This window comes from Ramlibacter sp. GCM10027632 (genome assembly GCF_042675325.1).
GTDB lineage: Bacteria > Pseudomonadota > Gammaproteobacteria > Burkholderiales > Burkholderiaceae_C > Ramlibacter.
In genome coordinates this window covers 204418-260928 of the sequence record NZ_JBHTGW010000001.1, presented here as the reverse complement: position 1 = coordinate 260928, position 56511 = coordinate 204418, and the positions used below count along the sequence as shown (strand labels likewise).

The 56511-nt window shown below is 71.0% G+C and carries 49 protein-coding genes and 1 tRNA gene (2 of these 50 cut by a window edge); 28 read left to right on the top strand and 22 right to left on the bottom strand.

Features of this window, described 5'->3' with window-relative positions; genetic code table 11:
- On the top strand, positions 1–68 hold the 3' portion of the coding sequence (locus ACFQZY_RS01230) for an ABC transporter substrate-binding protein (protein WP_377411642.1). Its footprint begins 1114 nt before the window's first position; only the last 68 of its 1182 coding nucleotides appear in the window; its start codon lies off the left edge, out of view; it ends in the stop codon at positions 66–68.
- A 22-nt stretch (positions 69–90) separates the two neighbouring features.
- Here ACFQZY_RS01230 and ACFQZY_RS01225 read toward each other — a convergent pair whose 3' ends face one another.
- Both ACFQZY_RS01225 and ACFQZY_RS01220 read right to left on the bottom strand, forming a co-directional pair.
- Positions 91–1083 carry a tripartite tricarboxylate transporter substrate binding protein gene (locus tag ACFQZY_RS01225; protein WP_377411640.1) on the bottom strand — a complete coding sequence of 331 codons (993 nt, stop codon included), beginning with the start codon at positions 1081–1083 and terminating at the stop codon, positions 91–93.
- A gap of 99 nt (positions 1084–1182) precedes the next feature.
- A complete protein-coding gene (locus tag ACFQZY_RS01220) occupies positions 1183–2058 on the bottom strand; it encodes an ion transporter (protein WP_377411638.1) in 876 nt (291 codons plus the stop codon).
- 182 nt (positions 2059–2240) lie between these two features.
- Here ACFQZY_RS01220 and ACFQZY_RS01215 point away from each other — a divergent pair, with 182 nt between their 5' ends.
- A complete protein-coding gene (locus ACFQZY_RS01215) occupies positions 2241–2855 on the top strand; it encodes a LuxR C-terminal-related transcriptional regulator (protein ID WP_377411636.1) in 615 nt (204 codons plus the stop codon).
- A gap of 40 nt (positions 2856–2895) precedes the next feature.
- The gene (locus ACFQZY_RS01210) at positions 2896–4668 is read left to right on the top strand and encodes a hybrid sensor histidine kinase/response regulator (protein WP_377411634.1); all 1773 of its coding nucleotides are present in this window, start codon (positions 2896–2898) and stop codon (positions 4666–4668) included.
- A gap of 34 nt (positions 4669–4702) precedes the next feature.
- On the opposite strand, the gene ACFQZY_RS01205 is transcribed toward ACFQZY_RS01210, so the two are convergent.
- Genes ACFQZY_RS01205 through ACFQZY_RS01195 form a run of 3 tightly spaced genes read right to left on the bottom strand, consistent with a single transcriptional unit; the run spans position 4703 to position 7270 of the window.
- Positions 4703–5116, bottom strand: a complete 414-nt coding sequence (locus ACFQZY_RS01205; RefSeq protein ID WP_377411632.1) for an RNA-binding S4 domain-containing protein — start codon at positions 5114–5116, stop codon at positions 4703–4705.
- Between the two features lie 15 nt (positions 5117–5131).
- Positions 5132–6562: a sensor histidine kinase gene (locus tag ACFQZY_RS01200; protein ID WP_377412598.1), complete on the bottom strand. Its 1431-nt coding sequence runs from the start codon at positions 6560–6562 to the stop codon at positions 5132–5134.
- A gap of 30 nt (positions 6563–6592) precedes the next feature.
- Positions 6593–7270 (bottom strand): response regulator transcription factor, encoded by a 678-nt coding sequence (locus ACFQZY_RS01195; protein ID WP_377411630.1) that lies wholly within the window; start codon positions 7268–7270, stop codon positions 6593–6595.
- A gap of 118 nt (positions 7271–7388) precedes the next feature.
- On the opposite strand from ACFQZY_RS01195, the gene ACFQZY_RS01190 reads away from it, so the two are divergent.
- The 8 genes from ACFQZY_RS01190 to ACFQZY_RS01155 all read left to right on the top strand — a co-directional run bounded on the left by ACFQZY_RS01190 (position 7389) and on the right by ACFQZY_RS01155 (position 15278).
- Positions 7389–8348 (top strand): Bug family tripartite tricarboxylate transporter substrate binding protein, encoded by a 960-nt coding sequence (locus tag ACFQZY_RS01190; protein WP_377411628.1) that lies wholly within the window; start codon positions 7389–7391, stop codon positions 8346–8348.
- A 4-nt stretch (positions 8349–8352) separates the two neighbouring features.
- Positions 8353–8862, top strand: a complete 510-nt coding sequence (locus tag ACFQZY_RS01185; protein WP_377411626.1) for a tripartite tricarboxylate transporter TctB family protein — start codon at positions 8353–8355, stop codon at positions 8860–8862.
- The gene (locus ACFQZY_RS01180; protein ID WP_377411624.1) at positions 8862–10379 is read left to right on the top strand and encodes a tripartite tricarboxylate transporter permease; all 1518 of its coding nucleotides are present in this window, start codon (positions 8862–8864) and stop codon (positions 10377–10379) included. The genes ACFQZY_RS01185 and ACFQZY_RS01180 overlap by 1 nt, the downstream gene beginning before the upstream one ends.
- Before the next feature lie 138 nt (positions 10380–10517).
- A complete protein-coding gene (locus ACFQZY_RS01175; RefSeq protein WP_377411622.1) occupies positions 10518–11717 on the top strand; it encodes a substrate-binding domain-containing protein in 1200 nt (399 codons plus the stop codon).
- 13 nt (positions 11718–11730) lie between these two features.
- Complete coding sequence (locus ACFQZY_RS01170; RefSeq protein ID WP_377411620.1) at positions 11731–12495, top strand: ABC transporter ATP-binding protein; 765 nt, start codon at positions 11731–11733, stop codon at positions 12493–12495.
- The gene (locus ACFQZY_RS01165) at positions 12492–13217 is read left to right on the top strand and encodes an ABC transporter ATP-binding protein (protein WP_377411618.1); all 726 of its coding nucleotides are present in this window, start codon (positions 12492–12494) and stop codon (positions 13215–13217) included. The genes ACFQZY_RS01170 and ACFQZY_RS01165 overlap by 4 nt, the downstream gene beginning before the upstream one ends.
- Positions 13214–14194 carry a branched-chain amino acid ABC transporter permease gene (locus ACFQZY_RS01160; RefSeq protein ID WP_377411616.1) on the top strand — a complete coding sequence of 327 codons (981 nt, stop codon included), beginning with the start codon at positions 13214–13216 and terminating at the stop codon, positions 14192–14194. Before ACFQZY_RS01165 ends, ACFQZY_RS01160 begins: the two co-directional genes overlap by 4 nt.
- A 13-nt stretch (positions 14195–14207) precedes the next feature.
- On the top strand, positions 14208–15278 hold the full coding sequence (locus ACFQZY_RS01155) for a branched-chain amino acid ABC transporter permease (RefSeq protein WP_377411614.1): 1071 nt from the start codon (positions 14208–14210) through the stop codon (positions 15276–15278).
- A 597-nt stretch (positions 15279–15875) separates the two neighbouring features.
- Here the strand turns inward: ACFQZY_RS01155 and hemH are convergent.
- A complete protein-coding gene (hemH, locus tag ACFQZY_RS01150; RefSeq protein ID WP_377411612.1) occupies positions 15876–16979 on the bottom strand; it encodes a ferrochelatase in 1104 nt (367 codons plus the stop codon).
- Between the two features lie 17 nt (positions 16980–16996).
- Here hemH and ACFQZY_RS01145 point away from each other — a divergent pair, with 17 nt between their 5' ends.
- A complete protein-coding gene (locus ACFQZY_RS01145; RefSeq protein ID WP_377411610.1) occupies positions 16997–17692 on the top strand; it encodes an HAD family hydrolase in 696 nt (231 codons plus the stop codon).
- Here the strand turns inward: ACFQZY_RS01145 and hpnE are convergent.
- The 3 genes from hpnE to hpnC are packed head-to-tail and all read right to left on the bottom strand — an operon-like array spanning position 17664 to position 20735.
- Complete coding sequence (gene hpnE, locus ACFQZY_RS01140) at positions 17664–18986, bottom strand: hydroxysqualene dehydroxylase HpnE (protein ID WP_377411608.1); 1323 nt, start codon at positions 18984–18986, stop codon at positions 17664–17666. The genes ACFQZY_RS01145 and hpnE overlap by 29 nt on opposite strands.
- On the bottom strand, positions 18973–19812 hold the full coding sequence (gene hpnD, locus ACFQZY_RS01135) for a presqualene diphosphate synthase HpnD (protein WP_377411606.1): 840 nt from the start codon (positions 19810–19812) through the stop codon (positions 18973–18975). Before hpnD ends, hpnE begins: the two co-directional genes overlap by 14 nt.
- A complete protein-coding gene (gene hpnC, locus ACFQZY_RS01130; RefSeq protein ID WP_377411604.1) occupies positions 19809–20735 on the bottom strand; it encodes a squalene synthase HpnC in 927 nt (308 codons plus the stop codon). Before hpnC ends, hpnD begins: the two co-directional genes overlap by 4 nt.
- Positions 20736–20865: 130 nt before the next feature.
- Between hpnC and ACFQZY_RS01125 the strand changes: the two genes are divergently transcribed.
- From ACFQZY_RS01125 to ACFQZY_RS01115, 3 genes are all read left to right on the top strand, one after another.
- A complete protein-coding gene (locus tag ACFQZY_RS01125; RefSeq protein WP_377411602.1) occupies positions 20866–21954 on the top strand; it encodes an efflux RND transporter periplasmic adaptor subunit in 1089 nt (362 codons plus the stop codon).
- Entirely contained in the window at positions 21951–25097 is a 3147-nt protein-coding gene (locus ACFQZY_RS01120; RefSeq protein ID WP_377411600.1) for an efflux RND transporter permease subunit, read from the top strand. The genes ACFQZY_RS01125 and ACFQZY_RS01120 overlap by 4 nt, the downstream gene beginning before the upstream one ends.
- Positions 25098–25111: 14 nt before the next feature.
- Positions 25112–25198 (top strand) — tRNA-Leu (locus tag ACFQZY_RS01115).
- Between the two features lie 224 nt (positions 25199–25422).
- Here the strand turns inward: ACFQZY_RS01115 and ACFQZY_RS01110 are convergent.
- The 6 genes from ACFQZY_RS01110 to ACFQZY_RS01085 are packed head-to-tail and all read right to left on the bottom strand — an operon-like array spanning position 25423 to position 31856.
- A complete protein-coding gene (locus ACFQZY_RS01110; protein WP_377411598.1) occupies positions 25423–26640 on the bottom strand; it encodes an acetyl-CoA hydrolase/transferase family protein in 1218 nt (405 codons plus the stop codon).
- Positions 26641–26660: 20 nt separating this feature from the next.
- A complete protein-coding gene (locus ACFQZY_RS01105; protein ID WP_377411596.1) occupies positions 26661–27785 on the bottom strand; it encodes a hypothetical protein in 1125 nt (374 codons plus the stop codon).
- 3 nt (positions 27786–27788) lie between these two features.
- On the bottom strand, positions 27789–28250 hold the full coding sequence (locus ACFQZY_RS01100) for a hypothetical protein (protein ID WP_377411594.1): 462 nt from the start codon (positions 28248–28250) through the stop codon (positions 27789–27791).
- Positions 28251–28284: 34 nt separating this feature from the next.
- The gene (locus ACFQZY_RS01095) at positions 28285–29313 is read right to left on the bottom strand and encodes a phosphotransferase family protein (protein ID WP_377411592.1); all 1029 of its coding nucleotides are present in this window, start codon (positions 29311–29313) and stop codon (positions 28285–28287) included.
- Positions 29314–29323: 10 nt separating this feature from the next.
- On the bottom strand, positions 29324–30223 hold the full coding sequence (locus ACFQZY_RS01090) for a cyclase family protein (RefSeq protein ID WP_377411590.1): 900 nt from the start codon (positions 30221–30223) through the stop codon (positions 29324–29326).
- A 28-nt stretch (positions 30224–30251) separates the two neighbouring features.
- Complete coding sequence (locus ACFQZY_RS01085; protein ID WP_377411588.1) at positions 30252–31856, bottom strand: class I adenylate-forming enzyme family protein; 1605 nt, start codon at positions 31854–31856, stop codon at positions 30252–30254.
- Between the two features lie 278 nt (positions 31857–32134).
- Here ACFQZY_RS01085 and ACFQZY_RS01080 point away from each other — a divergent pair, with 278 nt between their 5' ends.
- From ACFQZY_RS01080 to ACFQZY_RS01040, 9 genes are all read left to right on the top strand, one after another.
- Positions 32135–32920, top strand: a complete 786-nt coding sequence (locus ACFQZY_RS01080; RefSeq protein ID WP_377411586.1) for an IclR family transcriptional regulator — start codon at positions 32135–32137, stop codon at positions 32918–32920.
- Between the two features lie 34 nt (positions 32921–32954).
- Positions 32955–34145, top strand: coding sequence for a CaiB/BaiF CoA transferase family protein (locus ACFQZY_RS01075; RefSeq protein WP_377411584.1), 1191 nt, complete (start codon positions 32955–32957; stop codon positions 34143–34145).
- Positions 34146–34405: 260 nt separating this feature from the next.
- Complete coding sequence (locus ACFQZY_RS01070; protein WP_377411582.1) at positions 34406–35362, top strand: branched-chain amino acid ABC transporter permease; 957 nt, start codon at positions 34406–34408, stop codon at positions 35360–35362.
- Complete coding sequence (locus tag ACFQZY_RS01065) at positions 35355–37157, top strand: ATP-binding cassette domain-containing protein (protein ID WP_377411580.1); 1803 nt, start codon at positions 35355–35357, stop codon at positions 37155–37157. Before ACFQZY_RS01070 ends, ACFQZY_RS01065 begins: the two co-directional genes overlap by 8 nt.
- Positions 37144–37854, top strand: coding sequence for an ABC transporter ATP-binding protein (locus tag ACFQZY_RS01060; RefSeq protein WP_377411578.1), 711 nt, complete (start codon positions 37144–37146; stop codon positions 37852–37854). Before ACFQZY_RS01065 ends, ACFQZY_RS01060 begins: the two co-directional genes overlap by 14 nt.
- Before the next feature lie 70 nt (positions 37855–37924).
- The gene (locus tag ACFQZY_RS01055) at positions 37925–39184 is read left to right on the top strand and encodes an ABC transporter substrate-binding protein (RefSeq protein ID WP_377411576.1); all 1260 of its coding nucleotides are present in this window, start codon (positions 37925–37927) and stop codon (positions 39182–39184) included.
- Between the two features lie 151 nt (positions 39185–39335).
- Positions 39336–40331, top strand: coding sequence for a Bug family tripartite tricarboxylate transporter substrate binding protein (locus tag ACFQZY_RS01050; protein ID WP_377411574.1), 996 nt, complete (start codon positions 39336–39338; stop codon positions 40329–40331).
- 72 nt (positions 40332–40403) lie between these two features.
- Complete coding sequence (locus ACFQZY_RS01045; protein ID WP_377411572.1) at positions 40404–42035, top strand: GMC family oxidoreductase; 1632 nt, start codon at positions 40404–40406, stop codon at positions 42033–42035.
- 23 nt (positions 42036–42058) lie between these two features.
- A complete protein-coding gene (locus tag ACFQZY_RS01040) occupies positions 42059–43525 on the top strand; it encodes an aldehyde dehydrogenase family protein (RefSeq protein WP_377411571.1) in 1467 nt (488 codons plus the stop codon).
- A gap of 22 nt (positions 43526–43547) precedes the next feature.
- On the opposite strand, the gene ACFQZY_RS01035 is transcribed toward ACFQZY_RS01040, so the two are convergent.
- A complete protein-coding gene (locus tag ACFQZY_RS01035) occupies positions 43548–44591 on the bottom strand; it encodes an amidohydrolase family protein (protein ID WP_377411569.1) in 1044 nt (347 codons plus the stop codon).
- Between the two features lie 407 nt (positions 44592–44998).
- On the opposite strand from ACFQZY_RS01035, the gene ACFQZY_RS01030 reads away from it, so the two are divergent.
- Positions 44999–45973, top strand: a complete 975-nt coding sequence (locus ACFQZY_RS01030; RefSeq protein WP_377411567.1) for an SMP-30/gluconolactonase/LRE family protein — start codon at positions 44999–45001, stop codon at positions 45971–45973.
- 52 nt (positions 45974–46025) lie between these two features.
- On the opposite strand, the gene ACFQZY_RS01025 is transcribed toward ACFQZY_RS01030, so the two are convergent.
- The 6 genes from ACFQZY_RS01025 to ACFQZY_RS01000 all read right to left on the bottom strand — a co-directional run bounded on the left by ACFQZY_RS01025 (position 46026) and on the right by ACFQZY_RS01000 (position 53287).
- A complete protein-coding gene (locus ACFQZY_RS01025; RefSeq protein ID WP_377411565.1) occupies positions 46026–47576 on the bottom strand; it encodes a GGDEF domain-containing protein in 1551 nt (516 codons plus the stop codon).
- A 1-nt stretch (position 47577) separates the two neighbouring features.
- Positions 47578–48393, bottom strand: coding sequence for a substrate-binding periplasmic protein (locus ACFQZY_RS01020; protein ID WP_377411563.1), 816 nt, complete (start codon positions 48391–48393; stop codon positions 47578–47580).
- A gap of 130 nt (positions 48394–48523) precedes the next feature.
- Entirely contained in the window at positions 48524–51397 is a 2874-nt protein-coding gene (locus ACFQZY_RS01015) for a response regulator (RefSeq protein WP_377411561.1), read from the bottom strand.
- Positions 51398–51481: 84 nt separating this feature from the next.
- Complete coding sequence (locus ACFQZY_RS01010) at positions 51482–52423, bottom strand: alpha/beta fold hydrolase (RefSeq protein WP_377411559.1); 942 nt, start codon at positions 52421–52423, stop codon at positions 51482–51484.
- Positions 52414–52659: a hypothetical protein gene (locus ACFQZY_RS01005; RefSeq protein ID WP_377411557.1), complete on the bottom strand. Its 246-nt coding sequence runs from the start codon at positions 52657–52659 to the stop codon at positions 52414–52416. Before ACFQZY_RS01005 ends, ACFQZY_RS01010 begins: the two co-directional genes overlap by 10 nt.
- A gap of 160 nt (positions 52660–52819) precedes the next feature.
- The gene (locus ACFQZY_RS01000; protein ID WP_377411555.1) at positions 52820–53287 is read right to left on the bottom strand and encodes a DUF2846 domain-containing protein; all 468 of its coding nucleotides are present in this window, start codon (positions 53285–53287) and stop codon (positions 52820–52822) included.
- A 303-nt stretch (positions 53288–53590) separates the two neighbouring features.
- On the opposite strand from ACFQZY_RS01000, the gene tig reads away from it, so the two are divergent.
- From tig to clpX, 3 genes are all read left to right on the top strand, one after another.
- Complete coding sequence (gene tig, locus ACFQZY_RS00995; protein ID WP_377411553.1) at positions 53591–54904, top strand: trigger factor; 1314 nt, start codon at positions 53591–53593, stop codon at positions 54902–54904.
- A gap of 123 nt (positions 54905–55027) precedes the next feature.
- Positions 55028–55636 (top strand): ATP-dependent Clp endopeptidase proteolytic subunit ClpP, encoded by a 609-nt coding sequence (gene clpP, locus ACFQZY_RS00990; protein WP_377411551.1) that lies wholly within the window; start codon positions 55028–55030, stop codon positions 55634–55636.
- A 90-nt stretch (positions 55637–55726) separates the two neighbouring features.
- Positions 55727–56511: the 5' portion of an ATP-dependent Clp protease ATP-binding subunit ClpX gene (clpX, locus tag ACFQZY_RS00985; protein WP_377411549.1), read on the top strand. The gene runs 481 nt beyond the window's last position; the window shows 785 of its 1266 coding nt (coding positions 1–785); it begins with the start codon at positions 55727–55729; its stop codon lies off the right edge, out of view.

The following is a 56511-nucleotide window of genomic DNA, read 5'->3' as shown; positions in this document are numbered from 1 at the left end:
AGGACGGCGAGCTTTACAGCATCGAGTTCCAGGAGCAGAAGGACGTGCGCGACCCGCGCACGCGCTGAGGACCCGGCGCCGCAGGGGACTTCAGTCGACCTTGATCTGCGCCGCCTTCAGCAGCTTGCCCCATTCCTGCAGGTCCTCGCGGATCTGCGCGGCGAACTGCTCGGGGGTGTTGGCGATCGGCTCCATCGCGTCGGCCGCGATGCGGGCCTGGAAGTCGGGGCGGCGCACGATGGAAGCGACGTCGTCGCGGATCTTGCGCACCAGCTCCGGCGGCATGCCGGCCGGGCCCATGAGCCCGTACCAGGCCTCCACGCGGAACCCGGGCAGCGCCTCCGCGATCGCCGGCACCTCGGGCAGGGCGCGCGAGCGCTTCGCGCTGGTCACGCCCAGGGCCTTGAGCTTGCCGCCCTTGGTGATCTGGGCCGCCGCGCTGATACCGCCGAAGATCAGCGGCACATGGCCCGCCATCACGTCGTTCACGCCCTGGCCGAAGCCCTTGTAGGGCACGTGCGCGATGTCCACGCCGGCCTGGTGCTTGACCAGCTCCATCGACAGGTGCTGCTGCCCGCCCGCGCCGGAGGAGGCATAGCTGATCTTGCCGGGCTGCTGCCGGGCCAGTGCGATCAGGCCCTTCACGTCGTTCGCCGGGAAGGCCGGGTGCGCCATCAGCACGAAGGGGCCCGAGGCCACGTTGACGATGGGCGTGAGGTCCTTCTGCGAGTTGTAGGGGATGCCCGCCATCAGGTTCGGCACGATGGTGATCGGCGCGTCCGAGGCGAAGGTGAGGGTGTAGCCGTCCGGGGCGGCCTTGGCCACGAAGTCGGTGCCGATGGTGCCGCTGGCGCCGGTCTTGTTCTCCACCACCACCGACTGCTTCCACAGCGCGGTCAGCTCCTGGGCGATCAGGCGGCCGTAGATGTCGGGCGTGCCGCCGGGCGGGAAGGTGACGATCAGCTTGACCGGCTTGTTCGGGTAGCCGGCCACCTGCGCCGCGGCGGGAAGGGCGGCAAAGGCCAGGGCGAGCGGGAGGGCGAGGGCGAGCCGGCGCAGGCGGCGGGGCAGGGTGGGCGTCATGGTGGCGGGAGGGTCGTGAGGCGCGCGTGGCGCGGTTGCATGCACCCGCCAATCTAAACGCGGGGCCCGTGCCTGCGTACCCGGGCAAGCCCGCAGGCCCTAGGGCTCCAGCGCCTCGCCCGCCGGGCCTGCCAGCGGGATCCCGCAGTGCCGGCAGAACCGGTCGGTCGCCGCGAGGTCCCCGCCGCCGCAGTGGGTGCAGCGCAGCCCAACGCGCAGGCCGGCCGCGCCCGGCGTGCCCGGGCCGCCGGCGCGCTGCACCATCGCGGCGGTCACGATGCCGGTGGGCACCGCCAGCACGCCCCATCCCATGAGCATCATCACCGAGGCGATCGCGCGGCCCAGGTCGCTCTTGGGCGTGATGTCGCCGAAGCCGACGGTGGTCATCGTGGTGATGGCCCAATACACCCCGGTGGGGATGCTGGTGAAGCCGTTGCCCGGCCCCTCCACCACGTACATCACCGTGCCCATGACCAGCACCACCGCCGAGACCGTGGCCAGGAAGACCAGGATCTTGCGGCGGCTGGCGGCCAGCGCCACGCCCAGGTAGCGGAACTCCACCAGGTACGAGGTGAGCTTCAGCACCCGGAAGATCCGCAGCATGCGCAGGATGCGCACGTCCAGCAGCGCGTGCAGCTCGGGGAAGAACAGCGCCAGGTAGCTCGGGAGCACCGAGACCAGGTCCACCAGGCCGAAGAAGCTGGTGGCGTAGCGCAGGCGGGCCGGGGCGCAGTACAGGCGCGCCGCGTATTCCAGCGAGAACACCACGGTGAAGAACCACTCGGCGATGGAGAAGGCCTGCGCGTGCGGCGCGGAGATCGGCTCGATGCTGTCCAGGACGACCACCAATACCGACGCCACGATCATCGCCATCAGCACGAGGTCGAAGGCGCGGCCCGCGGGCGTGTCGGAGCCGAAGATCACCCGCTGCATCCGCAGGCGGGTGGAGGAGGAGATGGTCGGGGAGGAGGTCACACGGCCAGTGTGCCAGCTTGCGCTGCGGCCTGGCCAGCGCCGCGCGCGGTTGCCAGCGCGCTGACCCCGAACTGACGTGCGAGGAGTGCCTTCGTATTGCAGATGCCGCCCGCGCACAACTCTTGTGGGATTGTGCGTTGACATCATGGGAACGTACGATCGTCGTCAGAGGAAGAACCATCATGAGCCAACCGGGGATCCTGGTCGTCGACGACCATCCCGTGTACCGCGACGCGCTCAGCGAGAAGCTGCGTACCCAATTCGAACCGTCCGGCCTTCGCGTGGCCGCGGCTGCCAGCGCGGGCGAGGGCCTGGAGATCGTGGAGGCTTCGCCCGCGGGCGTGCGCTGGACGGTGATCCTGGACATCCTCATGCCCGGCCTGAGCGGGCTGGCGGGCATCCGGGCCTTCAAGGCGGCGCAGCGCGTGGAGCACGTGGTCGCGATCTCCGGGCTGGAGGAGAAGGTCTGGGAGGCGCGCACCCTGGCCGCGGGTGCCAGCCTGTTCATCTCCAAGAACAGCACCAGCGACGCCATCGGCCGCCGGCTCACCGAGCTGCTGCGCCTGCACGCCTTGCCGCAGGAAGCCGCACCCGCGCCCGAGCGGTTCCGCCTGACCAGCCGCCAGATGGAGGTGCTGGCCCTGATCGGCCGCGGCCACCCGAACAAGATCATCGCCGGCCAGCTCCAGATCAGCGAGCAGACGGTGAAGATCCACGTGAATCAGATCTTCAAGGAGCTTCGGGTCTTCAACCGCACGCAGGCCGTGCTCAAGGCCCAGGAACACCAGCTGATCTGAGCCCGCCACGGCGCCCGAGTCCCCGTCCCCCGCCTTGCCCATGCCCCCCCCGCCGCCGCCGGACACCGGCCACGAGGCGCAGTACATCGCGCGCGAGACCTCGTCGTACCTCGCCAGCGCGGTGCGTTCGACGACGGTGGCCAACTTCGTCGCACCGCTGCTCACCGTGCCCCTGTTCTGGGACGAGGCCGACCCGGTGCGCTTCGGCCTGTGGCTGGTGTACATGATCGCCGCCGGCATCGCCCGCTACGTGCTGGCGCGCCAGCTCGAGACCGACCCGGCGCGCATCGACGACCCGGTGGCCAGCATGCGCACCACCACCTGGTGCGTGGGCCTCATCGGCGTGGGCTGGGGCCTGGGCTGGATCATCCTGACCCCGGACCTGGGCATGGTGAACCGGCTGATGTACATGTACGTCACCACCGGCGCGATGTTCTCCAGCATGTTCGGCTACGGCGTGCACCGGCCGACCTTCCTGGCGATGTGCCTGCCGATCTTCCTGCCTGCCATCGCCGCCGCCTTCTGGCCGCATAACGGCTTCCCCTGGCCGTTCTCGGTGGGGGTGGCCACCCTGTTCATCTCGGTGCTGGGCATCTCGAAACGGTTCGCCCGTACCTACCAGGACTCGCTCAGGCAGCGCCTGCGCAACGAGTCCCTGTACCAGGAGCTGGTGGCCGAGCGCGATGCCTCGGTGTCGGCCAACGTGGCCAAGTCGCGCTTCATCGCCTCGGCCAGCCACGACCTGCGCCAGCCGATGCATGCGGTCAACTTCTACCTCGAGTCGCTGGACCTCGCCCGCTTGCCCGAGGCCGCCCGCGTCGTCCTCGGCAAGATCCGCAGCAGCGTCAGCAACCTGAACCAGATGTTCGAGTCGCTGCTGGACGTGAGCAAGCTCGACGCCTTCACCTTCACCGCGAAGGACGAGCCGTTCCGCCTGCGCGCCCTGGCTGGCGCGCTGGAGCAGGTGGGCGCCCCGCTCGCCGACGACCAGGGCATCCGGTTCCTGGTGGAATGCCCCGAGGCCTGGGCGGTGGGCGACGAGAAGCTGCTGCGCCAACTGCTCCTCAACTTGATCACCAACGGCATCTACTACACCGCGTTCGGCCGGGTCGAGGTGCGCTTCCTCTCCAAGGACGACCGCCTGGTGGTCGAGGTGCAAGACACCGGCTGCGGCATCAGCGCGGAGGACCAGGCGCATATCTTCACCGAGTTCTACCGCGTGAGCGGGACGCGCAGCCGTCACGACGGGCTGGGGCTGGGCCTGTCCATCGTCAAGCGCCTGTGCGATCTGCTGAACGCGCGCATCGAGCTCGAGTCGCGCGTGGGCGAGGGCTCGCTGTTCCGCGTGATCACGGCGATGCCGGTCTCGGTGCAGCGTCCCGAGCTGCCGCCCGCAGCCGGGGAGGCGGCCCCGGGCGCCCGCGTCACGCTCGAGGGCAAGACCATCGCCGTCATCGAGGACGACGCCAACATCGCCGAGGCCTACCGCCAGACCCTGTCGCAGCGCGGCGCCCGGGTGCTGCTGCTGCCCGAGGACCCGAAGCGCATGCAGGCGGCACTGGCCGAGGTCGACTCGATCGACTTCATCCTCAGCGACTTCCGCCTCACCGATGGCACGGGCGAAGCCGCGATCCAGATGCTGCGGGAGAACTTCAACCGAGACATCCCCGCCATCATCGTGACGGCCGACACCTCGCCCGCGCACATCGCCCACTTCCGTGAGCTGCACGTGCCGGTGCTGCACAAGCCGATCTCGTTCCAGCGCGTGATGGACGCCATCGAGCAGGTGCTCGGCGCGCCGCCGGCGCGCTGAGGTTCGCCGGCCTGCCGGATTCATTCACAGCTTCTCAGTCGTCCAGCGACGCGGACCAGCGATCGTCCCAGCCGCGTTGCGCCTCGTCGAGGTCGCGGCGCTCGCGTTTGGTGGGCCGGCCATGCTCGATCGCCAGGGCCGGCTCGCGCGCGAATCGGCGCTGCTCGGCGGCCTGCTCGCGCGCGGCGATGCTCTCGGCTGTCTCCTCGTACAGCTGCTGCGCCACCGGCGCCGGCCCGCGCACCGAGGAGATGCCGCGCACCACGACCACGCGGGTCACGGCCTCGCGCCGCACCGACACCGTGTCGCCGGGCTTGACCTCGCGCGCTGGCTTGGCCACCTGGCCGTTGACCTCGACCCGGCCGCGGCCGATCTCCTCCACGGCCAGGGCCCGGGTCTTGTAGAAGCGTGCGGCCCACAGCCACTTGTCGATGCGAAGGCGGTCCATGCGTGCAGGTTGGTCTCAGGCCCCATTGTCCGCTGCCTTGTCCGCGGCGGGCGCGAGCGGCAGGCGGGCCGAGGCGTCCAGCCCGTGGACCCGGCCGTGGGCTTCGCGGTTGTCCAGCGCGATGCTGCCGCCGAGCGCGCGCACGATCTCCTGGCAGATCGCCAGCCCCAGGCCCGAGCCGGAGCCGGCCTGGCCCGGGGAGAAAGGCTGGAACAGGCGCTCGCGCAGCTCGGGCGCGATGCCCGGGCCGTCGTCGGCGATGGCCAGGGCGCACCATCGCCCGTCGGCCACCACCCGCACCGCCAGCCGGCCGCCCGGGGGGCTGTGGCGGATCGCGTTGTGCAGGAGGTTGCGGGCCAGCTCGCGCAGCATCCACTCGTGGGCCAGGACCGGGGCGGGCCGGGTGGACAGCTCGAAGTCCAGGTCCTTCTCGGCCACCAGCGGCGACAGCTCCAGCGCCACGCTGCGCACCGCCTCGCCCAGGTCCACCGGCGCGGCCGGGGCCTGGTGCCGCAGCTGTTCGACCTTGGCCAGCGACAGCATCTGGTTGGCCAGGGCGGTGGCCCGGTCCACCGTCTGGTGGATCGCGGCCAGGGCCTGCAGTGGGGGCTCGTCGCCACGCAGGGCCGACTGGGCCTGGACCTTCAGCACCGCCAGGGGGGTGCGCAGCTGGTGCGCGGCGTCGCGCACGAAGCGCTTCTGGTGCTCCAGCAGGTGGGCCAGCCGGCGCATTACCGCGTTGGTGGCCTCCAGCAGCGGCCGCAGCTCGCGCGGCGCGCCTTCCACCTGCAGGGGCGTGAGGTCGTCCTCGGGCCGCTGCTGCAGCTGCGAGGACAGCAGCCGCACCGGGCGGGTGGCGCGCTGCACCGCCACCACCACCACCGCGGCGATCACCGCCAGCACCAGCGCCTGGCGCCACAGCGTGTCCACCAGGATCTGCCGGGCCAGCGCCTGGCGCAACTCCAGGGTTTCGGCCACCTGCACCACCGCCATGCCGCGCCCCTGCGGGCCGGCCACCGGCTGCAGCAGCACCGCCACGCGCACGGCGTCGCTGCGGAAGCGGTCGTCGTAGAAGTCGACGAGGGCGGCGTAGGGCGGGCGCACCGGCAGCTCGCCGCGCCAGAACGGCAGGTCGCCGTAGCCGGAGACCAGCTCGCCCTGCAGGTTGGAGACGCGGTAGAAGATCTGGCTCTGGTTGTCCGCCTCGAAGGCCTCGAGCGCGGAGTAGGGCACCCGCGCATGCAGCCGGGCGTCGCGGTCGTAGCCGGTCACGTCCAGCTGCTCGCCGATCACCTTGGCCGAGGCCAGCAGCGTGCGGTCGTAGGCGGTGTTGGCGGCGGCCAGGGCGCGCTGGTACAGCATCGCGCCGGAAACGGCCAGGAGGACCACCACCGGCACGAGGATGCCGACCAGCAGCTGGCGGCGCAGGGAGGCGGGGTGTCCGATCGCCACGGGTGACACGGGTGCCGCGGCCGCTCAGGCCGCCTTGAGCAGGTAGCCCAGCCCGCGCAGGGTCATGAGGTTCACGCCGGTGGGGGCGAGCTTCTTGCGCAGGCGGTAGACCACCACCTCCACCGCCTCGTACTGCACGTCGGTGGCGCCGGGGAACACCAGCTCGAACAGCCGCTCCTTCGCCACTGCGTGGCCGGGGCGCGCCACCAGGGCCTGCAGCAGGGCGGCCTCGCGCGGGGTCAGCTCGAGGACCTGGCCGGCGTGGTAGAAGGCGCCGCTGTCCTTGTCGAAGGCCAGCCCGCCGACCTCGATGCGCGAGGCCGGCGCCGCCGCGGCCGGCTCGGCGCGGCGGCGGGCGAGGGCGCGCAGGCGGGCCTCGAGCTCGTCGAGGTCGAAGGGCTTGGGCAGGTAGTCGTCGGCGCCGGCGTTCAGCCCCAGCACCCGGTCGCCCACCGTGCCTCGCGCAGTCAGGATCAACACCGGCGTGGCCAGGCCGGCGGCGCGGGCACGCTCCAGCACCTGCAGGCCGTCCAGCCCCGGCAGGCTCAGGTCCAGCACCACGACATCCGGCGGCGCGGCCTGCCAGCGCGCCAGCGCACCGGGGCCGTCGCCGCAGGTGGCGACCTGCAGGCCGCGCCGCGAGAGGGCGCGCTCCAGGGTGTCGCGCAGGGTGGGGTCGTCTTCGACGAGCAGGAGTTTCATGGGGCCGAGGGCCCGAGGTTAGCGCCCCGGGGCTGCGTAGTTTCCCTGATGCCCGCGACAGCCGATTGACAGCGGGGCCTTCCACGATCGCGGGGTAGTCAATCCACTGGAGACATCCATGCGTCGAGACACCTTCCTCAAGTCCCTGGCCGCCCTGGCCGCCACCGGCGCGCTGCCGCTGTCCGCCAGCGCCGCCCCCAGCGTCAAGATGATGATCCCCGCCAACCCCGGCGGCGGCTGGGACACCACCGGCCGCGCCCTGGGCAAGGCCCTGATCGAGGCCAAGGCCGCCGACAACGTGACCTTCGACAACAAGGGCGGCGCCGCCGGCGCGCTGGGCCTGGCCCAGTTCGTCAACGCCAGCAAGGGCGACCCGAACGCGCTGATGGTCATGGGCGCGGTGATGCTGGGCGGCATCATCACCGGCAAGCCGCCGGTGAACCTGTCGCAGGCCACCCCCATCGCCCGCCTGACCAGCGAATACAACGTGTTCGTGCTGCCCGCCAACTCGCCCTTCAAGTCCATGGCCGACGTGGTCGCCCAGCTGAAGAAGGATCCCGGCAGCGTGAAGTGGGGCGGCGGCTCGCGCGGCTCCACCGAGCACATCGCGGCGGCCATGATCGCCCGCGCCGTGGGCGTGGACCCGGCCAAGATCAACTACGTCGCCTTCCGCGGGGGCGGCGAGGCCACCGCCGCCATCCTGGGCGGCAACGTCACCGTCGGCGGCTCGGGCTACTCGGAGTTCGCCGAGTACATCACCGCCGGCAAGATGAAGACCATCGGCGTGACCTCGGCCGCCCGCCTCAAGGGCATCGACGTGCCCACGCTCAAGGAGCAGGGCATCGACGTCGTGATCGGCAACTGGCGCGGCGTCTACGGCGCCCCGGGCATCACCGACGCCCAGCGCAAGGCGCTGACCGACATGGTGCTGGCGGCCCTCAAGACCAAGTCCTGGCAGGAAGCCCTGGACAAGAACGGCTGGACCCCCGCGGTCCTGTCCGGCGCGGCCTTCGACAAGTTCGTCGACGACGAGTTCGCCAGCCTGCGCGCCACCATGGTCAAGTCCGGGATGATCTGACCCCATGGCGAGCGATTCGACCCGCCTGGCGCAGACCCTGGTCGGCGCCGGCGTCACGCTGCTCGGGCTGGCCCTGGCGGCCGGCGCCCTGCAGATCCCGGGCGAGGCCGGCTATGCCGGCGTCGGCCCCAACTTCCTGCCCTGGCTGGTGGCCGGCGTGCTCACCGCCTGCGGCCTGCTGATCGTGCGCGAGGCGCGCACCGGCGGCTTCCGCGAGATGGACGCGCCCTCGGGCGGTGACGCCGCCTGGTGGCCCGGCGGGGTGTGGGTGTCCGCCGGCCTGCTGGCCAATGCGGCCCTGATCACCACCATCGGCTTCATCCTTTCCTGCGCGCTGTGCTACCTGCTGGCGGTGCAGGGCCTGCGCCGCGCCAGCGGCCAGGCGGCCTCGGCGCCCGCGGTGCTGGCCATCGACCTGCTCTCGGGCCTGGCGATCTCCGCGCCGGTGTTCTGGGCCTTCACGCAATTCCTGGCGATCAACCTGCCGGGCCTCACGCAGACCGGGTGGCTGTGATGGACATCTTCAACGCACTGCTCTCGGGCTTCGCCACCGCGATCACCCCCGTCAACCTGCTGTGGGCCCTGGTGGGCTGCGCCCTGGGCACCGCCGTCGGCGTGCTGCCCGGCATCGGCCCCGCGGTGGCCGTGGCCATGCTGCTGCCGATCACGGCCAAGGTGGACATCACCGCCTCGATGATCTTCTTCTCGGGCATCTACTACGGCGCCATGTACGGCGGCTCGACCACCTCGATCCTGCTGAACTCGCCGGGCGAGACCGCCTCCATGGTCACCGCGATGGAGGGCAACCGGATGGCCCGCAGCGGCCGCGCCGGCGCGGCGCTGGCCACCGCCGCGATCGGCTCCTTCGTCGCCGGCACGGTGGCCACCGTGGTGGTCACGCTGTTCGCGCCCTTCGTCGCGGAGTTCGCGGTCAAGCTCGGCCCGCCGGAGTATTTCCTGCTGATGGCGCTGGCCTTCACCACGGTCAGCGCGGTGCTGGGCAAGAGCACGCTGCGCGGCATGACCGCGCTGTTCGCCGGCCTGGCCCTGGGCTGCGTCGGCCTGGACCAGATCTCCGGCCAGGCGCGCTACACGATGGGCGTGCCCGAGCTGCTCGATGGCGTGGAGATCGTGCTGGTGGCCGTGGGCCTGTTCGCGGTGGCCGAGGTGATCTACTTCGCCCTGTACGAGGGCCGCCAGGTCGAGACGCAGAACACCATGAGCCGCGTCTACATGTCGGCCCGCGACTGGCGCCGCTCCCTGCCCGCATGGATCCGCGGCACCGTCATCGGCACGCCCTTCGGCTGCATCCCGGCCGGCGGCACCGAGATCCCCACCTTCCTGTCGTACGCCGTGGAGAAGAAGCTGGCCAAGGGCGAGGACAAGGCGGAATTCGGCACCAAGGGCGCGATCGAGGGCGTGGCCGGCCCCGAGGCGGCGAACAATGCCACCGTGACCGCGGCCATGATCCCGCTGCTCACGCTGGGCATTCCCACCTCCAACACCACGGCCATCCTGCTGGGCGCCTTCCAGAACTACGGCATCCAGCCCGGCCCGCAGCTGTTCACCGCCTCGGCCGCCCTGGTCTGGGCGCTGATCGCCTCGCTGTACATCGGCAACGTGATGCTGCTGGTGCTGAACCTGCCGCTGGTGAAGGTGTGGGTGAAGCTGCTGAAGATCCCCAAGCCGCAGCTGTACGCCGGCATCCTGATCTTCGCCACGGTGGGCGCCTACGGCATGCGCCAGAGCGCGTTCGACCTGGTGCTGCTCTGGGGCGTGGGCCTGCTGGGGGTGGTGATGCGCCGCTTCGACTTCCCCACCGCGCCGGTGCTGGTGGGCATGATCCTGGGCCCGCTGGCCGAGGCCCAGCTTCGCAACGCGGTCTCGATCGGCGAGGGCAGCGCGATGGTGTTCCTGCAGCGGCCGATGTCGGTGTTCCTGGTCATCGTGATCGCCGCCGTGCTGCTGCTGCCGCGCCTGTTCCACTTCTACGCCTCGCGGCGGCAGCTGCGCGAGGGAATGACCGCGTGACCACGCAGGCGACTGACGCAGCGCAAACACAACGCAAGTTGTTGGCGCCGGCATGACAACTGTCATGCGGCGCACGTAGGATCGGGGCCTGAGGCCGGTTTCATCCGGCCCAGGCCCCTTCCACTAGGAGACCCTGCCATGCAACGTCGCCACTGGCTCGCGCTTGTCCCCTTCGCCGCCCTTGCCGCCGGCTCCCTCGCCGTGCCCGCCTTCGCCCAGGGCAAGGACATCCGGATCGCCCACATCTACAGCCGCACCGGCCCGCTGGAGGCCTACGGCAAGCAGACCCAGACCGGCTTCATGCTGGGCCTGGAGTACGCCACCGGCGGCAACATGGAAGTGGCGGGACGCAAGATCACCGTGATCGAGAAGGACGACCAGGGCAAGCCCGACCTGGGCAAGTCCCTGCTGGCCGCCGCCTACTCCGACGACAAGGCGGACCTCGCCGTCGGCCCCACCTCCTCCGGCGTGGCGCTGGCCATGCTGCCGGTGGCCGAGGAGTACAAGAAGGTCCTGCTGGTGGAGCCCGCCGTGGCCGACTCCATCACCGGCGACAAGTGGAACAAGTACATCTTCCGCACCGGCCGCAACAGCTCGCAGGACGCCATCTCCAACGCGGTGGCGCTCGACAAGCCGGGCGTGACCATCGCCACCCTGGCCCAGGACTACGCCTTCGGCCGTGACGGGGTGAAGGCCTTCAAGGAGTCGGTGAAGAAGGCGAAGATCGTCCACGAGGAGTACCTGCCCGCCACCACCACCGACTTCACCGCCGGCGCGCAGCGCCTGATCGACCGGCTGAAGGACCAGCCTGGCCGCAAGGTGATCTGGATCCTTTGGGCCGGCGCCGGCAACCCCTTCAAGATCGCCGACCTGGACCTCAAGCGCCACGGCATCGAGATCGCCACCGGCGGCAACATCCTGCCCGCCATGGCCGTCTACAACAGCTTCCCGGGCATGGAGGGCGCGAGCTATTACTACTACGGCTTCGCCAAGAACCCGGCCAACGTCTGGCTGGTGACCAACCACTACACCCGCTTCAAGAGCCCGCCCGACTTCTTCACCGCCGGCGGCTTCTCCGCGGCGATGGCGGTGGTCAGCGCGCTGAAGAAGACCGGCGGCGATACCACCACGAACAAGCTGATCGCCGCCATGGAGGGCATGAGCTTCGAGACGCCCAAGGGCATGATGACCTTCCGCAAGGAGGACCACCAGGCCATGCAGTCCATGTACCACTTCCGCGTCTCGCCCCAGGCCAAGCCGGGCGCGCAGCCGGACCTGCAGCTGGTCAAGGAGATCCTGCCGTCCGAGATGGACGTCCCGATCCGCAACAAGCGCTGAACGCCCGGGCTCGATGGGCGTCCTCGCCACCCGCGACCTCACGGTGCGCTTCGGCGGCCATGTGGCCGTCAACGGCGTGACCTGCTCGTTCGAGCCGGGCACGCTCACCGCCATCGTCGGTCCCAACGGCGCCGGCAAGACCACCTACTTCAACCTGATCTCGGGCCAGCTCGCGGCCACCGCGGGCCGCGTCACGCTCGGCGGACGCGACCTCACCGGCCTGCCGGCCTCGCAGCGCACCCGCGCCGGGCTCGGGCGGGCCTTCCAGCTCACGAACCTGTTCCCGCGCCTGACCGTGCTGGAGAACGTGCGCCTGGCGGTGCAGGCCGCGAGGGAGGGCGCGCACCGGCGCGGCCTGAACCTCTGGAGCATCTGGATCGACCACGCCGCGCTCACCGCGCGGGCGCAGGAGATCCTGCGCGCGGTGGCCCTGGAGGCGCGAGCCGGGGAGGGCGTCGCCGGCCTGCCGCACGGCGACCAGCGCAAGCTGGAGGTGGCCCTGCTGATCGCGCTGGAGCCGCAGGTCTACATGTTCGACGAGCCCACCGCCGGCATGAACGCCGCGGAGGCGCCGGTGATCCTGCAGCTGATTCGCCAGCTCAAGGCCGACCGCAGCAAGACCATCCTGCTGGTGGAGCACAAGATGGACGTGGTGCGCGAGCTCGCCGACCGCATCATCGTGCTGCATAACGGCTCGCTGGTGGCGGACGGCCGGCCCGAGGAGGTCATCGCGCTGTCGGTGGTGCAGGAAGCGTACCTGGGGGTGAAGGCGGCATGAGTTCCGACCTGCTCACGCTCAGCGGCGTGCACACGCACATCGGGGCGTACCACATCCTCCACGGCGTCGACCTCGCCGTGCCGCGCGGCCAGCTCACCATGCTGCTGGGGCGCAACGGCGCGGGCAAGACCACCGCGCTGCGCACGGTCATGGGCCTGTGGCGGGCCTCGAAGGGCCGGGTCTCGTTCGACGGCCAGGACATCACCGCCTGGGAGACCCCGCGCATCGCCTCGCTGGGCGTGGCCTATGTGCCGGAGAACATGGGCATCTTCGCCGACCTCACCGTCAAGGAGAACCTGCTGCTGGCTGCCCGCGGCGCGCGCCGCATCGAGCAGGTGGATGCGGCGCGCCTGCAGTGGATCTTCGGCCTGTTCCCCGCGGTGGAGAAGTTCTGGAACCATCCGGCCGGCAAGCTCTCGGGCGGCCAGAAGCAGATGCTGGCGGTGGCCCGCGCGATCGTGGAGCCGCGCCGGCTGCTGGTGGTGGACGAGCCGAGCAAGGGCCTGGCGCCCGCCATCGTGCAGAACATGATCGAGGCTTTCGCGCAGCTCAAGGCCAGCGGCGTGACCCTGCTGCTCGTGGAGCAGAACTTCAGCTTCGCCCGGCAGCTGGGCGACACCGTCGCCGTGATGGACAACGGCCGCATCGTCCACGCCGGGCCCATGCAGGCCCTGGCGGACGATGAAGGCCTGCAGCAGTCGCTGCTGGGGCTCTCGCTATGAACCGCATCGATGTCGACTGGAAGCCCCTGGCGCTGGTGCCCCTGCTGGCGCTGGCGGTGTGGCCCTTCATCGGCTCCGCCTCGACCTGGGCCACGCTCACGGTGGCCGGCCTGGCCATGGGCATGATCATCTTCGTGATCGCCTCGGGCCTGACCCTGGTGTTCGGGCTGATGGACGTGCTGAACTTCGGCCATGGCGTGTTCATCGCCCTGGGCGCCTTCGTCGCCACCAGCGTGCTGGGCGCGATGGGCGACTACACCGCGTCGGGCAGCCTCTGGACCAACCTGCTGGCGGTGTTCCCCGCGATGCTCGTGGCCATGGCGGTGGCGGGCGGGCTGGGCCTGGCGTTCGAGCGCTTCATCGTGCGGCCGGTGTACGGCAACCACCTCAAGCAGATCCTGATCACCATGGGCGGGATGATCATCGGCGAGGAGCTGATCAAGGTCGTCTGGGGCCCGCTGCAGGTGCCGCTGCCCCTGCCCGAGGGCATGAAGGGCACGGTGCTCCTGGGCGACGCGGCGGTCGAGAAGTACCGGCTGCTGGCGGTGGTGGTGGGCGTGGCGGTGTTCGCCGCCTTGCTATGGACGCTCACGCGCACCAAGGCCGGCCTGTTGATCCGCGCCGGCGTGCAGGACCGCGAGATGGTCGAGGCGCTGGGCTACCGGGTGCGGGCGCTGTTCGTGGGCGTCTTCGCCGCGGGCAGCGCGCTGGCCGGGCTGGGCGGCGTGATGTGGGGCCTGTACCAGCAGAACGTGGTGCCGCAGATGGGGGCGCAGGTCAACGTGCTGATCTTCATCGTCCTGATCATCGGCGGGCTGGGGTCCACCACGGGGGCGCTGGTGGGGGCGCTGCTGGTGGGGCTGATGGCCAACTACACCGGCTTCCTGGTGCCCAAGCTGGCGCTGTTCTCCAACATCCTGCTGATGATGGCCATCCTGCTGTGGCGGCCCCAGGGCGTGTACGCCCTGAACAAGTGAGGGGAGGGCGGCCATGCTGACACGCCTGCTGTCCAACGATTTCCCGCGCAGCCGGTTGCTGGCGGCGCTGCTGGTGCTGGTGCTGCTGGCCCTGGCCTTCACGCCGTTCCTGGTGCCGGGAGTGAAGGCGCTGAACGTCGCGGCCAAGGTGCTGGTGTTCGTGGTGCTGGTGGCCAGCTTCGACCTGCTCCTGGGGTACACCGGGATCGTGAGCTTCGCGCACACCATGTTCTTCGGCATCGGGGCGTACGGGGTGGCGATCGCCTCCACGCGGCTGGGGGCGGGGTGGACGGCGCTGGGGGTGGGCGTGGGCGCGGCGCTGGCGGTGTCCTTCGTGCTGGCGCTGGCGATCGGGCTGTTCTCGCTGCGGGTGCGGGCGATCTTCTTTTCCATGATCACGCTGGCGGTGGCCGCGGCCTTCCAGACGCTGGCCTCGCAGCTGTCCGAGTTCACGGGCGGCGAGGACGGCCTGAGCTTCAAGGTGCCCGAGCTGCTGTCGCCGAGCTTCGAGTTCTCCGAGTCGCCGTTCCTGGGGGTGTCGCTGGACGGGCGCCTGGCCTGCTACTACCTGCTGTTCTTCACCGCGCTGGTGCTGGTGCTGGTCATGCTGCGCATCGTCAACTCGCCGTTCGGGCGGGTGCTGCAGGCGATCCGGGAGAACGAGTTCCGCGCCGAGGCGATCGGCTACCGGGTGGTGGTGTTCCGCACGGTCTCGAGCATCCTCTCGGCGCTGTTCGCCACGCTGGCGGGGGCGATGCTGGCGCTCTGGCTGCGTTACAACGGGCCGGACACCTCGCTGTCCTTCGAGATCATGCTGGACGTGCTGCTGATCGTGGTGATCGGGGGCATGGGCACGGTGTACGGGGCGCTGCTCGGCTCCGGCCTCTTCCTGGTGGCCCAGAGCTACCTGCAGGACCTCCTCAAGCTCGCCAGCGAAGCCGCCGCCGGCCTGCCCTGGCTCGCCGCACTGCTCTCGCCGGACCGCTGGCTGCTGTGGCTGGGGCTGCTGTTCGTGCTGTCGGTCTATCACTTCCCGACGGGGGTGGTGGGGCGGCTGCGGGCCAGGGGGCGGCCGGGCGCGTGATCGGGGGGACGAGCCTGCGGGCCTGCGGGGTCTTGCATCAAGGCGAGCGTTCGTTTGTCGGTCAGGTTCGGGTGGGGCTGCCACCCGCCTTCCTCCGGCAAGGTTCGCGTCGCGGGGCTGGCGGGTGGGCTCCTCCCGGGGGCCTGGTGCACTCCCGTGCACGGGCCCACGGGTCCCTCCGCCCACCCGCCAGCCCCACGCCGCTCACGCCGCCCAAGTCAAGGCTTCGCACCGGAGAGGCCACTTCCGTTTTCTCCGGCCGAGTCACTTCGGTGGTATTGGGAGAAAGTGTGGCTTCGCGGAGCGTGGGCCATGACGTCGGAAGGACAGTGCCCACGGTGCCCGCGATTTGGGGTGCACGTGGGCGGGAAAAATGACCCGGGTTCTTTCCGGCGCGAAGCCTTTACGTGTTCGTGCGCGATGCGCGGGTGGGGGCGGCAGGCGGAGGGGCCCGTGGGGCCGTGCGCGGGAGCGCACCAGCCCCCCGGGAGGAGCCTGCTGCCCCCGCCCGTGCAGCGCGCGCCGCCGGAGGAAGCCGAGGGAGGCCGAGACAACCAGTCGCGTTGATGCAAGACCTGACCCCAGCCCCCAGGCCCCTCAGTCCTTGGCCCCCATCGCCAGGGCCCTCTCCCTCTGCGCCTTCAACTCCCCCGCATCCGGCCGCTCCAGCGTCGGCCACCCCGCGAGGTGCGTGGCGGCGATGTCCGCCATCGCCCTGATCCAGGCCGGGTGGTCGTTCAGGCACGCAATGGCGTGGTAGTCCTTGCCGCCCGCCGCGAGGAAGGCCTCCTTGCCCTCCATCGCGATCTCCTCGAGCGTCTCCAGGCAGTCGCTGGTGAAGCCCGGGCAGGCCACGTCCACGCGCGCCACGCCGCGCCGGGCCAGCGCCTGCAGCGCCGGCTCGGTGTACGGCTCCAGCCACTTGGCCTTGCCGAAGCGGGACTGGAAGCTCACCGTGTACTGCGCCTTCTCCAGCCCCAGGCGCTGGGCCAGCAGGCGGCCGGTCTTGTGGCATTCGCAGTGGTACGGGTCGCCGGCGAGCAGGGTGCGCTCCGGGACGCCGTGGAAGCTCATGACGAGGTGGTCCGGCCTGCCGTGCGCCGCCCAGTGGTCCTCGATGCGGCAGGCCAGCGCCTCGATATACGCCGGCGCGTCGTGGTAGCGGTTGGCGAAGCGCAGCTCCGGCACCAGGCGGGTGCGCACGGTCCAGGCGTTCACCGCGTCGATCACGCTGGCCGTGGTCGTGCCCGAGTACTGCGGGTACGCCGACAGCACCAGGATCCGGGTCGCGCCCTCGGCCTTCAGCGCGTCGAGCTGCGAGGCGATGGAGGGATTGCCATAGCGCATCGCATGGCGCACCACCACCCGGTGGCCGCGCTCGCCCAGGGCGCCCTGCAGCAGGCGGGCCTGGCGCTCGGTGTGCACCTGCAGCGGCGAACCGGCGGGCGTCCAGATGCTGGCGTACTTGGCGGCCGACTTGCCGGAGCGAAGCGGCAGGATCACCCCGTGCAGCAGCGGCAGCCACACGGCGCGCGGAATCTCCACCACCCGCGGGTCGCTCAGGAACTCGCGCAGGTAGCGGCGCACGGCCGGCGCGGTCGGCGCGTCGGGCGTGCCCAGGTTGCACAGGAGGATGCCAGTGGTGGGAGCCTGGCCATGGGTGTGGGGAGGCTCGGGTCGGAAAGGAAGGACTGCGGGCATCCGGGTATTCTCGCCCCATGCTGAACCTCGAACGGATCCGGGCCATTTCGCTGGACCTCGACGACACCCTCTGGCCCATCTGGCCCACCATCGAACACGCCGAACGCGTGCTGCGCGAGTGGCTTGCCGCCCACGCGCCGATGACTGCCGCCCTCTACGCCAATCCCGGCGCCCTGCGCGAGATCCGCAACGAGATGGAGCGCCTGCGCCCCGACCTGCACAACGACCTCAGCGCCCTGCGCCGCGAGTCGATCCGCCTGGCCCTGTACCGCGCGGGGGAGGACCCGCTCCTGGCCGAGGCCGCCTTCGAGGTCTTCTTCGATGCCCGCCACCACGTCACCTTCTACCCCGACGTGCTGCCCGCGCTCGAATTCCTCGCCGCGCGCTACCCCCTGGTCGCCTTGTCCAACGGCAACGCGCAACTCCATCGCGTCGGCCTGGACCACTTCTTCCAGGCCGCCATCAATGCCCGCGAGTTCGGCGTCGGCAAGCCCGACCCGCGCATCTTCCATGCCGCCGCCGGCGCGGTGGACCTCACGCCCCACGAGGTGCTGCACGTCGGCGACGACACCCTGCTGGACGTGCTCGGCGCGCAGAACGCCGGCATGCAGGCGGCCTGGGCCAACCGCAAGGAGGCGCTGTGGCCGCACGAGGACCAGGCGCCCGAGATCGAGGTCTACGGCTTCAACGAGCTGTGCGACGCATTGCGCTGAGGCGGCCCACCGCGTGCTGCGCCGACAGCACCGCGCCCTCGAGAGTGGCGGGGTAGGGGCCGTCGACCCAGTCGCCGCAGGCCCACAGGCCCGGCGCGATGGCGATGCCCGGGCGCTCCAGCCCCGGCGTGCAGGCGAAGGTGGCGCGCTTCTCGACCACGGTGCGCAGCGGCCGCACCTCGTCCCAGCCCAGGGCGCAGGCCTGCGCCATCACCTGCTCCTCGATCGCCTCGCGCTCGCCGCGGCTGGCGCTCGCCACGAAGGCCAGCAGGCCCTCGGGCCCGCCCAGTTGCCCGCGGTCGAACACGAACTGCGCCGGCGCGTCCGGCCCGCTGGCCAGGGCCAGCATCGGCGCCGGCAGGCGCGGCCCGCCCGTGGCATAGACGGTGGCGATGGCCTCGTGCCGCAGCGCCCGCGCCTGCGCCTGCCAGGCCAGGGCGTCGATCGCGTTGTCCTCCACCAGGCGCAGCGCGTCCCAGCTCGGGCAGGCCAGCACCACCGACTCGAAGGCATCGCCGTCGACCAGCCAGCCGGTCGGCGACTGCACCAGCAGCGAGACCCGGTGCCCCAGGCGCAGCGTGGCGCCATGGGCCGTGAGCCAGCGCGCCGCGGCCTCGGGCAGCAGCTCGCCCAGGGGCGCCTGCGGCAGCAGCAGCCAGGAGCCGCCCCAGCGGCCCCAGCCGCGGCCGAACAGGGCGTCGCGCATCACCCGCAGGAACACCGCGCCGCTGGCCCGGTCGACCGGGGTGTTGAGGGCCGACACGCACAGCGGCTCCACCAGCTCGCGCACCACGCGCGCAGGCAGCGCCTCGCACAGTGCGGCGACGGTCAGGTGCGAGGCGCAGCGAAAGCCCGCCCGCCGCCAGCCGCCGGCCGCCCGCAGCAGGGCCAGGCGCTCGCGCCAGGACCAGCCGCGCGCGGTGACGATGCCCCAGGCCGCGTCCAGCGGCGCGGGCCACGGGGGCAGCGCCAGGCCGCGGCCCTGCGGGTCGCGCAGCGCCAGCGGCATGGCGTGCAGCACGGCGGCCGGGTCCACCCCCACCGCCTCCATCAGCGCCAGGGTCTGCCGGTAGGCACCGATCAGGACATGCTGGCCGTTGTCCAGGCGCGCGGTGCCGCCGCCGGGCAGGCCCACGTCCAGGGTGCGGGCGCGGCCGCCGAAGCTGCGGGCCGCCTCGAACAGGGTGACCTGGTGGCCGGCGCGCACGGCCTCGACGGCGGCGGCCAGGCCGGCCCAGCCCCCGCCGACGATGGCCAGGCGGGGGGCGGTGGCGAAGGAATCAGAAGCGCCCAAGGGCCTGCACCTTCCAGGCGAGCCAGAACTTGCGAAGCGGCGTCAGGCCGATGCGCTGGTGCAGCACGCGGAAGTCCTCGTGCTCGATCTCGCGCAGCAGCGTGCGGTAGATGTTGGCCATCATCAGGCCGGGCTTCTGGGCGCGCCGGTCGGCCGCGGGCAGCAGGGCCAGGGCCTCGTCGTACAGCGCATGGGCCCGCGCGGCCTGGAACTTCATCAGCGCGGTGAAGCGTTCCGAGTACTCGCGCTTGAGGATCTCGTGCGCCTTCACGTCGAAGCGCTGGAGCTCGTTCACCGGCAGGTAGATGCGCCCGCGCATCGCGTCGTCGCCGACGTCGCGGATGATGTTCGTGAGCTGGAAGGCCAGGCCCAGCTTGTGGGCGTAGGAGGTGGTGGCGGCCTGGGTCTGGCCGAAGATCCGCGCCGCCACCTCGCCGACGATGCCGGCCACCAGGTGGCAGTACCGCTCCAGGCCGGTGAAGTCGAGGTAGCGGGTCTGGCTGAGGTCCATCTCGCAGCCGTCGATCACGGCCTGCAGGTGGCGCGCCTCGATGGCGAATTCCTGCGTCCACGGCATCAGCGCCTGGGTCACCGGGTGGGTCGGGTTGCCGGCGAAGGCCTGCGCCACCTCCTTGCGCCACCAGGCCAGCTTGGCGGCGGCGACGGTGGGGTCGCTGACCTCGTCGACGACGTCGTCGACCTCGCGGCAGAAGGCATAGAAGGCGGTGATGGCGGCGCGGCGCGGCGCAGGCAGGAACAGGAAGGCGTAGTAGAAGCTGCTGCCCGAGGCGGCAGCCTTGTCCTGGACGTAATGCTCGGGCGTCATGCGCGCGATTGTCCCATCGGCGCCGCCTCGCGCGGGCGCATGCGCAGGCACCGCCACAGGATCACGGGGGCATCGGCCGCGCCCACCGTGGGACGGCGGCGGAAGCTGTCCCAGCCCGAGGCCTCGATCTTGTCGAGGATGCGCAGCCCGCCCTGGACCACCGCGCGCAGCTCCCAGCCCGCGCGCCCCGGCACGCGGTGGGCGATGCCGGCGCCGCGCAGCATCAGCCCGCGCGCCCAGTCGCACTCGCTGGCGACCAGCGCGCGGGCCTGCGCCGCGCCGGCCCAGGTGGCGGGGCGGTCGGGGTCCAGGCCGTGGGCGCGCAGGTCGGCGGCGGGCAGGTAGAGGCGGCCGCGGGGCAGGTCCACGCTCAGGTCCTGCCAGAAGTTGATCAACTGCAGCGCCGTGCAAACGTCGTCGCTCTCGGCCAGGGCGCGGTCGTCGGTCACGCCGTACAGGTGCAGCATCAGCCGGCCCACCGGGTTGGCCGAGCGGCGGCAGTAGTCGAGGAGCGCAGCGCGGTCGGCGTAGCCCTGGGCGTCGCGGGTGTGCCGCACGTCCTGCGCGAAGGCCGAGAGGAGGTCGGCCAGGGGCTGCACCGGCAGGGCGTGCGAGCGCAGCGCCGCGGCCAGCGGCCCGAACACGCCGGCCCAGCGCGCCGAGGCCGGGCGGCCGGCGGCGCAGGCCTCCAGGTCCTCCCGGTAGGCGGCCAGGTCGGCCAGGCGCTGCGCCGCATCGGCCTCGCCCTCGTCGGCGATGTCGTCGGCGGTGCGCGCGAAGCCGTAGATCGCGGCCACCGCCGGGCGCAGGGCCGGCGGGCACAGCCACGAGGCCACCGGGAAGTTCTCGTAGTGGTCCACGCTGGCCACCGGGGCGGGAGCGTTCGCAGGCGCAGGCGTCTTGGAGGGCAGGGGCTCGGTCACGGGCGCGATTGTCGCTTGGCGGGTTCAGCGATCCCCCTCCCGTTGAATTACTGACCGGTCAGTCACTAGAATCGCATTGACGCTGTCCTGGCGTCACCCCGACCATCCCCGCATTTCCAGGCCACCCCCGATGAACCCTCTGCCCGTCCTCCCGCGCGCCGCCCTGGCGCTGGCCATGACCCTGCTCCTGGCCGCCTGCGGCAAGGCCCCGCCCGCGCCCGAGCCGGTGCGCGCGGTCAAGGTGATCACGGTGGGGGCGGGCGCCGCCTCGGCCGCCTCCGAGTTTTCCGCCGAGGTGCGGGCCCGGGTGGAGAGCCGCCTCGGTTTCCGCGTCGGCGGCAAGCTGGTGCAGCGCCAGGCCGAGCCCGGCCAGCGGGTGCAGGCCGGCCAGGTGCTGGCGCAGCTGGACCCGCAGGACCTGCAGCTCGCGGCCGACGCGGCGCGCGCCCAGGTGGCGGCGGCCCAGACCCAGCGTGACCTGGCCGCGGCGGACCTGCGCCGCTACGCCTCGCTCAAGGACCAGGGCTTCATCAGCGGCGCCGAGCTGGAGCGCCGCGAGACCGCGCTCAAGGCGGCCCAGGCGCAGCTCGAGCAGGCCCAGTCGCAGCTCGCGGCGCAGGGCAACCAGGCAGCCTACGCACGCCTGCTGGCGCCGGCCGCCGGCGTGGTGACGGCGGTGGAGGCCGAGCCGGGGCAGGTGGTGGCCACCGGCGCGCCGGTGGTGCGCCTGGCCCTGGACGGCCCACGCGACGCGGTCTTCGCCGTGCCCGAGGACCGCGTGCGCGCGGTGCGGGTCGGGTCGGCCGTGGCGGTGCGCCCGCTGGCCGACGGGCCGGCGCTTACCGGCCAGGTGCGCGAGGTCGCGGCCAGCGCCGACCCGGTCACCCGCACCTTCCAGGTGAAGGTGGCCCTGCCGGCCGGCGCGCCGCTGGCGCTGGGCACCACGGTCTACGTGACCCCGCAGGCGCTGGCGCCCGCCAGCGCACCGGTGATCAAGCTGCCCACCAGCGCGCTGCGCCAGGAGGGCGCGGGCAGCGCGGTGTGGGTGCTGGACGCGGCGAGCATGACACTGAAGTCGCAGCCGGTGCAGGTGGCCGGCGCCGACGGCAACGAGGTCGTCGTCACCGCCGGCCTGCAGCCGGGCCAGCAGGTGGTGGCAGCCGGCGTGCACGTGCTGCAGGCCGGCCAGAAGGTCACCCGCTACCAGGAGCCGCGATGAGCGAGGCGCGCACCGGCGACGAGCCGAAGGCCGGCTTCAACCTCTCCCGCTGGGCGCTGGAGCACCCGGCCCTCACCCGCTACCTGATGCTCGCGCTGATGGTGCTGGGCTTCGCCTCGTACTTCCAGCTCGGGCAGGACGAGGACCCACCCTTCACCTTCCGTGCGATGGTGGTGCGCGCCTACTGGCCCGGCGCCACCGCGCAGCAGGTGGCCGACCAGGTCACCGACAAGATCGAGCGCACCCTCCAGGAGGTGCCCTACGCCGACATCATCCGCAGCTACGCCAAGCCGGGCGAGTCCTTCACCATCCTGCAGATCAAGGATTCCTCGCGCGCCGCCGACGTGCCCAACGTCTGGTACCAGGTGCGCAAGAAGGTCGGCGACATGCGCTCCACGCTGCCGGCCGGCGTGCAGGGTCCCTTCTTCAACGACGAGTTCGGCGACGTCTTCGGCGTCATCTACGCGATCGAGGCCGAGGCCGGCTACGGCTATGCCGAGGTCAAGCGCTTCGCCGACGACGCGCGCCAGGCGCTGCTGCAGGTGCCCGACGTGGCCAAGGTCGAACTGTTCGGTGTGCAGGACGAGAAGCTGTACATCGAGATCTCGCACAAGCGGCTGGCGCAGCTGGGGCTGGACATGGCCCAGGTCATCGCCCAGCTCGGGCAGCAGAACGCGGTGGAGTCCGCCGGCGCGGTGCAGGCGCCGCTGGACGTGGTGCAGGTGCGCGTGGCCGGCCAGTTCCGCGCGCTCGACCAGCTGGCCGCGATGCCGATCCGGGGCAGCTCGGGCGCGCAGCTGCGCCTGGGGGACATCGCCGAGATCCGCCGCGGCTACGTCGACCCGCCGCAGGTCAAGGTGCGCCACCAGGGCCGCGAGGTGATCGCGCTGGGCGTGTCCATGGCCAAGGGCGGCGACATCATCCGCCTGGGCGAGGCCCTGCGCGCGGCCACCGCCCGCATCGGGGCCCAGCTGCCCGCCGGCGTGAAGCTGGTGCAGCTGCAGGACCAGCCGAAGGCGGTGTCCACCTCGGTGGGCGAATTCGTGAAGGTGCTGGTCGAGGCCATCGTGGTGGTGCTGGCGGTGAGCTTCCTCTCGCTGGGCCTGCACAAGCACCACGACGGCCAGTACCGGCCCCTCTGGCGCCGCTACTACGTCGACATGCGCCCCGGCCTGGTGGTGGCCATCACCATCCCGCTGGTGCTGGCGGCCACCTTCCTGGTGATGCACTACGGGGGCATCGGCCTGCACAAGATCTCGCTGGGCTCACTGATCATCGCCCTGGGCCTGCTGGTGGACGACGCCATCATCGCCGTCGAGATGATGGTGCGGAAGATGGAGGAGGGCTACGACAAGGTCCGCGCGGCCACCTTCGCCTACGAGATCACCGCCATGCCCATGCTCACGGGCACGCTGATCACGGCGGCCGGCTTCCTGCCGATCGGCATGGCCCGGTCCACGGTGGGCGAGTACACCTTCGCCATCTTCGCGGTGACGGCGGTGGCCCTGGTCCTGAGCTGGATCGTCTCGGTCTACTTCGTGCCTTACCTGGGCAACGCACTGCTCAGGCCGAAGCCGGTGACCGCGCAGCACCAGGAGCATTTCGATACGCCGTTCTACCGGGGCTTCCGCCGACTGGTCACCTGGTGCGTGGCGCACCGCTGGACCACCCTGGGCCTGACCGTGGCCGCCTTCGCGCTGGGCCTCGCCGGCATGGGGAAGGTGCAGCAGCAGTTCTTCCCCGACTCCAGCCGGCCCGAGATCCTGGTGAGCTTGTGGTCGCCCGAGGGCACCTCGTTCGCCGCCAACGAGGCGGTGGTGCGCCGCTTCGAGCAGCGCTTGATGAAGGAGGATGGCGTGGAGGGCGTGAGCAGCTGGGTGGGCTCGGGCGTGCCGCGCTTCTACCTGCCGCTGGACCAGATCTTTCCGCAGACCAACGTCTCCGAGCTGATCGTGGTGCCCCGCGACCTGGCCACGCGCGAGGCCCTGCGCCTGCGCCTGCCGCAGCTGCTCGCCGCGGAGTTCCCCGAGGTGCGCGGGCGGGTCAAGCTGCTGCCCAATGGCCCGCCGGTGCCTTACCCGGTGATGTTCCGCGTGGTCGGCAGCGACCCGCAGCAGCTGCGCGCCTATGCCGACCAGGTCAAGGCGGCGATGCGCGCCAGCCCCAATACCCGGGGCGTCAACGACAACTGGAACGAGCCGGTCAAGGCCCTGCGCCTGGAGGTGGACCAGGACAAGGCGCGCGCCCTGGGCGTGTCCAGCCAGTCCATCGCGCAGGCGGCGCGCACCGTCTTCACCGGCGGCACCATCGGCCAGTTCCGCGAGGGCGACAAGCTGATCGACATCGTCCTGCGCCAGCCGCTGGCCGAGCGCGACGCGATCTCCGACATCGCCAACGCCTACCTGCCCACCGCCTCGGGCCGTTCGATCCCGCTGGCGCAGGTGGCCCGGCCGGTGTTCGGCTGGGAGCCGGGCGTGCTGTGGCGCGAGGGCCGCAGCTACGCCATCACCGTGCAGGCCGATGTCGTCGAGGGCCTGCAGGGCGCCACCGTCACCACCGAGCTGCTGCCGGGCCTGCGCGAGCTGGAGGCGAAGTGGGCGCCGGGCTACCGCCTGCAGGTGGCCGGCGCGGTGGAGGAGAGCAGCAAGGGCTCGGCCTCGATCGCGGTGGGCGTGCCGGTGATGCTGTTCATCACCTTCACCCTGCTGATGCTGCAGCTGCAAAGCTTCAGCCGGGCGATGCTGGTGTTCCTCACCGGCCCCCTGGGCATCGCCGGCGTGGCGCTGGCCCTGCTGGCCTCGGGCCGGCCCTTCGGCTTCGTCGCCCTGCTCGGGGTGATCGCCCTCACGGGGATGATCCAGCGCAACTCGGTGATCCTGATCGACCAGATCGAGCAGGACCGGGCGCGCGGCGTGCCGGCCTGGGACGCGATCGTCGAGGCGGCGGTGCGCCGGCTGCGGCCCATCGTCCTGACGGCGGCCGCCGCGGTGCTCGCCATGATCCCGCTGTCACGCTCGGTGTTCTGGGGACCGATGGCGGTGGCCATCATGGGCGGCCTCATCGTGGCCACCGCCCTCACGCTGCTGGCGCTGCCGGCGATGTATGCGGCCTGGTTCCGGGTGAGGCGCGAATCCACCGGCTAGAATCGCCCTCCGTTGCGCGGGTGGCGAAATTGGTAGACGCACCAGGTTTAGGTCCTGACGCCTGCAAGGGTGTGGGGGTTCGAGTCCCCCCCCGCGCACCAGACGAAGACAAGAAAAGCCAACGGCATCTCGCGAGGGTGCCGGGCGATCCGCCCGCCGCATCCGCGCGCCGCATCCGCCCGCCGCATCCGCCCGCCGCATCCGCGCGCCGCATCCGCGCGCCGGGTCAGGGGGCGAACCCGGTCCCGCTGCCGTTCCTCGGCGCCACGCCTCTTGCGGCGCCCGGGCCGGGGCCGACCGGGCCCGGGCCACAGGCACGCCCCCTTCACGCCTGGCGTCCCTCCAGGAGCAGCCGCTCGCGCGCCGCCGGATGCGCGACGCCCGCGATCAAGGCCCTGCGCTCCTCCAGCGTGGTGGCCCGCAGGTCCGCCACGCCGTGCTCCGTGACCACGAGGTCCACGTCACTCTGCGCCGAGGTGACCCACCCGCAGCGCGCGACGATGCGGCTCGTGTCATCCCGGCCCGTGGTGGAGGGCAGCGCCAGGATCGCCAGCCCGCCCTCCGACCGGCGCGCCGCACGGAAATAGTCGGTCTGGCCGCCGACCGCGCCCACGTAGCGCGCGCCCAGGAATTCCGCGTTCACCTGCCCGCACAGGTCGACCTCGATGGCCGAGTTGATCGCCATCAGCGGCGAGCCGGGCACCGGCGCGACGAGCTGCGACGGCGACGCGAAGCCCAGCACGCCGTCGGGCGACAGCGTGTCATAGAGCGCCCGCGTACCGACCGCCAGCGAGGCCAGGCAGGCATCCGGCGTGGCCGTGTCGATCGCGCCTGCGTCCAGCAGCCCGAGAAACCAGTCGCCCAGCATGCCCGAACGCAGCTTCAGGCCGCGCCGGTCCCGGAGCGCCTCGGCCACCGCGGCCGCCAGGCTGCCGATGCCCAGTTGCACGGTCGCGCCGTCCGGCACCCAGCGCGCCACATGCCGCCCCATCTGCCGCTGCACCTCGCCCGGCGGCTCGGCGGGGGACTCCAGCAGGGGCTCGTCGCATTCACGCGCCACCACCACCTGGCTGCGGTGCAGCCGGCCGGCGCCGCGTGTCCGGGGCAGGCGCGCATTGACCTCGACCACCACCGCGCGCGCCGAGCGGGCCGCCTCCCAGGCGTAGTCCTGCGTGCAGCCCAGGCTGTGGTAGCCCTGCGCGTCGGCCGGCGAGACCTGCAGCAGCACCACGTCGGCCGCCAGCTTGCGCGAGGCGATCAGGCCCGACAGCTGCGACAGCGAGGCCGGTACCACCCGCGCCCGGCCACGCGCCACCAGCTTGCGCACCGCCCCCAGCCCGCAGTAGGTGGAGACGTGCAGGGACTCGGGCACCTCCTTCTCCCACGCGGGGTTGAGCGAGAAGCCGCAGAACACGTCCAGCGTGCCCAGGCGCGGCGCCAGCTCGAAGAGCTGCGCCACCAGGCCGACCGGTTCGCCCAGCGCCTGGCCCACGAGCAGGCGGTCACCGGGGCGCAGGCAATCGGCCAGGGGAGGGCATGCCATCGAGACTCCCGTGGCGCGGCTCAGGACCCGGCCCGCAGTTGCAGGTGCTCCGGCAGCCTGCCGGCGATCGTCAGCGTCATGCTGCCCGCGCCGCGGCTCGCCTCGCCGTCGAAGTCGGCCTCCAGGCCCACCGGCTGGATGCGGTGCCAGTGCTCCTTGTGCGTGCCGTCGGGAAAAACCACCTTCGAGGGGTGCGAGACGTCCCAGACGTCGTGCTCCACCACCTCCTCGCCGCGCCAGGCGCCCAGGCCCTTGCCGTCGTTGTAGCCGCCGCTGTAGCCCAGTCCCTGCATGGCGATGGACGATCCGCGCGCATCGACCGCCAGGCGCAGCTGCCGGCCACCTTCGAAGCTCACCCGCACGCCGGCCTGCCGGAACCGGCGCGTGCCCTCGTGCAGGTCCACCTCGAGCTCGATCTTCGTGGCGTGGTGCTCCTGCTGCGTGCGCCGGTCCGTCACCACGCCCGTGGTGTAGGGCGCGTCGTCGCCGCGCCCCGAGAACAGCAGCGAGCCGCTCAGGGTGTCGGTGGAGAAGAACAGGAAGGACATCACGTGGCCCTTCTCGGCCAGCGCCACCTTCGGCCCGGTGACCGGCTCGGCTACGCCCATGCCGCGCCGCACGCCCCAGGAGTGGTCCCGGCAGGCCCACCAGCGGTCGATCTCGACCCGCTGGCCGCCCGCCTCCAGCCAGCCGCTGGCCTCGCCGATCTGGTCGAAGCGGCGGTAGTCCTCGACCGTGCGCCCCTGCAGGCGGGTGTAGTGCGGATGCTCCTCGTGGGCCGGCGCGACGCAGTCCCAGCGGATCTGGCCGTGCAGGCCGTGGTCACCCGGCGCGATGGTGATCTCGAAGGACTTGAGCGGCTCGACCGGCTGCACCCGCAAGGGGCCGCAGACGGTCTGCGCATCGCGGTTCAGCGAGCGCGAGACGCGCAGGTTGTACTGCCGGCCGTCGACGATCATCACCGCGCCGCCGTCCAGCACGTTCATGTTGCGGTAGGCGCCCATCGTGACCTGGATCGCGACGCGGCCGTCGGGCGAGTAGATGGCGAACCAGTAGCGGTCGAACCAGCGCGGGTCGCTCGTCCAGACATGGTCGAAGGTGGTGGGCAACTGGTGCCAGAGGGTGTCGTCGAGGGCGGTCAGCATGGTTCAGGTCTTCGCTTCGGGGGTGGGACTCGGGGCGGTCGGCACGTAGCGCATGGGCACGCGCGAGGCGCGCTCGGTCATGTGGGCCACGATGGCGCGGTGGTGCCCGGGCGAGAGGGCCTCGCTGCACACGGCCTGCGCCAGCAGTTCGCGCAGCCGGGTGTTGCGCGCCTCCAGCGCGGCGGCGTCGGCCACGTCCGGCTCGGGCTCCGCCAAAGCCTGGTCCACGCGCGCCGACAGGTCGGGGCCGAGCGCGTCCCCCAGGCCGGCCAGCAGGCGCGCCGTGGCCTCGTTGTCGTGGCGCAGGAATCCCGCGACGGCCGGCAGGGCGCCGGTCAGCATGCGCAGGTTGGCCACCAGGCCGTCGAGGAGGGTGCGGGCGAAGGGGTCGGCCACGCAGGGCGCGACCACGGTTTCGAGGATGCGGCAGGTGCCCTGCAGCTGCTCCTGGACGGTGGGTTTCATCGACGGCTCCCCGCGCTGCGGTCGTGCGTGGCGCTCATGTGGCGGCCTCCATCATCTGGAACATGGGCCGGAACAGCCACGAGGGCGTCTGGAACACGCGGTTGTAGCGGCCCGCCACGAACTCGGCCACGGCGGTCAGCTGGATCACCGACAGCTTCCAGCAGGAAAAGACGTTCCACCACAGCAGGTCGGCCTCGCGGACGCTGCGGCCGGTCAGCTCGCGGTAGGCCTCGACGATCTGCTGGCGCTCCCAGTGGCCGGGGACCTGGTGCTCGCGCTTGCGCACCGGGTTGGTGACCCAGCCCAGGTCCTCCAGCGGGTCGCCCAGGTGCGCAGTCTCCCAGTCGAGCTTGGCCGTGATGCGGCCGTCCACCACCAGCGCGTTGCCCGGCTTGAAGTCGCCGTGCACCAGCACGATGGCCTCGGCCTGCGGCGCGTGGCGTCGCAGCCAGGCCCGCACGTAATCGAGTTCCGGATGGGGTTCGAGCTGCACCCTGCGGTACTCGGCTTCCCAGTGGCCCAGCGCCTCCAGCGAGGGTGCGGCTGCCGGCAGGCCCAGGCTCGCGTCCAGCGCCCGGGCGCGCCAGTCCACGGCATGGATGGCCGCCAGCAGCTCGATGAATCCGCGGGCGAGCGCCAGCCGGGAGGGCAGCGGCGCGCTGCCGTTGAGGACCATGTAGTCGCAGGCCCCGGGCACGCGCTCCATCACCACCGAGGGCGCACCCAGCCAGCGGCCCTCGCCGTCCATCCAGAAGACCCGCGGCGCGGGGACCGGCGTGTCCTCCAGGGCTCGCAGTACCGCGAACTCGCGCGCCCTTTCGGTGTTGAGCAGGGTGCCGGCGGCATCCCGCATGAGCATCAGGCGGTGCGCGTGCCGACCCTGGGCGTCGGTCCAGGTCGCATCGAAGGACCAGTTCTCGCGCGAGAGGCCGCCGGCGCTTCGCACCAATCCCTCCAGCACGATGTCCCGTGCCGAGGGAATGGCCTCGGTGATCAGCCCGCGCAGGCCCGCGACCACCTGGGCGACGGGGTCCGGCAGGGGGGTGTCCGTGGCAGTGTTCATGGGGGTGGACTCAGAGGATCGCCAGCGGCGTGAGCGGGCTGCCCGTGGCGCCCACGATCGGCAGCGCCGCCGCCACGAAGAGGAACTCGCGCCGGCCCGTGCGCACCAGCGGCTCGAGCTGCAGGCCTTCCAGCAGGGCGATGCCGAAGTCGCGGATCACGCACTGGTGCACCGGGAACACGGTGCCCGCCGCGAAGGGCAGCACCTCGATGGCGTAGTTGTCCGCGCCGATCAGGGCCACGTCCTGCTGCGCCAGCCACAGCCCCGCCTCGTGGTCGATGCCGGGCTCGGTATTGAAGTCCACCTCGGACTTGCCCTGCTGGGCGGCCAGCCACCCGGTGTGCAGCAGCACGGCGTCGCCGGGCTCCAGCGCCAGGCCGGCCGCGGCCAGGCAGGCCTGCAGGTCGGCGCGGGTGACGACCTCGCCGTCGGCGAGCGTGCGGCCTCGCAGGGCGACCACGTCCAGCAGCACCCCGCGCGTGACGGCCGGTGGCAGCTTCTCCACGCCCAGGCGCGTGGCGCCGGTCGTGCTTCGGACCGTGGTCTCGCGGTAGTTGTTGAACAGGCGCCCGTCGCACCAGGCGTGGCACAGCGCGTCGATGTGCGTGCCGATGTGAAGCGGCATGACCACCGTGTCCTCGGCGAACTGGAAGCCGCCAGGCCGCCCGGCGCCGGCCGCATAGTCGCCGCCGTCGCGGCCCATGAAGTGCTGCAGCCCGGCGCGGTGGAGCGGCACGGGCGTGCGGCTGGACAGCGGCTGCGCCAGGCGCACCACCTCGCCCGAGCGCACCAGGCCCGCGGCGCGCTTGACCTGCGCCGGTCCGATCAGGTTCAGCGCGCCGGCCTCGTCCGCCTCGCCCCAGCGGCCCCAGGCGTTCGGGCGCTCGTTGGCGAAAGGGTTGTCGCTCATGGTCTGGCTCCCTTCATGTCCTTCATGTTCACGGCAGGAGGGTGTGCAGCATCATCTTCTGCACCTTGCCCGTGGTGGTCAGCGGCAGCTGCGACTCGCTGGTGAAGTGGAAGCGCTGCGGCACCTTGTAGGCGGCCATCTCGCGCGCGCACAGCGCCCTGAGTTCCTCGCCGCTCGGCGCGGCGCCGCCTTCGGGGACGATGATGGCGACCAGCGCCTCGTCCAGCGTGGGGTGCGGCACGCCGATGACGTAGGCGGTGCGCACGGCGGGGTGGCGCATCAGCACCTCCTCGACCTCGGCGGGGGCGATGTTGATGCCGCCGCTCTTGACCATCTCCTTGAGCCGGCCCTTGTAGTACAGGCGGCCCTGCGCATCGAGCAGGCCCAGGTCGCCGGTGCGGAAGTAGCCGTCGGCGTCGTAGGACTCGCGCGTCTTCTCCGGCTCGCGGTGGTAGGCCAGGAACAGCGGGCCCTGGACGCGGATCTCGCCGACCTCGCCGGCCGGCAGCGGCGCGCCGGTCTCCAGGTGGCAGATGCGCACCGTGACGTCCGGCAGGGGCTCGCCGACCGAACGCAGGCGCAGGTCCAGCGGTTCGCCGGCGTCGATGACGGCGCAATTGCCGTAGGTCTCGCTCAGGCCGTAGACATTGCAGATTGCGTGTGCGCCCAGGTCCACGGCCAGCCGGATCTGCTCGGGCGTGCCGATGATCGCGCCGCTGCGCAGGCTCGTGAGGTCACGTGCGGGCCGGTCGGGGTGCTCGTGCAAGGCCTGCACGATGTTGGGCGTGGCGTAGAGGACGCTGCAGCGCTCGGCCTCGATCAGCCGCAGCGCCTCCTTCGGGTCGAAGTGCTCCTGCAGCACCACGCAGCCCCCGTGCGTGAGCAGGTTGGGCAGGGCGTTGACGCAGCCGAAACTCCAGAACAGCGAGACGGCCAGCCACAGGCGGTCCTGCTCGGTGTTGTGCTGGCGCTCGCCGATGTGGAAGCCGTTGCGGATCCACTGGCGGTGCTGCAGCAGGATGCCCTTGGGCAAGGCGGTCGAGCCGGAGGTGTAGAGCAGCATTCCCACGTCCCCGGGCTCGACGCGGCGCCCGGCCGCCTCGGCGGCCTCGAGGCCCGCCGGCGTCACGCCGGCCAGCATCGCCTCCCAGGAGGTCTCGCCCTGGCCGGCGTCCAGGACCGGGGCCTGCCCGGGATCGGCCGCCACCCAGACGGTGCGCGCCAGGTGCGGCAGGTTCCCGGCGGGCCGCAGGGCCGCGAGGATGGCGCGCCAGTCACTGCGGCGGAAGCGGTCGACGGCCACCAGCAGGCGCACCTCGGCGTGCGAGAGCGCGTGCTCCAGCTCGCGCGGCGTCGACCAGGTGTTGAGCCCGACCGAGGTCGCGCCGAGCTGCTGCAGGGCCAGGAAGGCCAGCACCCACTCCATGCGGTTGCCCATGAGGATGCCCACGGGATCGCCACGCCGGACGCCCAGCGCCGCCAGCCCCGCGGCGGTTCGCATCACCTCCTGGCGCAGCTGGCGGTAGGTCAGGCGGCGCTCGCCGGCGACGAAGGCCTCGCGCTCGCCGAAGCGCTGCGCCAGCTCACCGAGCAGCGCCGGGATGGTCTCGCTCGATGGGGTCGGGAATGTCATGTGCAGGCCTCCGTGTCCAGGCGGCGATCCGGGCAGGGCCGATTCATCCGGTTTTCGAAATGGCTTCTTCAATTTCGAAAAATGTAGCAGATCAGCCTGGGCCGCGGCAACTCGGGATGAACCCGCAACGCCCTCGGTTGACGTGGGGAACGATCCCGATTATCTTCCAGATCTGGAAAACAACTTCGCTATTTAGGAAGATATGGCCACGCTGCCCGCGCCGCCCCCGAGGCGCCGGGACCCGGGGTCGCCGCAGACGGTCGCCTACAATTTCCGCCATGAATCCCGACCGGTACCTGCGTACTTTCGACATCCTCGACCTGCTGGTCTCCCACAAGGAGGGGCTGCGGCTGACGGAGATCAAGGAGGCCCTTCAGCTGCCCGTGAGCAGCGTGCACAACATGCTGCAGACCATGGTGACGGCCGAGGTCGCCGTGGTCGACGACGACCTGCGCTATTTCGTCGGGCCCCGCGCGGTGGCGCTGGCGCTGCGCACGGTGCAGGGACTGGACGTGCGCGGCCTCGCACGGCGCCCGCTCCAGGAGCTGGCGCGCGAGATCGGCGATGACATCTACCTGGGCCTGCGCCTGGGCGCGCGGGTCGTCTATGCCGACCGGATCCTGGGCACCCAGCGCATCTCGCTGGACATCCGCCTGGGCGAGCCGCTGCTGCTGCACAGCACCGCCACCGGCAAGCTGTTCGCCGCCTTCGACGACAAGCTGGCCGCCCAGGTGATGGGCAAGAAGCTGGTCAAGCTCACGCCCGGCACCATCACCGACCCGGCGGCGCTCGCGCAGGAGTACGAGCGCATCCGTGCGCAGGGCTACTCCAAGAGCCAGGAGGAGTCGACGGCGGGCGTGGTCGGCTACGCGATTCCGATCCGCAACGCGGACGGCCAGCTCGCCGCCGCCGTCCACGTCTCGGTGCTGGCCACCCGCGCCACGAAGGCGCACGAACGCAAGCTGCTCAGCGCCTCACAGGCCTGCGCCACCCAGATCGAGCGTCTGCTCGGCAACTTCAGGCAGGACAGCCCCAAGGCCAGGCCGGCCCGCCGCAGCGCCTGAGGCCGGGCCGCCCGCCAGCAACCCCGAGGACCCCATGCCCCCTGCAAACAACCCTGCTGCCCTGGCGGGCCTGAAAGTCCTGGATGCCAGCCGCCTGCTGCCGGCGGCCCTGTGCACCCAGATGCTCGGCGACCTCGGCGCCGACGTGCTCAAGGTCGAGGAGCCCGGGCGCGGTGACTACCAGCGGGAGTTTCCGCCCCTGGGCCAGCAGGACTCCGGCACCTTCCTGCTGTGCAACCGCAACAAGCGAAGCATGACGCTCAACCTCAAGAGCGAGGAGGGCAAGCGCATCTTCCGCGAGCTCGCCGCGTCCAGTGACGTGGTCGTCGAGGGTTTCCGGCCGGGCGTGATGGACCGGCTGGGCCTGGGCTACGAATCACTGAAGGCGGTCAACCCGCGCCTGGTGTACTGCGCCATCTCGGGCTACGGGCAGGACGGGCCCTACCGGAAGGTCGCGGGCCACGACCTCAACTACATGGGCATCATCGGCGCGCTGCCGCTGTTCTCGCAGGCCGGCGGCCCGCCGATGGTGCCGGGCCTGCTGACCGCCGATATCGGCGCCTCGCTCACGGGCGTGTACGGCATCCTCGCGGCCGTGCTGGCCCGCCAGGCCAGCGGCGAAGGCCAGTTCGTGGACGTCTCCATGATGGACGCGGCCATGTCCTTCCTCACGTACCACGCCGCCGAGCCCCTGTTCGGCAACCTCGAGCCGCGCGGCGGCGAGTACCGCAACCTCGGCGGCGCCGCCTGCTACGGCATCTTCCGTTGCCAGGACGGCCATTACGTCACCCTCGGCGCGCTGGAGACGCACTTCTGGGCGCGCTTCTGCGACGCCGCGGGCGTGCCGGAGCTCAAGGAGGACCAGTTCCCCGAGGGTGAGGCCCGCGCGCGCCAGTTCCGGCGGCTCGAGGACGTCTTCCTCCAGCGCACCCGCGCCGAGTGGGTGGAGCTGTTCATGCGCCAGGACATCCCTGGCGGCCCGGTCAACACCCTGCGCGAAGCCTTCGACGACCCGCAGGTGCGCGCCCGCCAGATGCTGCTGCACGTGGACCACCCGGTGGAAGGCCGTATCCCGCAGCTGGGTTTCCCCGTCAAGTTTTCCGGCACGCCGGCCGCGATCCACGCGCCGCCGCCCACGCTGGGCCAGCACACGGCCGACGTCCTGCGCACGCTCGGCCTGTCGCCCGAGCGCATCGAGGAACTGGCCCGCTCCGGCGTGACCTGAGCCCACCAGGCGTCGCGCACTGCGGCGCTCCATTCCCACGCACGACGCGCCGGTAAGGCGCGCGGCGCGTCCCTGCGCGCTCGCCATCACCGCCCGACGCCGCGCCCTCAGGCCTTCTCCCCTTTGCAAACGGACATTCGTCCGCTAGAGTATTTTTCCGAAAAGAGGATCACGTTTCCAATTCACGAATTTAGAGGGAAGAGACGAAGAATGAGACATCCCATGCACGCGCCGGGCGCGATCGCGCGAAGGAGGGCCCGATGAGTCCGTCCGCGATCCTGGTCGAGAACATCCTGCAGGCCCTGGTCACCAGCCTCCTGATGGGCGGGGTGTACGGCCTGCTGTGCGTGGGCCTCGGCCTGATCTTCAGCATCATGCGGGTCATCAACTTCGCCCAGGGCGAGTTCATGATGCTGGGCATGTACGCGGCGCTGTTCGCGTTCGGCTCCCTGGGCCTGGGCGCGATGCTCGGCGCCTGGGGCGGGCTGGTGGTGAGCGCGCTGCTCGCCGGCGTGGCTCTGTACCTGCTGGGGGCGGCCCTGCACCCGGGCCTGCTCGCACGCGTGACCGGCGCGCGCGTCAGCGGCACGGAGGGCGAGGGCCACTATCCCCAGCTGATCCTGACCCTGGGCATTTCCCTGGTGATGGCCAACGGCGGCCTGCTGCTGTTCGGGTCGTCCCAGCACACCATCCAGACCCCGCTGTCCAGCGACGCCTGGGGCCTGCCGCTGGGTGCGGAGATGATGGTCTTCTTCAACAAGGCCCGCAGCCTGAGCCTCGTCGTCGCGCTCGCGATGGTGCTCGTGGTCATCCTGTTCATCACGCGCTCGCGCACGGGCAAGACCCTGCGGGCCGCCGCCGACAACCCGGTGGCGGCCAGCTACATGGGCATAGACGTCAGCCGCGCCCACCGCACCGCATTCGCCCTGGGCGGCGCCGTCACCGGCATCGCGGGCGGCCTGCTCGCCTCGTCCTATCCCTTCCAGCCCTACGTGGGCCACGAGTTCATCGTGATCATGTACACGGGCGTGGTGCTCGGCGGGATGGGCAGCGTCAAGGGGGCGCTCTGGGGCGGCATCCTGATCGGGTTCATCCAGCAGATGTCCTCGCTGTTCCTGCCGCTGCAGCTGCAAGGCACCGCCATCTTCCTGGTGTTCCTGCTCACGCTGCTGCTGCGCCCAGAGGGACTCTTCGGAAGGAGCACCGACCGTGCCTGAGACCACCCTGTCCTCCCGGGGGCTGGCACGCCAGTTCCTCCTCACCATCGGCCTGGCGGCGGCCTACCTGCTCCTCACGGGCGCCACCCGCAACAGCTACATCCTGCTGGTCATGACCCTGATCCCGATCTGGGCGACCCTCGGCGTGGCCTGGAACATCTTCAGCGGCTACTCGGGGCTGCTGTCCTTCGGCCACGCGGCCTTCTTCGGCCTGGGCGCCTACACGGTGGCCATCCTGTTCGAGTACGCCGGCATCACGCCCTGGGTGGGGGTCGTCGCCGGCGCGGCCGTCGGCGCGCTGGCGGGCCTGCTGGTGGGTTTTCCCACCTTCCGCCTGCGCGGCGTGTACTTCAGCCTGGCCATGCTGGCCTACCCGCTGTCGATGCTCTACATCTTCGAGTACCTCGGCCTGCAGGAGTTGGCCCTGCCGATGAAGAAGGAGAACGGCTGGGCCTACATGCAGTTCGGCGAGCCGCGCATCTACATCCTCCTGGCCACCGCCATGCTCGTGGGTGCCGTGCTCTGGAACCTGAAGCTGGGGCGCTCGCGCTTCGGCCTGTCCCTGCTGGCCATCAAGCAGAACGAGCTCGCCGCCCAGGCCTGCGGCATCGACCCGTTCCGCTGGAAGCTGAGGGCGCTGGCCATCTCCGGCGGCATCGCCGGCCTGGCGGGCGCCCTGTACGCGGTGCTGCTGATCATCGTGACGCCGCACTCGACCTTCGGCATGCTGGTCTCCGCGCAGGCGCTGATCTTCACCATGTTCGGCGGCGTGGGCCAGGTGGCGGGGCCGATCCTCGGGGCCGTCACGCTCATCCCGCTGAGCGAGTTCCTCACCAGCACCATCGGCGAGCACCTGCCGGGCATCCAGGGGGTCATCTATGGCCTGGCGATCATCGCGGTGATCCTGGTGGCCCCGCAGGGCGTGCTCACGTGGGTCGCGCAGCGGCGCGCCCGCGCCGCCCCCAGGCCCGCCGAGCCTGCCGAGCCCGCCGCGGCGACCGTCCTCCCGTTCCCGGCGGCTGCGACAGCGCCCGGGCGCCGGCCGGATCGCGGCCCGCAGGAGGTCGTCATGCGGGTGGTGGACATGTCCCGCAACTACGGCGGCCTGAAGGCCGTCTCGCAGGTGAGCTTCGAGGTCCACCAGGGCGAGATCCTCGGGATCATCGGCCCGAACGGCGCGGGCAAGACCACCCTGTTCAACCTCCTCAACGGCATCGTGCCGCCCTCGGCCGGCCAGGTGTTCTTCGAAGGCCGCGAGCTCACCGGGCTGCAGCCCTTCGAGGTGTGCCGCCTCGGGATCGGCCGCACCTTCCAGGTGGCCCGCCCGTTCGCGCGCCTGACGGTGCTGGACAACGTGCTGGTGGGGGCCCTGTCCAGCCAGGCCGACGACGACCGGGCGCGCGATGCCGCGCTGCGCGCACTCGAGCAGGTCGGCCTGGCGCAGGTCGCCTCCCGCCTGGCCGGCAACCTCACGGCAGTCCAGTTGCGCCTGATGGAAGTGGCCCGTGCCCTGGCCTCGCAGCCCCGGCTGCTGCTGCTCGACGAAGTCCTGGCGGGCCTGGGAGGCGCGGAGGTGGAACAGGTCCTGCACGTCCTGGAGCGGCTGCGCGCTGCCGGCATGACCCTGGTGATCATCGAACACACCATGCACGCCATGGTCCGCCTCGCCGACCGCCTGCTCGTGCTGGACCACGGGAAGGTGCTCAAGGTCGGCGACCCGCCTTCCGTGACCAGCGACCCCACGGTCATCGAGGCCTACCTCGGCAAGAAATGGGTGAAGCATGCTGCAGATTGAAGGGCTTCATGTCTCCTACGGCGACGTCCGTGCCCTGGTCGATGTCCACGTCGAGGTGCCGGCCGGCGCGCTGATCGCCATCGTCGGCGCCAACGGTGCCGGCAAGTCGACGCTGTTCAAGGCCATCTCCGGCAGCGTTCCCGCGCAGGCCGGCCGCATCGTCTTCGACGGCGAGGACCTGACCCGCGTGCGCTCGCCGTCCGAGCGCGCCCTCCGGGGCATCGCGCACGTGCCCGAGGGGCGCCAGGTGTTCAGCGGCCTGACCGTGCTGGAGAACCTCGAGATGGGCGCGCAGTCCGCCGCGGCGCGCAAGCAGTTCGGGCAGACCCTGGAGCAGGTCTACGCGCTCTTCCCGCGCCTGAAGGAGCGCGCCGCGCAGCTGGCCGGCACGCTCTCGGGGGGCGAGCAGCAGATGGTGGCGATCGGCCGCGGCCTGGCCTCGCGGCCCAAGCTGCTGATGCTGGACGAGCCGTCGATGGGCCTGGCCCCGGCGGTGGCCGATGCGATCTTCGAGCGCATCGAGCAGATCCACCGCGACAACGGCGTCACGGTGCTGCTGGTGGAGCAGCGCGTGGGCGAGGCCCTGGAGGCCTGCGACTACGGCTACGTGCTCGAAACCGGCCGGGTCGCCCTGGAGGGCACCCACGAGGCGCTGTCGAAGAACCCCGAGATCAAGAAGGCCTACCTGGGCATGTAGTTCCTTTCCCCCGGGCCCGGCCCAGCCGGGCGGGCCTCTTCCCCACGACGATTCCAAAGGAGACATACGCATGAAAACGAATGACGTGATGGGCCGCCAGCGGCGCCTGGTGGCCGCGGCGACGGCCGCCGTGGCCCTGGGCTGGGCGCTGCCGCAAGGCGCCGCCCTGGCGCAGGCCCGCCCGGCCGAAGTGAAGGTGGCCGTGGTCGTGCCGCTGTCCGGGCCCTGGGCCCGCAACGGCGAGCTGCACGTCAAGGGCGCGCAGCTGGCCATCGACGACATCAACGCCGCCGGTGGCATCAAGGCCCTCGGTGGCGCCAGGATGCGCCTGGTGACGGTCGACGCGGGCGACAGCGTGGAAAAGGCGCGCAGCGCCGCGCAGCGCATGCTGGCCGACCATCCCGACCTGGTGGGCGCCACCGGCGCCTTCGTCAGCTCCTTCACCCTGGCGGCCACCGAGGTGACCGAGCGCGCGAACCTGCCCTTCCTCACGCTGTCGTACTCGGACCAGATCACCAGCCGCGGCTTCAAGTACGTCTTCCAGACCTCGCCCACGGCCAACCAGCAGGCCGGTGACGCGCTGCCCATCATCCTCAAGCTGGCCACCGAGGCGACCGGCAAGAAGCCGCAGTCGGTCGGCGTGGTGATGGACAACACGGCCTCCCCGATGAGCTTCACCAAGGGCATGCGCGAGGGCGGTTTCGCCAAGGAGCAGCTCAAGGTGGCGGTCGACGAGGTCTACACCCCGCCGCTGGCCGACGCGACCTCCGTGGTGCAGAAGCTGCGCAACACGCGGCCCGACTTCACCTTCATGCTCACCACCAACGTGCCGGACACCAAGCTCCTGCTCGAGAAGATGAGCGAGATGCGCATCGGCAAGGGCGTGATTCCGGTGGTGACCAACGGCGGGCCGCTCGGGGCGCCCGAGCTGCTCAAGATCATGAACAAGGACCTGCTCGAAGGCGTGATGGTCGTCATCGCCAACTGGGGCGGCAAGGGCCACGAGAAGCTGGTCGCCGACTTCAAGCAGAAGTTCAACGAGCCCTGGATGACCCAGGACAGCATCTCCACGTACGGGGACATGTGGATCCTCAAGGACGCGATGGAGTCGGCCCGGTCCGCCGACCGCGTCAAGGTGGCCGATGCCATCCGTGCGATGAACACCACCGAGGGCGCCGCCAAGTACTTCCCCGGCGGCCGCCTGAAGTTCAACGAGCGTGGCGTGCGCGAGGGCGCCGAGACCGTGATCCTGCAGTGGCGTGACGGCGTGCCGGTGCCGGTCTACCCGGCCTCCCTGGCGGTCATGCCGCCGCTGTGGCCGAAGCGCTGAACGGCCGGGGCAGCGCCAAGGGGGGCCTGCGTCCCCCTTTTCCTGTCCCGGAGGCGGCTTGCCGAGGTCGACCGACCCGGAAGGCGCTGGTAGAGTCAATTCGATAAAAGGTAATTCGTTTCGAAAAAGCGAATACACGAAGGAGACAAGGATGACGACTTCCGCCGTTCCCGCCCGCCGCTCGACGCTTCGGCGCGTCGCCGGCCTCCTGGCGCTCACGCTGGGCATGCCGCTGGCGGCCAGCGCCCAGGCCAGCTACCCCGAGCGCCCGGTGCGCCTGGTCGTCGGCTTCGCACCCGGCGGCTCGGACATCTCGGCGCGCATCGTTGCGCAGAAGCTGTCCCAGCTGTGGGGCCACCAGGTCATCGTCGACAACAAGCCCGGCGCGGCCGGCAACATCGGCGCCGACATCGTCGCCAAGGCGTCGCCCGACGGCTACACGCTGCTCCTGGCGGTGAACTCCTACACGATCAACACGGTCGCCTACAAGGGCCTGTCCTGGGACCTGCTCAGGGACTTCACGCCCCTGGGCCGCTACGGCCACATGCCCCTGGTCGTGGTCGTCAACGAGAAGATGCCCGCGCGCACCCTGGGCGAGCTGGTGTCCTTCGCCAAGGCCAACCCCGGCAAGCTGAACTACGGCACCGCCGGCGCGGGCACCGCGCCGCACATGGCCACCGAGGAGTTCTCGCACAAGGTGGGCCTGTCGATGGCGCACATCCCCTACAAGGGTTCCGGCCCTTCGGTGCAGGCGCTGCTGGCCGACGAGGTCCAGCTGTCCTTCGGCGCGCAGTCGGCCTTCGACGCCTTCATCAAGGCCGGCAGGCTGCGACCGCTGGCGGTGACCACCGCCGCGCGACAGCCGCAGCTGCCCGACGTGCCCACCATCAAGGAGGCCACCGGGATCGACTTCGACGCGGACGTCTGGTACGGCCTGCTCGGGCCGGCCAAGCTGCCGCCGGCCCTGGCCGCGAAGATCAGCGAGGACCTGCGCAAGGTGCTGGCCGATCCGGACACCCAGTCCCGCCTGCGCGAAGCGGGCGTGCAGCCGGCCTACCTGAACCCCGCCGACATGGCCGACCTGATGAAGCGCAACGTCGCCACCTGGCGCTCCGTGGTGAGCCGGACCAAGATCTCCCTCGACTGACCGCCGCCGCCCGGGCGCGCGATCGAGCGCCGCCCGGTCCGGTGAACGCCCCTCCTGGATCCATCGAGCCCCATGGCGGACAGCTTCGACTACGTGATCGTCGGCTCCGGCCCGGCCGGCTGCCTGCTGGCGAACCGCCTGGCCGCCCAGCCCGGCGTCACGGCCTGCGTCCTCGAGGCGGGCGGGCGCGACCGCAGTCCCTACATCCGCATCCCGGGCGGCTTCGTCAAGATGCTCTATGACGAGCGCCTGCTGTGGCCGTTCGAGACGGCGCCCGCGCCGGCCGTGGCGGGCCGTGCCATCCGCCTGCCGCAGGGCCGCGTCGTCGGCGGCTCCAGCTCCCTCAACGGCCTCGTCTACAGCCGCGGCCAGCCCGAGGATTTCGACGACTGGGCCGCCGGCGGCAACGAAGGCTGGGCCTACTGCGACGTGCTGCCGTACTTCATGCGCTCGGAGCGTCGCCTGGGGCCGGCCGACAGCCGCTACCGCGGGCGCGACGGTGCGCTGCCCATCACCAGCCCCGACTGGCGCCACCCCCTGTGCGAGGCCTTCATCCAGGCCGCGCTGGACCGGGGCATCCCCTTCAACCCCGACTACAACGGCGCCAGCCAGGACGGCGTTGGCTACTTCCAGCGCTACATCCACCGCGGCCGCCGGGTCAGCTGCGCCCACGCCTTCCTGCACCCGGCCGTGCGGCGCGGCGGCGTCGACCTGCGGGTGGACGCGCGGGCCGACCGGCTCCTGATGGAGGGCCGGCGCGCGGTGGGCGTGCGCTACACGCAGGCGGGCCGCACGCACGAGGTGCGGGCGCGGCGCGAGGTCATCGTCTGCGCCGGCACCCTCAACTCGCCCCGTCTGCTGCAGCTGTCCGGCCTGGGGGCGCCGCAGGCGCTGCAGGCGCTGGGGATCCCCGTGGTGCACGCGCTGCCGGGCGTCGGCGAGAACCTGCGCGACCACTTCACCGTGCGCGTGGCCGCGCAGGCGCGCGGCGTGACCACGATCAACGAGCGCTCGCGCGGCTGGCGCCTGGGCCTGGAGATCGGCCGGTACCTGCTGGGCCGCCCGAGCATCCTGGCCCTGAGCCCGTCGCTGATGCACCTGTTCTGGAAATCCGACCCGGCGCTCGCGCGCTCCGACATCCAGGTGCTGTTCACGCCCGCCAGCTACAAGGAGGGCAGGAACTACGTGCTCGACGACTTCCCCGGCATGAGCTGCGGTGTGCGCCAGCAGCGGCCGCACAGCGCCGGCCATGTGCGGCTGCGCTCGGCCGACCCGCAGGTGATGCCCGAGGTCCAGCCCAACTACCTGGCCGACGCGCGCGACCAGGCCGTGGTCCTGGCGGCGCTCAAGCTCGCCCGCGCGCTGATGGCCAGCGCCGCGTTCGCGCCTCATTTCTCGCACGAGACCCTGCCCGGGAGCCAGGTGCGCAGCGACGACGAGCTCCTGGACTTCGCGCGGCGCCGCGGCTCCACCGCCTACCACCTGGTGGGTTCGTGCCGCATGGGGCCGGCCGCCGACCCGATGGCGGTCGTCGATGCGCAGCTGCGCGTGCACGGCACCGAGCGGCTGCGCGTGGTCGATGCCTCGGTCATGCCGCAGGTCCCGTCGGCCAACACCCTGGCCGCCACGCTGATGGTGGCCGAGAAGGCCGCCGACATGATCCTCGGCCGCCCGCCGTTGCGCGCCGCGCAGCCGCAGGCCTGACTCCCACCCGATCCCCGCCGCCCATGACCGTGACCCTGCCCACCCCCGCCGAACTGCTGCCCCTGGGGATTCCCGACACGGGCATCCTGATCGACGGCCGCCGCCTGGCTGGCGGCCCCGGCCTGCCCGTTCGCGACCGCTACACGCAGGCGCCGGTCGCCGAAGTGGCGCAGGCCACCCGCGAGCAGGTCATGCTGGCCGGCCGTGTCGCGCGCGCCAGTGTGCGCCTGTCGCCGCCGCCCTACGAGCGTGCGCGCATCCTGGGCCGGGTGGCCGAGCTGCTCGGCCTGCAGCGCCAGGCCTGGACGGACCTGATCGTCACCGAGGCCGGCTTTCCCCGGGCCGACGCCGCCGGCGAGATCGACCGCGCGCTGGACACCCTGCAGCTGTGTGCCGAGGAGGCCAAGCGCATCGGCGGCGAGGTGGTACCGCTGGACGGCAACCCCGGCCAGCAGCACCGCCTGGGCTTCACGCTGCGCACGCCCGTGGGCGTGGTCTGCGCGATCACGCCCTTCAACTCGCCGCTCAATGCCGTGCTGCACAAGCTCGGGCCCGCGCTGGCCGCGGGCAATGCGGTGGTCTTCAAGCCCTCGGGCTTCACCCCGCTGTCGGCCAGCCTGCTGTGCGACACCTTCCTGGCGGCCGGCCTGCCGCCGGGCCTGCTGTCGCTGGTGCACGGCGATGCGCAGGTCGGCCAGTGGCTGCTCGAGTGCCCGGACATCGACTTCTACACCTTCACCGGCAGCACGCGCGTCGGCGAAGCGATCCAGGCGGGCGCGGGGCTGCGCCGCACCCAGCTGGAGCTGGGCAGCATCGCCTGCACCCTGGTCTGCGCCGATGCCGACCTGGACCTGGCCCTGCCGAAGATCGTGCGCGCGTCCTTCCGCAAGGCCGGCCAGGTCTGCACCTCGGTGCAGCGCCTCTATGTGGAGCGCTCCCTCGCCGAGGCGGTGCGCGAGCGGCTGGCGGCCGCGGCGCGCGCCCTGCCGGCGGGCGACCCGCGCCATGAGGCGACCGTGGTGGGGCCGCTGATCACCCCGGCCAGCGCGGCACGCGCCATGGGCTGGGTCGAGGAAGCCGTGGCCGGCGGGGCCCGCGTGCATGCGGGGGGCACCTGCTCGGGCGCGGTGATGGCGCCGACCGTGCTGGCGGGTGTCCGGCCGGGCATGAAGGTCCTCGACGAGGAGATCTTCGCCCCGGTGGTCTGCGTGCTGGCATTCGACACCCTTGAGCAGGCCATCGAGGACATCAATGGCACGCGCTTCGGCCTGGCCAGCGGCATCTTCACGCAGCGCATCGACCGCGCCTTCCATGCCGCGCGCGCGCTGAAGGTGGGCTCGGTCTACATCAACGAAACCTCCAGCGCGCGGGTCGATGGCATGCCGTACGGCGGGCTGAAGGACAGCGGCCACGGCAAGGAGGGGCCGCGCTACGCCATCCGCGACATGATGGACGAGAAGGTCGTGACGGTCTCGCTGCCGGGCCTGTGAGCCCGGCGCGGGCCCGGCCGGCTCAGGCGTCCGGGGGCGCGAGCCGGTAGACGCGTGCCGCGGTGCCGCTGTAGAGGGCCTGCTTGTCGGCCGCGCTCGCGCCGGCCGTGATGCGCTTGAAGGCGTTCCACAGGACGACGTAGCTGCAGCAGCCCTTGTCCACCGGGAAGTTGCTTTCGAACATGCAGCGCTGCGGGCCGAACAGCTCGATGCAGGTCTCGATGTAGGGCCGCCAGGCCTGCGCGAGCTCCTGCGAGCCGGGGGGCAGCGCGCGGTCGGCGAAATCGAACCCGAACAGCCGCATGCCCAGGCCGCCGAGCTTGACGCAGACGTTGGAGCAGTCGGCCAGCTCGCGCAGGCTGGCGGTCCATTCCCGCCGCACGGCCTCGCGGTGGCCGGCGTAGGGGCCGATGCCGAGCACGCCGCCCACATGGTTCAGGACCAGCGTCGTGCCCGGGAACTGGCGCGCCAGGCTGGCGAGCTCGGGCAATTGCGTGTGGTAGACCCAGGCGTCGAAGGACAGGCCCAGGGGCGCGAGCTCGGCGAAGCCGGCACGGAAGGCCGGGTCGGCCATGACGTAGGGCGCGGGCCGCGCGAGCGAGCCGCGCGCGGCCGGGTCGGGGTGCCAGACGGCGCTGTAGCGGATGCCCCGCAGCCGTCCTGCGCCCGCGCGGACCTGGGCCTCCAGCACCGGCCGGACCGCCGCGCCCAGGCACAGGTCGGCATGGCCCACGATGGCCGCCGCCACCTGGCAGCGGCCATCCCCGGCGCTGCGCGCGGCGGCGTCGACCAGGAACTCGGTCTCGCCCAGCGGCCGCAGCGCCACCGGGCCGTCCGTCCGGTACAGGGCCTTGCACTCCACCGCGACGGTGGCGCGAATGTCATGCCCGGCGCCCGTGTCGGCCAGCAGGTCCTCGAGGAAGTAGCGCGCGCCTTCGTGGTCCCAGAGGTGGTGGTGGGCGTCGATGATGGGCAGCCCGGGCTCGAGCGCCTCCTCCTCGCGCAGGGCCAGCCACTGCGGGCGGACGACGAGGTGCGGCACGGCCGGGGCGTCGGGTGGGGTCAAGGCGATTCCTCGGAAGGGAAGGGTCGATCCGGCAGTGGAAGCGGAAGCCTGGCAAGACTTGCCGCAATTCGAAAATGTGAATTAGTTTCCGGTAAAAAGAAAAATTCTAGGTCGAGTCTCCCCTGAGAGGCTCAGGGAAATGCCTGATGCGCCGCGACCCGTGAAGGCGAAAATGCATCTCAAGTTTCGAAGAGAGTTTCTAGAAATCGAAACAAATGCATGGCACGGCCGTCCCCGGTCCCGCGCGATGAACGACCCCGCCCCTTCGGATGCGTCCTCCCGATCGGCGCAGAGGCCCGGCGCCGGCGGGATCCCCCTCAGGAAAGCCGCCAAGCGCATCACGGCCGGCGGCCCGGCCGACGCGACGTGTCCCCTCCTTGCCGACAACACCCCGCGGATCCCCGACTGTGAAGACCACTGACCCCCTGATCGACCTGTCCAGCCTCAGCCACGTGGGCCAGGGCCTGAAGCGGGCCGAGAGCGTGATCGCGACCGCGCGCGGCGAGCTCTTCGTCTCCGACCACGACTGCGCGGTGCGCGCGGTGGACACGGTGCCCGCGCGGCCCCTCGGGATGCCCGAGGGCTTCCTGCCCAACGGCATCGCGCTGACGCCCGCGCGCGAGTTCCTGGTGGCCAACCTGGGCACCACCTGCGGCGGCGGGGTCTGGCGGCTGGACCGGCAGGGGCAGATGCGGCCGCTGCTGATGGAGGTCGAGGGCGTGCCGCTGACCAGCACCAACTTCGTCTCGATCGATGCGCAGGGCCGCACCTGGGTCTCGATGAGCACGCGCCAGGTCCCGCGCGAGCTGGCCTTCAAGGCGCAGGTCGCCGACGGCTTCATCGCCGTCTCGGACGCGCGCGGCGCGCGCATCGTGGCTGACGGCATCGAGTTCACCAACGAATGCCGCGTCGACCCGGGCGGCCGCTGGGTGTACGTGAACGAGACCTACGGCCGCAAGCTCTCGCGCTTTGCCATCCTGGGCGAGGGCGCCGGCTGGAAGCTCGGCCCGCGCGAGGTGGTGCACCAGTTCACCGACGGCGACTTCCCCGACGGGCTTGCCTTCGACGCGGAGGGCGGGGTCTGGGTCGCCTGCGTGGTGTCCAACCGCGTGCTGCGCATCGGCCCGGACGGGCGCGTCCAGGTGGTGCTGGACGATTCCGATGCGCAGCAGGTCGCGGCGGCCGAGGCCGCCTACGCCCGGGGCAGCCTGTCACGCGGCGACATCGACTCGGGCGGCTCCCGCTCGCTGCGCAACGTGAGCAGCGTGGCCTTCGGCGGCCCCGACCTGCGCACGGTGTACCTGGGCAACCTGGCCGGCGACCGCCTGGCGAGCTTTCGCTCCCCCATCGCCGGCGCGGTCCCGCCGCACTGGAACTACTGACTTCCTCGTCGGCCCCGCGGCCCACCAGGCCATCGCGCACCCGGCGGACGGTTCACACCGGGCTCCCGCCAGGGCCGTTGGCATCGGCGCCCGCAGGGGGCCACTCGACCGCGACGAATTGGTCCCGGCCACGCTCCTTGGCGCGATACAGCGCGGCGTCCGCCGCCCTGATGAGGGATTCGACGTCCACCTGCGCGGGACAGACCTCCAGGCCCACGATGCCCATGCTGACCGTGACAGGCAAGGCGGTGCCGGTGCCGGGCAGGGGGACGGGCTCCTCCCGGGTCGCCTCCAGCAGCTTCCTCGCAACCGCCTGCGCCTGGTTGAACCCGGTGTCCGGGAGGACCGCAAAAAACTCCTCCCCGCCGACGCGGGCAATGAAGTCGTCGGATCGCAGGAGCGCCTTCCAGCGACCGGCGACTTCCCGCAGCACGGCATCGCCGGCCGGGTGGCCGAACCGGTCATTGATGGATTTGAACCGGTCCAGGTCCAGGATCATCAGCGCCAACGGGGCGCCCAGCGCCCCCGCTCGCTGCAGCGCCGCCTGGAGGGATTCATCGAATGCGCGCCGGTTGCCCAACCCCGTGAGGGGATCGGTGTGAGCGACCTGCAGGAGCCGGTGGCTCAGCGAGACGGCGCGCCGGTAGCGTGATGAGGCGTTGAAGGCGAAGGCGATGGCGATCGTGGCCAGCACCGTGCCACCGATGGCCGACCACCGCAGGACCGATGTCCGCTTGAACGCCAGCCCGGCCTGGCGGGCGCGGTCCGCGGCGATCACGAAGGCGAAGGGGTGGCGCGAGCTGGCCCGGTACCGGATGTGCCAGGCCTCGCTCGACCCGTCCAGCGCCAGGTCACCGTTGTCACGCGTCAACAACGCTTCCCGGAGATTCCTGGACAACGCCTCGGAGGCCTTGGGGCCCGGCCCCATGGAGATGAGTTGCTGGCCGCTGTAATCGAACAGCGCCACCTGGACGCCAATCCCCTTGGTCGCAGCCGTCCAGAAGTTCACGAAGAAGCCCGAGTTGATCGCGGCAACCCAGCGATGCCCCGGCAGGTCGGGACTCTTGACGTCGATCCAGGCCAGCCAGATCGAGTGGCCGGTTTCGTTCCGCGGCTCGGGGGCCGGCAGGTCCCGTTGGGCGATCGAACCACCGAACCGGACACCCGGGCGTGGCGGGTGGGCCGGGGGGCCGATCCCCTTTGCCACGGCGGCGGATATCGGGTGCCCCACGTTGCCGAGATTGGAGCTCGCGATGATCCGGCCCTGGGGATCGGCAAGGGAGACGCTGCGGATGATGACGTCGTCGAACCGCAGCTCCCGCAGCTTGGCCGAGAACTTGCGCGGGTCGACGGCTTCCGCGCGGGTGGTCAGCGCCGCCAGCGCCTCGAGCGACGAGACCACCCCGTCGAGGGATCGCGAGGCATGATCCTCCAGGACGAACGAATCGGTCTCCAGGCGGTACTGGAGGTCCAGCTCCATGTTGCTCACGATGGCGTCGTGGGCGATCGCGAAGGCAATCCAGATCAGGAGCTGGGTCGAGACCCAGGCGGCCACGAACTGCCAGAAGGTGGACGCGCGCACCCTGGAAGTCGGCAACGCCAAATCAGTCCTTCACGATGATCGGAAGCAGGTCGTGGCGTCGCGCCGCATCGGCGAGGCGTCCATCCTGGCGCACCTGCATGACGAAGGCATTGACCCGGGCCAGCCAGGCCGCCTCGCCCTTGGGGACTGCGTAGGCGTAATCCGTCAGCCTGACGGGTCGGGTCGGCGCAATCACCGAGGCCCATTCGAAGCTGGCCAGCACGCGGCGGCTGTACGGGTAGTCGGTGATGAACACATCGGCGCGGCCGGACTCGACTTCCCGCTCCCGCTCGTTGGGGCGCAGGACCGATTCGAGCCGGGCGTGCTTCAGGAGACCCTGCATCACCGGCTCCATGAACGTGCCCTTCTGGACCACGACGACCCGGCCGGGACGATCGATGTCCTCCCAGCGACGGACCTGGGCGTTGCCGCGGCTCGCGACCGCATACAGGTCGCTTCGGAGATACGGGAGGGAAAAGTCGACTCGCTCCTGCCGCTGCGGCGTGACGCCGACGGCCATCATGGCGATGTGGCAGCGGCGCGCCTGGACGTCGTCCAGCAAGCGCGAGAAGTCCGTCTCGACATAGGTCACCTCGGCGCCCAGGTCCCGGGCCAGGGCTCGCGAGAGGTCGATGTCGATGCCCTGGAGGGCGTTGTTGCGGGGATTCCGGTGGGTGACGCCGAAGTAGTCCGGCCAGATGCACACCTTGAGCGTGCGCGTCTTCTCGATCTCCGGCAGGACCTGCGCATTCGCAGCGTTGAGCCCCAGTGCGCCGAGAGCGATCCCGGCGATGAATTTCGCGAGCATTCCGTGACTGTAATGCGAAAGGGTTTTCATTCTCATCCATCCGTCAACCGCATCCGCAGTTCGCAGGCAAGCCCCTCAGCGCACTGGGCTCATCTGGATGGGAGGGGGCATCCGTCCGGCTCGCGGAGCGAAGCATCCGCAATGCCCCACGGCCGGGCGCCTACGCCGCGACCTTGGCCGCTGCCGGCAACGCGGCCTGCGTGAGCCTGGCGGCAGCCTCCACCGCCTGCAAGCACGCCTGCAGTGCCCGGGCGTCGGCCGAGGGGCGTTGCAGCAGGGCCTCGGCAGCCTGTGCGGCCTCGGCAAGACGCTGCGCGGCGATCGTTCCCGCGTGTCCTTTGAGCGTATGCAGGCAGCGCACGGCGTCTTCGCGTGAGGACGTGTCCAGCAGCCCCGGCAATCGCTGCAGGGTCTCGGCCAGGCTGAGGCGGAAAAGGTCCAGCACGCTTTCCAGCAGCTCGGCGTCCCCCCCGAGGTTCTCGAGCGCGCGTTGACGATCCCAGGCCGGCGGCGCTTCGCGCCCGGCTGCATCCAGTGCGTCTGCAGGATCCACGGCACGCCGTGGCGCCCCGGCCCTGGGGAGGGCCAGGCCCACCTGCTGCAGCACCACCTGGACCAGGTTGTCGATCGCGAAGGGCTTGCCCACATGCCCGTTCATGCCGCCCTCCAGGCAAGCCTGGCGGTCGCTGTCCATCGCGTTGGCCGTCATGGCGATGACCGGCATCGAGCCGAGCCCCGGCATGCCTCGGATCTGCGCCGTCGCCGTGAAACCGTCCATGACCGGCATCTGCAGGTCCATCAGGACCAGGTCGAAGGCCAGCGGTTGGTCGCGCAGGGCCGCCACCGCTTCCAGGCCGTTGGGGGCGATCGTCACCTGCGCGCCCTCGCGCTGCAGCAGCTCGCGCGCGACCTGCTGGTTCAGCAGGTTGTCTTCCGCCACCAGCAGCGAGAGGCCGGCCAGCCGCTGCGGCTTGCGCGGCACCGGCCGGGGCGCAGCACGGGCGGCGCGATCGCCTGCGGCCAATCCGTCGCGAAGCATCGATGCCGTCACCGGCTTGGTCACGCAGCCAGCCAGCAGGTCGTCGGCGCCGGCCTGGCCGGCATCGACCGCTTCGCGTTCGACCGCCGTGGCCAGGGCCAGCAGGTTGGCGGCCTTCGCGCCCGGCAGGCTGCGCAAGGCGCTCAGGCCCTCCCGGCCAGCCAGCCCCGGCAGGCCCCAGTCCACCAGGGCGGCCGAATAGCCCGCGTCCTCTGAAACGCAAAGCGCCATCCCCTGTTCGAACGAAGCGGCCACATCGGCCAGGTAGCCCAGCTGGCGCAATTGCACCGCGAGGGCGGCGCGGGTCCGCGGGTTGTCATCGATGACCAGGGCTCGCTGGAGCGCCGCGGGCAGGTCCGCCGCAGGCGTTTCCACCGGCAGCTCGACTTCCATCGAGAAGCAGCTGCCGTGCCCCGGCCGGCTGCTCACCTCGATCCGGGTGTCCATCAGGCCGGCCAGGCGCTGGCAGATGCTCAGGCCCAGCCCGGTGCCGCCAAAGCGCCGGGTCGTGCCGCCATTGGCCTGCGTGAACTCCTGGAACAGCCGGGCGAGTTCCTCCTCGTTCATGCCGATGCCGGAATCCTCGACCGACAGCCGAATGCGGGCCCGGCCCTCCTGCTCGTGGACCCGCCTGACCGTGACGACCACCTCGCCGCGCTCGGTGAACTTGATGGCGTTGCCGCACAGGTTGATGAGGATCTGCCGCAGCCGGACGTCGTCGCCCACGAGGCGGGCGGGCAGGCCGGCGTCCACGTCGTACACCACCTCCACCGGCTTGGTCCCCACCTGCACCGACAGGATGGTGGACAGCTCGCGCAGCAGGTCGTCGAAGCCGAACGGGCGAGGGTGCAAGGCCATCTTGCCCGCCTCCACCTTCGACAGGTCCAGGATGTCGTTGAGCAGGTCCAGCAGCGCGCAGGCAGCGCCATGCGCCTTGCGGGCGTAGTCCGCCTGCCGGGCATCCAGGGGCGTTCCCTCCAGCAGCGCCAGCATGCCGATCACCGCGTTCATGGGCGTGCGCAGTTCGTGCGTCATGTTCGAGAGGAACTGGCTCTTGGCCTGGCTGGCCTGGAGCGCGCCGTCGCGGGCCGTCTTCAGCTCGGTGATGTCCAGCGCCAGCGCGAACACCCCACGCGCCTGGCCCGTGACGGGGTCTTGGTCCGGCAGGTAATGGACCAGCCAGGTGGCGGACACGCCGGCGGCGCTGCGGTCCTCATGCTCGAACAGCTGGGGCTCACCGCCCAGCACGCGCTGGACCAGCGGCTCCATGCTGTGCCAGAGGTCGGCGCCGAACACCTCGGCCGACATCGGCTGCTCGAGCAGGGTTTCCCGCCGCAGGCCGAACCAGTCGCAGAAGGTCTGGTTGACGAACCGGCAGCGCAGGTCGGCATCCCAGTAGGAGACGCGGGCCGGGATGTTGTCGGTGATCACCCGCATCAGGTGTTCACGCTTGTGCAGCATGTCCTCCACCCGCTTGCGGTGGCTGATGTCCAGCGCGATCTCGATCCAGCCGTTGATCCGCCCGGCCTCATCCCGGGTCGGCTGGATTTCGACATTCATCCAGACGGCGCTGCCATCCTTGCGGCGGTTGATCATCTCCACCCGGCAGCTCTCGCCGCGTGCCGCCGCCTGGCGCAAGGCGGCCCGTGCCGACGGGTCGCCGTCCGGATGCGAGAAGACCGCGCCGATCGGCCGGCCCACGCACTCGTCGGGCTCCCACCCCGTGGTGCGGGTGAAACCCTCGTTCACCCACAGGACCTTCAGCCCGAGGTCCAGGCCGATCACGGCATTGGAGGTGTGCTCGACGACGGTGGCGAGCCGGCGCAGGTCGCGGACCATCTCCGGGTCCCGCAGGCGGGATTGCGCGCGCCGTCCCATGAGCCAACCGGCGGCCCAGGACAGGGGCAAGCAGGCCAGGAGCCCGGCGGCCACCAGGATGTCCGGGCCGGGGATGCCCGCCCGCCAGCCGACGCCCGCGAAGGCCAGCGCCGCCACGACCGCCAGCGCGCAGGCCCGTGCCGCGGCGCCAGGCCGCTTCCATCCAGAGCGAGTGGGCTGGGCCCGCGTCACATCAGGCCATCAGCGGCCGGTGGCAGCCTGGGTGGCTCGCGATTTGAAGCTGGAGACCAGGCGCCCCAGCAGGCCGGGGGGACCTGCCTCGCGGCCCGGGGCATTGCGCGAAACGCCGGGGGCCTCCCGGCCCGCCAGCAGGTCCAGGAACTTGCCGATCGCATCGATGCAGGCCTGGGGTGTGGTCAGGTGCGGGCAGTGGCCCGGATTGCGGATCACCGCCAGCGTGCAGTCGGGGAGGGCCGAAGCCATGAAGTCGCCGACGGCGCGGGGAGCGACCATGTCCTGGTCGCACTGCAGGAGCAGGACCGGCTTGGCCAGTCCCGGCAGCTGCCCCCGCAGGTCACCCAGGAAGGTGGCGCGGGCCAGCTTGACCAGCGCCTCGGGCCGGGCACGGCAGAAGGCCGAGGTCAGTTCCTGGGCCATCGGGTCGTTGGCGTCCGGCGCCAGCAGCAGGGGCATCATGGCCTGCGTCCAGGCCTCGACGTCCGTCTCCATGAGGCCCAGGGTCTGGTCGAGTACCGCCCGGTCGAAACCGCCGCGATAGTCACCGTCGTTGAGGTAGCAAGGGGAGGGCGCGACCATGGCGTGCGCGGCGATGGCCTGCGGCGCATGGGCGTCCGCCAGCAGGCCGATCATCGTGCTCACGGAATGGCCGACCACGATGCAGCGGCCGTTGCCGAACGCTTCGGCCACGGCTGCGATGTCCCGGGCATGGCCGTCCAGGTCGGCGTACCGCTGCTCGCTCCAGTCGGAGTGGAGGGACGCGCCAAAGCCCATGAGGTCCATCCGGATCACGCGGGCGCGGGCCTCGAAATGCGGCGCGACGAAGCGCCACATCGCCTGGTCGCATCCCAGGCCATGGACGAAGAGCAGCGTGTCGGCACCCTCGCCGGAAAACCGCAGGTTGTGGCGTTGCTGGAGCTGGGCCTGGATCGGACTCAAAGGCATACGAACTCGCGAAGGAGGAGGCGGAGTGTGTCGGCGTAGGCGCGCTCGTAGGCCCGGTCCACGGCGACCGACTCGCTGTCGTGGGGGCCGGAGTTCACCTCCGCCAGGAGCAGGGGTTGACCGTCCGCCCCGGTGACCCAGGTCTGGCCGCAGGCCAGCCACCCCTGCGGGTCGGAGCGGGTGGAGAAGGCGTGCACGTGGTACGCGCCCAGGGGGGGACTGATCCGTTCTTGCATGGAATAAGCCCCCCAAGGCTAATTCCCTCGCGTTGCCTTGCCTTAGGTGAATTCCTGTTCATTTTGAGCATTTGCCTTGCGTGGGCGGGTGGACGAAGGCGGCGGGATCACCATCGCGCCCCACGCTGCCTTCGGCTCGGGGGGGAGGGCGGTCAGCCGGTCAGGGCTTGCCGTCGCAGGTGCCCGGCTGGGCCATCTCGAGCTTGGCCACGTCCAGGCGACCCTGTTCCTCGGACACCTGCTCCAGGTCCGCGCCACCGACGAAGACCCCCAGCTTGATGAACTGGCGGATGAAGTAGTTCTTCCCGGCGTCCAGCATCACCTCCAGGGCGTTGGGCGAGAACTCGGACTCGGTTTCGAACCGGTAGCGCTTGCCGCCCGGGAGCTGCGTGTAGAAGAACACGTCCGGAGCGCTCTCGCCGAGGCACTTGCCGTCGATGTGGATGTCCTTCTTGAGCGCCCGGCCCACCGCGCTGTTCCGGTACACGTAGACGCCCGCCTGGCCGGCGGCAGGGGCGTCGAAGGCCTTGGCCCGGGTGGCTTCCTCCTTGGGGGCCAGGTTCACGGAGGCGCAGCCGGTCATCAGGAGGGCTGCGGAAAGGGCCAGGAAGGGCGCGGTCTTGTTCATGGGGCTGTGATCCGGTGAGGGTGAGCCGCCGGCTCGGCGGCCGGGGCAGTCTAGGATCGCCCGCCATCGGGTCCGCCCGGGTTCGCGGCCGGAGCGGATCGGAGGCACCCGAAGGTGGCCCTGCGGTCGGGTCGTCTCGCCCGGGCGGGCGAGGGCGAAGCCCGGCGCCCCGGGGCCGGCCCCTGCGGCTGGAATGGCCGGGTCGGCGGGCTACAATGGCGGGTTACCGTGGGTGGGCGGGCGCAGGCCTGGCACCCCCGTGCGCACCCGCCAGAACACTTGAACTGACCAGAGAGATACACCATGGCCGTGACCGTTGAAACCCTCGAGAAGCTCGAACGCAAGATCACGCTGACGCTGCCCGTCGGCGCGATCCAAGCCGAGGTCGATACCCGCCTCAAGCGCCTGGCGCGCACCGTCAAGATGGACGGCTTCCGCCCGGGCAAGGTGCCGATGTCGGTCGTGGCCCAGCGCTATGGCTACTCGGTGCAGTACGAGGTCATGAACGACAAGGTGGGCGAGGCCTTCGCCCAGGCCGCCAACGAAGCCAAGCTGCGCGTGGCCGGCCAGCCCCGCATCACCGAGAAGGAAGGCGCGCCCGAGGGCGAGCTGGCCTTCGACGCCGTGTTCGAGGTGTTCCCCGAAGTCAAGATCGGTGACCTGGCCGAAGCCGAAGTCGAGCGCCTGACCGCCGCCGTGGACGACGCCGCCATCGACCGCACCATCGACATCCTGCGCAAGCAGCGCCGCACCTTCGCCCAGCGCGCCCAGGCCGACGCCGCCCAGGACGGCGACCGCGTCACCGTCGACTTCGAAGGCAAGATCGACGGCGAGCCCTTCGCCGGCGGCAAGGCCGACGGCTTCCAGTTCCTGGTCGGCGAAGGCCAGATGCTCAAGGAGTTCGAGGACGCCGTGCGCGGCATGAAGTCCGGCGAGAGCAAGACCTTCCCGCTGTCCTTCCCGGCCGACTACCACGGCAAGGACGTCGCCGGCAAGCAGGCCGACTTCCTGGTCACCGTGAACAAGATCGAGGCCGCCCACCTGCCCGAAGTGAACGAGCAGCTGGTCAAGTCCCTGGGCATCGAGGCCGGCACCGTCGACGCCCTGCGCGCCGACATCAAGAAGAACCTCGAGCGCGAGGTCAAGTTCCGCCTGCTGGCCCGCAACAAGTCCGCCGCCATGGACGCCCTGGTGGCCAAGGCCGAACTCGACCTGCCCAAGTCCAGCGTCGCCGCCGAAGTCGACCGCATGGTCGAAGGCGCCCGCGCCGACCTGAAGCAGCGCGGCATCAAGGACGCCGACAAGGCCCCGATCCCCGCCGAGCTGTTCCAGGCCCAGGCCGAGCGCCGCGTGCGCCTGGGTCTGGTGGTCGCCGAGCTGGTCAAGGCCAACAACCTGGCCGCCACCCCCGACCAGATCAAGGCCCACGTGGACGAACTGGCAGCCTCCTACGAGAAGCCCGCCGACGTGGTGCGCTGGTACTTCAGCGACAACCGCCGCCTGGCCGAGGTCGAGGCCATCGTGATCGAGAACAACGTCACCGAATTCGTGATGTCCAAGGCCAAGGTCAACGACAAGTCCGTCTCGTTCGACGAGCTGATGGGCCAGCAGGGCTGATGCCCCTCGGCGGGCCCGGGCGGCCCGCCATGGCCATGGGGTTCGTCCGTCCTTGTTCCGGGGCGGCCGGACCCCATGTCGTTTTTGGCTACAGTAAGGGCCACGCAACGGAGTCACAACTACATGAGCGCACTTGATACCCAGGCCCTCGGCATGGTGCCGATCGTCATCGAGCAGTCCGGCCGCGGCGAGCGGTCCTACGACATCTACTCCCGCCTGCTGCGCGAACGCGTGGTCTTCCTGGTCGGCCCGGTCAATGACCAGACCGCCAACCTGGTGGTGGCGCAGCTGCTGTTCCTGGAGTCCGAGAATCCCGACAAGGACATCTCGTTCTACATCAACAGCCCCGGCGGCAGCGTGTCGGCCGGCATGGCCATCTACGACACGATGAACTTCATCAAGCCGCAGGTGTCCACCCTGTGCATGGGGATGGCCGCCAGCATGGGCGCCTTCCTCCTGGCCGCCGGCGAGAAGGGCAAGCGCTTCGCGCTGCCCAACTCCAAGATCATGATCCACCAGCCCCTGGGCGGCACCCAGGGCCAGGCCACGGACATCGAGATCCACGCCCGCGACATCCTCAAGACCCGCGCGCAGTTGAACAAGATCCTGGCCGAGCGCACGGGCCAGCCCCTGGAGAAGATCGAGCGTGACACCGAGCGCGACTACTTCCTGGAGGCCGCGGAGGCCAAGGACTACGGCCTGGTCGACCAGGTGATCGACAAGCGTCCCTGACGCCGCAGCCCCGGCAACGGCGCTTCTCGCCCCGGGAAGCGCCGTTTTCGTTTGGTTATCATTGAATCTCAAGTTACGAGGCACGCCCACATGGCCGACAAGAAAGGCTCATCCAGCGAGAAAACGCTGTACTGCTCGTTTTGCGGAAAGAGCCAGCACGAGGTCAAGAAACTCATCGCGGGACCTTCGGTCTTCATCTGCGACGAGTGCATCGACCTGTGCAACGAGATCATCCGGGACGAACTGCCCGCCGGCGAGGAGCCCAAGGAGGCCCGGGGCGACCTGCCCACGCCCGCCGAGATCAAGACCAACCTCGACAACTACGTGATCGGCCAGGAGCCCGCCAAGCGATCGCTGTCGGTGGCCGTCTACAACCACTACAAGCGCCTGCGCCACAAGGACAAGGCCAAGAAGGACGACGTCGAGCTCACCAAGAGCAACATCCTCCTGATCGGCCCCACCGGCTCCGGCAAGACCCTGCTGGCCCAGACCCTGGCGCGCATGCTGGACGTGCCCTTCGTGATGGCCGACGCCACCACGCTGACCGAGGCCGGCTACGTGGGCGAGGACGTCGAGAACATCATCCAGAAGCTGCTGCAAAGCTGCAACTACGAGGTGGAGCGGGCCCAGCGCGGCATCGTCTATATCGACGAGATCGACAAGATCTCGCGCAAGTCCGACAACCCCTCCATCACCCGTGATGTGTCGGGCGAGGGCGTGCAGCAGGCCCTGCTGAAGCTGATCGAAGGCACCATGGCCAGCGTGCCGCCCCAGGGCGGTCGCAAGCACCCGAACCAGGACTTCCTGCAGATCGACACGACCAACATCCTGTTCATCTGCGGCGGCGCCTTCGCCGGCCTGGAGAAGGTGATCGA

Bases quoted from the DNA above. Each gene is read 5' to 3' on its own strand.
- ACFQZY_RS01075 (WP_377411584.1), top strand. From the start codon at position 32,955: ATGCCCCCTGCAAACAACCCTGCTGCCCTGGCGGGCCTGAAAGTCCTG.
- ACFQZY_RS01120 (WP_377411600.1), top strand. From the start codon at position 21,951: ATGAGCGAGGCGCGCACCGGCGACGAGCCGAAGGCCGGCTTCAACCTC.
- ACFQZY_RS01020 (WP_377411563.1), bottom strand. From the start codon at position 48,393: ATGAAAACCCTTTCGCATTACAGTCACGGAATGCTCGCGAAATTCATC.
- ACFQZY_RS01125 (WP_377411602.1), top strand. From the start codon at position 20,866: ATGAACCCTCTGCCCGTCCTCCCGCGCGCCGCCCTGGCGCTGGCCATG.
- ACFQZY_RS01145 (WP_377411610.1), top strand. From the start codon at position 16,997: ATGCTGAACCTCGAACGGATCCGGGCCATTTCGCTGGACCTCGACGAC.
- ACFQZY_RS01055 (WP_377411576.1), top strand. From the start codon at position 37,925: ATGAAAACGAATGACGTGATGGGCCGCCAGCGGCGCCTGGTGGCCGCG.
- ACFQZY_RS01050 (WP_377411574.1), top strand. From the start codon at position 39,336: ATGACGACTTCCGCCGTTCCCGCCCGCCGCTCGACGCTTCGGCGCGTC.
- ACFQZY_RS01215 (WP_377411636.1), top strand. From the start codon at position 2,241: ATGAGCCAACCGGGGATCCTGGTCGTCGACGACCATCCCGTGTACCGC.
- ACFQZY_RS01000 (WP_377411555.1), bottom strand. From the start codon at position 53,287: ATGAACAAGACCGCGCCCTTCCTGGCCCTTTCCGCAGCCCTCCTGATG.
- ACFQZY_RS01165 (WP_377411618.1), top strand. From the start codon at position 12,492: ATGAGTTCCGACCTGCTCACGCTCAGCGGCGTGCACACGCACATCGGG.
- ACFQZY_RS01155 (WP_377411614.1), top strand. From the start codon at position 14,208: ATGCTGACACGCCTGCTGTCCAACGATTTCCCGCGCAGCCGGTTGCTG.
- ACFQZY_RS01040 (WP_377411571.1), top strand. From the start codon at position 42,059: ATGACCGTGACCCTGCCCACCCCCGCCGAACTGCTGCCCCTGGGGATT.
- ACFQZY_RS01195 (WP_377411630.1), bottom strand. From the start codon at position 7,270: ATGAAACTCCTGCTCGTCGAAGACGACCCCACCCTGCGCGACACCCTG.
- ACFQZY_RS01190 (WP_377411628.1), top strand. From the start codon at position 7,389: ATGCGTCGAGACACCTTCCTCAAGTCCCTGGCCGCCCTGGCCGCCACC.
- ACFQZY_RS01185 (WP_377411626.1), top strand. From the start codon at position 8,353: ATGGCGAGCGATTCGACCCGCCTGGCGCAGACCCTGGTCGGCGCCGGC.
- ACFQZY_RS01170 (WP_377411620.1), top strand. From the start codon at position 11,731: ATGGGCGTCCTCGCCACCCGCGACCTCACGGTGCGCTTCGGCGGCCAT.
- ACFQZY_RS01105 (WP_377411596.1), bottom strand. From the start codon at position 27,785: ATGCTGACCGCCCTCGACGACACCCTCTGGCACCAGTTGCCCACCACC.
- ACFQZY_RS01005 (WP_377411557.1), bottom strand. From the start codon at position 52,659: ATGCAAGAACGGATCAGTCCCCCCCTGGGCGCGTACCACGTGCACGCC.
- tig (WP_377411553.1), top strand. From the start codon at position 53,591: ATGGCCGTGACCGTTGAAACCCTCGAGAAGCTCGAACGCAAGATCACG.
- hpnD (WP_377411606.1), bottom strand. From the start codon at position 19,812: ATGACGCCCGAGCATTACGTCCAGGACAAGGCTGCCGCCTCGGGCAGC.
- ACFQZY_RS01160 (WP_377411616.1), top strand. From the start codon at position 13,214: ATGAACCGCATCGATGTCGACTGGAAGCCCCTGGCGCTGGTGCCCCTG.
- ACFQZY_RS01085 (WP_377411588.1), bottom strand. From the start codon at position 31,856: ATGACATTCCCGACCCCATCGAGCGAGACCATCCCGGCGCTGCTCGGT.
- ACFQZY_RS01080 (WP_377411586.1), top strand. From the start codon at position 32,135: ATGAATCCCGACCGGTACCTGCGTACTTTCGACATCCTCGACCTGCTG.
- ACFQZY_RS01180 (WP_377411624.1), top strand. From the start codon at position 8,862: ATGGACATCTTCAACGCACTGCTCTCGGGCTTCGCCACCGCGATCACC.
- ACFQZY_RS01175 (WP_377411622.1), top strand. From the start codon at position 10,518: ATGCAACGTCGCCACTGGCTCGCGCTTGTCCCCTTCGCCGCCCTTGCC.
- hemH (WP_377411612.1), bottom strand. From the start codon at position 16,979: ATGCCCGCAGTCCTTCCTTTCCGACCCGAGCCTCCCCACACCCATGGC.
- ACFQZY_RS01010 (WP_377411559.1), bottom strand. From the start codon at position 52,423: ATGCCTTTGAGTCCGATCCAGGCCCAGCTCCAGCAACGCCACAACCTG.
- ACFQZY_RS01225 (WP_377411640.1), bottom strand. From the start codon at position 1,083: ATGACGCCCACCCTGCCCCGCCGCCTGCGCCGGCTCGCCCTCGCCCTC.
- ACFQZY_RS01210 (WP_377411634.1), top strand. From the start codon at position 2,896: ATGCCCCCCCCGCCGCCGCCGGACACCGGCCACGAGGCGCAGTACATC.
- ACFQZY_RS01095 (WP_377411592.1), bottom strand. From the start codon at position 29,313: ATGAACACTGCCACGGACACCCCCCTGCCGGACCCCGTCGCCCAGGTG.
- ACFQZY_RS01045 (WP_377411572.1), top strand. From the start codon at position 40,404: ATGGCGGACAGCTTCGACTACGTGATCGTCGGCTCCGGCCCGGCCGGC.
- ACFQZY_RS01090 (WP_377411590.1), bottom strand. From the start codon at position 30,223: ATGAGCGACAACCCTTTCGCCAACGAGCGCCCGAACGCCTGGGGCCGC.
- ACFQZY_RS01060 (WP_377411578.1), top strand. From the start codon at position 37,144: ATGCTGCAGATTGAAGGGCTTCATGTCTCCTACGGCGACGTCCGTGCC.
- ACFQZY_RS01110 (WP_377411598.1), bottom strand. From the start codon at position 26,640: ATGGCATGCCCTCCCCTGGCCGATTGCCTGCGCCCCGGTGACCGCCTG.
- clpP (WP_377411551.1), top strand. From the start codon at position 55,028: ATGAGCGCACTTGATACCCAGGCCCTCGGCATGGTGCCGATCGTCATC.
- ACFQZY_RS01100 (WP_377411594.1), bottom strand. From the start codon at position 28,250: ATGAAACCCACCGTCCAGGAGCAGCTGCAGGGCACCTGCCGCATCCTC.
- ACFQZY_RS01205 (WP_377411632.1), bottom strand. From the start codon at position 5,116: ATGGACCGCCTTCGCATCGACAAGTGGCTGTGGGCCGCACGCTTCTAC.
- ACFQZY_RS01070 (WP_377411582.1), top strand. From the start codon at position 34,406: ATGAGTCCGTCCGCGATCCTGGTCGAGAACATCCTGCAGGCCCTGGTC.